Source organism: Flavobacterium sp., from assembly GCF_050696275.1.
Classification (GTDB): Bacteria; Bacteroidota; Bacteroidia; order Flavobacteriales; family Flavobacteriaceae; genus Flavobacterium.
On the sequence record NZ_JBOGUT010000019.1, the window covers coordinates 1 to 57,671 of the forward strand.

Genomic DNA, 57,671 nt, shown 5'->3' on the forward strand with positions numbered 1-57,671 from the left:
ATACCATCACTAGAAACTGGTCTGTAACCGATTGTGCCGGAAACAATACTTCACATACACAAATCATCACAGTAGAAGATACTACAGCACCAATATTCGCTGCCGAAGTTCTTCCTGGAAATGTAACTGTAGAATGTGATAGTGTTCCAGCTGCAGTGGTGTTAACTGCCACTGACAATTGCGACAATCAGGTAGCCGTAGTATATACAGAGAATATCAATTATAATGAAGAAGGTGGTTGTGCTTCAAACTATACTATAAGAAGAACCTGGACAGCTACAGATTGTGCCGGTAATAGTGTTTCTCATACTCAGATTATCTCAGTTCAAGATACTACTGCTCCATTATTAACAACTCCTGCTGATGAAATTATAAATGTTAGCTGCAACGAAATCCCTCCTAAACCGGAACTCGTTTTCACTGACAATTGTGCTACATCTGTAAATGTTGTTTATACTGAAAACACTGTGGATCAGACCCAATATTCTTATACAATAATCAGACATTGGGTAGCGACTGACGACTGTGAAAACTCATTCGAATTTACACAAACCATATACATAACAATTGGAGAACCTTTCTCTCATGTAGACAAAGAGTTATGTGTAAATGATTCAAGTGTTGATTTATTTAGTTATTTGGACTTGTCTCCTGAAGAATCTCAAGGAACTTGGGTTGATGTAAATAATTCCGGAGGACTATCAGGAAGTATTTTAGACCCTCATGCCCTTCAGGTTGGATTCTACGTATACCAATATACTGTACAAGGCGGAAGTTGTCCTAGAGTTATTGAAGTTTACATGACTATTAATGATGATTGCGTGGTTTTACCATGTACTATCAGTGATCTTAAAATTTCAAAAGTTGTTACTCCAAATAATGATTCTCACAATGACTATTTTGAAATTGGAGGTCTTGAACCTTGCGGATTTACTTACGATGTAAAAATATTCAACAGATGGGGAGCTCTGATTTATGAAAATCCGGATTATGAAAACAATTGGGACGGAAAAGCCAGAAACGGAGTTACAGACAGCAATCTGCCATCAGGTACCTATTACTACATTGTAAATATTGTAAACAGTGGATTTGATGTGTTTAAAGGGTATATTTATTTAGGAACTAAAAACTAACAGTTATGAAAAATATTTATGTAACAATCATTATAGTTCTAAATGTGTTTGGAGCCATAGCACAACAAACACCACAGTTCACTCAGTATATGTATAATACTATTTCGATAAATCCTGCTTATGCAGGAAGTCGTGAAGCATTATCAATTGTTGGACTCCATAGAAGCCAATGGGTTGGCTTAGATGGAGGACCAACAACTCAAACGCTCTCTGTTCATACACCATTAAGAAATGAACATATTGGTGTGGGGCTTTCTTTTATAAACGATAGGTTGGGTTATGAAAACTTCAGTTATGTATATGCCGATTTTTCATATACTATAAATTTATCAGAAAATACAAAATTGGCATTCGGGGTAAAAGGAGGCTTTAGTCATTATAAAATCGATGAAGTACTATTTAACGACCCAGATGTGTATAATGATCCTTATTTTCAGGATAAATTAAACCGATGGACACCAAATATCGGTGCAGGTTTGTATCTTCATCAACAGAAATGGTATCTAGGCGTTTCGTCTCCTAAACTGGTAGAAAATGATTATAATAAAACCGGAGAGTACGTTGCTCTTGAACAATCCCATTTTTATGGAATTGCAGGTTATGTTTTCGATCTTAATCAAAGTGGTAACATCAAAATGCGTCCTACAGGGCTGGTAAAATACACTAAAGGTTCACCATTATCATACGATGCAACACTTTCGTTTTTATTTAATGAAAAATTATGGATTGGAGGTTCTTATCGATTTGATGATTCGGTTGGTGCATTAGTTGATTTTAGAATAACCGATCAGCTGCGTATAGGATATGCATATGATTATCCAATATCAGAAATCAAACCATATACAAATGGTTCACATGAGATTTTCCTTATTTATGATTTCAAATTCGATAAATCGAAATACAAATCACCTCGTTATTTCTAATCTAAAATGACTGAATTATGAAAAAAGTTTTAAAATATATCCTGATATCTGTTTTACTTTTTGGAAATATTCCTTCTGCTTCAGCTCAGTTTGGGAAACAAAAAAGAGCAGATGCTTTGTATAACAGTTTTTCATTTGTAAAAGCAATCGATGTTTACAAAGAAATGCTGGCCAACAATTACAATGCAGATTATGCCAAAAGACGTTTGGCCGATTGCTATTCGATGTTACGTGATCCGGAAAATGCCGCTGTATATTACCAAGATGTAGTCAAACAGGAAAAAGTAGATCCTGAATACTATCTCAACTATGCGATGGCTCTCCGTGCACTTAAAAAGTACGATGAATCTAAAGTATGGATTAATAAGTACAAAGAGACTGGTGTTGTTGACTCCCGTATTCAGAAAATTGCTGAAGATGAAAATTTCATCACAAATATTTACCAGATCAAGCAGCAGTATTTTTCTAAACCGGTACCATTTAATTCTGAATTAAGTGATTTTGGAGCCACAGAGAAGAACAATCTTATCACTTTTGCTTCCAGCAGAGACAAAGGAGTTGGTATTAAAAGAACCTATTCTTGGAATCGTCAACCGTTCCTGGAGTTATTCCAACTAACCCGAAACGGAGACAGTTTTTCAGAAGCTCAAAAGCTAAAAGGTGATGTAAATACCCGATTTCACGAAGGTCAGGTTTCTTTTTCAAAAGATGGTAAAACACTGTACTTTACACGAAATAATTACACTGACAATAAGAAAGGTAAAGATGCTCAGGGTACCAGTAATCTGAAAATATACCGAGCAACAGTAGACAATGACAACAAATGGACTAATATAAAAGAATTGCCTTTCAATAATGCAAATTATTCTGTAGGACATCCTAGTCTTTCGTCTGACGGTAAAACGCTTTACTTTGCTTCAGATATGCCAGGTGGTTTTGGAAAATCAGATCTTTATAAAGTAAGTGTTGATGGAGATTCCTATGGCACTCCTGTAAATCTTGGAAACAAGATCAATACCGAAGGAAACGAACTTTTCCCGTTTGTTCATAATGATGGAAATTTATTCTTTTCATCTGACGGATTGCTTGGTCTTGGTCAACTGGATATTTTTACCACTGTTTTAAATGACGAAGGGAATATTCAGGATATCATTAACCTTGGAGTTCCTGTAAATTCAAATATGGATGACTTTTCCTTTTTCTTAAATGATTCAGGAGAAACCGGTTTTATTGCTTCAAACCGTGAAGGCGGTATGGGTGATGATGATATTTATGGCTTTGACAGAATTCCTCTTTTTGCCATCAAAGGAACTGTGACCGATGCTATTAATAAAATGCCGATACAGGATGCAAAAATTGTTATTAAAGACAAAGACGGCAATCAGATTGCTGATTTAGTAACAGATGCCAAAGGAAAATACAGCATTAATGTAGATCGGGAAACTACGTATACTATTGAAGCTTCTCATCCGAAATACATGCCTGAACCTTCAAAAATAGGTGATACTCGTAATTCGAAAGGAAAAACTTTTATTATCGTTGATTTTGAATTGGATCCAGTACAAGATGTTGATTTACTGGCTGGGGTGAATATCGAAAATATTTACTTCGATTTTGATAAGTCCAATATACGGCCTGATGCTGCGGTTGAATTAAACAAAGTTGCTGATTTGATGCTGATTACCTATCCGACAATGGCAATTGAGATTGAATCTCATACAGATAGCCGAGGTAGTTTCAAATACAATGAAGCCTTATCTATAAGAAGAGCTAATTCAACCCACGATTATTTAATTTCGAGAGGAGTTGATCCTAAAAGAATTAAAAAGTTCGAAGGTTTTGGAGAATATAATCTTGTAAACGATTGTAAAGATGGTGCCGATTGTTCTGAAGCAGCACACCAGCTTAATCGTCGTTCTATATTTAAAGTACTGAAAATGCAATAAAATTTCTCATCTTGCTTTTATTTGGAAAAGGCCTTTTGACTGTAAAGTTAGGAGGCCTTTTTGCATTGAAAGAAGGGTTATATTTAACCTACTAATTCTACTATTAAATCGTTCAACGCTTTAGATTCAAATGGTTTGACAATTATTCCATTCATGCTTGAACTCTTTATTTGCCCTACAATTTCCTGCTTATCAAATGCTGTAAGAGCAACAATAGGTGTGTTAATTCCCAGGCTTCTGATAAGTATGGAAGTTTCAAAACCATTTATCTTTGGCATATTGATATCCATCAAAATTATGTCAAAGTTCTTAATTTTCAATAGTTCAACTGCATCGTACCCATTATTAACTATTGTTGTAATATAACCAAAGCTGTCTAAAATCTTTTGAGTCACAATTTGGTTTATCTTATTGTCTTCCACTAAAAGAACCTGCAGTTTTCTATTTGATTTTGAAACATTTTTTTCTTCATCTATAATAGTAATTGTCGCCTCATTGACAGTTTCAAAACTAATATCAAAGCTGATTTTCGTCCCTTTTTTCTCTTCACTTTCCAATTGGATTTCACTTCCAAAAAGGTGTACCAGCTTTTTTACAATTGGCAACCCCAACCCTGTTCCCTGATAGTCGTCATCTCTTCGTTCAATCTGCACAAATTGTTCAAATATCTTCTCGTGATCCTCTTTGGAAATTCCGATTCCATTATCATTTACTTCAAAATGGATTAAACAGAAGTCTGATTTTTTCTCCACCAAACTTGCCTTAATTATTACACTGCCCTCTTCAGTAAACTTGAGCGAATTACTGATCAGATTCATAAAAATCTGTGATAACCTTACTTTATCGGAATTGATGAATTTCGGGATATTCTCATCAAATTCCAGTCGAATTTCATTGTTATTTTTAAAAGCCAAAAACTGAAGACTTCCCAAAATAGCATTAAGCTCTTCTTCTAGATTAAAACCCGAATTGATTAAAACGATTTTTTTCTCAGAAATTTTATATACCTGCAAAATATCATTCACAAGTGACAATAAATATTGGGCAGAAAATTTTAATGATTTCAAATAAGGGCTGTTTTTTATTTCCGGATGCTCCTCGGCGATGATGTCTGTAATCCCGACAACACCGTATAACGGAGTTCTCAGCTCATGGCTGATAGTAGATACAAATTGTGATTTCAGCCTTGTAGATTCTTCTGCTTTATCTTTGGCAATCTGAAGCTCATAATTGGCAAATTGCAATGCCTTGTTACTCACTTTTTTTGTGTTATTATTTTTGAATAAACTGTAAATCAATAATAGTAAAATGAGAAAAATGATAACAAAAAGAAAAACAATGATTTGGGTTTTTTGAAGGCTTTTTGTTTTCTGTTCTTTTTCTTGTTCAATATCACTGATTTGACGCTTAAATTCGTCTATCTGAATTTTACTTTCATAACTGCTTGCTTTTTTGCTACGCTCAATGTTATAAATCTTATCTTCAAGGACATGATATAATTCTAAGTAATGATAGGCTAATTCGTAGTTTTTGTTTCGAAAATAATGCTTCGAAAAATCATTATATACTTCTGCTAAATAAGAGTCCAGTAAATCTGTTTTTTCATGTTCGCCGTAAGAAATCGCTTTTTTAAAATTTTCTTCAGCTTTTTCATTCTGTTTCAAATGACTGTAATAACTGCCGTATTGCGAAAACAAAGTAATTCTTGCTTCTATTTCATTATGCTGTCCAATATATTTGTTGGCTTTTTGTAAAAAAGGGAAACCTTTATCAAATTCTTTCCTGTCAAAATAGGCCCCGGATATATTTAAAGCATTGTATGTAATCTGAATAGGATTTTTCGTTTTTTCAGTATAAACCAACCCTTGCTTATAGTAATTGATTCCTTTATTAAAATCAATATCCTTATAAGTATATGCGTTTCCCAGATTATTATAAATCCAGTCTTTTATAGTATCGTTATCAGTTTGTTTTGCGTGAAATAATGCCTTTTCATAATAAGTAATAGACTCTTTACTATCCGAAAATTCCAGAAAATTAGAGGCTATAACGTTATATGCTTTTGCAATAAGTTCGTCATCATTTATAGAATTTGCTTCCGATAAGGCTTCCTGTGACAAACGCAAAGACTTATCTGCATCTAATTCAGATAAGGCTAAACTTGCTTCATTCAGTTTAGTCTGAATGCTTTTCTTTGAAACCGTTGGTTCTTGTGAAAAACACCACTGAAATGATAACAATAGAAAAATAAAATAAAATCTATCTGGTACTATTCTCATAAATAAATTTTGGATGAGTTAGTTCATTCAAAAATACACATAAAAATTACAAGTCAATTTAAATCAGCTTATTATATATAAAAAATAAAGCGGCTTTTGGCCGCTTTTATTCTAACTTCTTATCAGTTTTTTATATTTAATTCTCGTTGGAGCAACATCACCCAAACGTTTTTTACGATTTTCTTCATAATCTGAGAAACCACCTTCAAAGAAATACACTTGAGAATCACCTTCAAAAGCCAGAATATGTGTACAAATTCTGTCCAGAAACCATCTGTCGTGAGAAATAACTACAGCACAACCTGCGAAATTTTCCAAACCTTCTTCCAAAGCACGAAGTGTGTTAATGTCCAAATCATTCGTTGGCTCATCCAGTAAAAGTACGTTTCCTTCTTCTTTTAAAGTCATGGCCAAATGCAAACGGTTACGTTCTCCACCTGACAATGTATTTACTTTTTTATTCTGGTCACTTCCTCCAAAATTAAAACGGGACAAATAAGCTCTTGAATTTACCTGACGACCGCCCATCATAATTAACTCCTGTCCGTCACAGAAATTTTCCCAAATTGATTTTTCAGGATTAATGTTGGAATGCGATTGGTCAACGTAAGCGATTTTTACTGTTTCACCCGTTTCAAACTCTCCGCCATCAGGTTGTAGTTCTTTCATAATCATTTTGAAAATAGTCGTTTTACCGGCACCGTTTGGTCCGATAATTCCAACAATTCCAGCCTGAGGTAAAGTAAAATTCAAATCATCATATAACAATTTATCTCCATAGGCTTTAGCCACATGATTCGCATTGATTACATTAGTTCCCAAACGCGGACCGTTAGGAATATAAATTTCTAATTTTTCGTCAAGCTCTTTCTGATCTTCGTTCAAAAGTTTATCATAGTTCTGTAAACGCGCTTTTTGCTTTGTCTGACGGCCTTTGGCACCTTGACGAACCCAATCCAGCTCACGTTCTAAAGTTTTTCTGCGTTTTGAAGCAACTTTTTCTTCCTGCTCCATACGTTTTGATTTTTGGTCTAACCAAGAAGAATAATTTCCTTTCCATGGAATACCTTCTCCTCTATCCAACTCAAGAATCCAACCCGCAACATTATCAAGGAAATACCTGTCGTGTGTCACAGCAATTACTGTACCAGCGTATTGTGATAAATGTTGTTCCAGCCAAAGTACAGATTCAGCATCCAAGTGATTCGTAGGCTCATCCAACAGCAATACATCCGGTTGCTGCAATAACAATCGGCATAAAGCCACACGACGTTTTTCTCCACCTGAAAGCACATTGATTGGCGTTTCAGGATCAGGACAACGTAAGGCATCCATTGCGATTTCTAATTTGGTATCGATTTCCCAGGCACCGCTAGCATCGATTTTATCTTGTAATGCCGCCTGACGATCCATTAACTTGTCCATTTTATCTGCATCTTCATACACTTCAGGCAAACCAAACATATCATTGATTTGGTTGAATTCTTCAAGAATTGCCATTGTTTCGGCAACTCCTTCACGAACCACATCAATTACTGTTTTGGTCTCATCCAATTGTGGTTCCTGCTCAAGGTAACCTACTGTATAATTCGGTGCAAACACTACATCACCCTGGTAATTTTTATCTACTCCGGCAATAATTTTCAAAAGTGAGGATTTACCTGAACCGTTCAAACCAAGGATACCAATTTTGGCTCCGTAGAAGAAACTAAGGTAAATATCTTTTAAAACCTGTTTATTCGTTGAAGAATAGGTTTTACTAACTTTCGACATCGAAAATATTACTTTTTTATCGTCTGACATTTTATGTTTATTTGATTAATCTTTATTTTTTATTTCTTTTAAATCCGAAATTAAACCCTTCCTTTTAAGGCGTTAAAAACCCAAGCATTTGCTAAGAAACCAATACCTACAGCACCAAAGCCCCATCCGGCCACATCATCATATTTGAAAATTCCCAGCCCTATTAATATCAATCCCATAACAACCATAATCAAGGTTGCCCAAGCCAATACTGTATTTTTATTCATCATTTTTCTTTTCGTATTAAATTCAAATTACCGAAGATTCGGGGGCGCAAATATCGCGATTTTTATTGTTTTAGAAAATAATTACTAAAGATAAAAAGATTAGATGCTCTATTTTTAACCCGTTTCTTTTTTTAGGAACAGACCAACCGTTATTTATTCATTAAATAAGAAGTTAAATGCCTTATTTTTCCGCTTTCCATGTGAAAAACGTCACAGAAAAAAGCGTCCAAAAAACCTCCGTTTTTCATTTTACATTGGACTATTCCTTCAGCAATGACAATATCATTTTCTTCCACCATTCTGGTGACTTTAATTCCCGGGAGCCCTTCAAAATTCTCGTTATTAATTTCTTTTTTAAAAGCTTCTTTTCCTGTAATACTAAATGCGCCAGGTATAAACCAGGAAACATTGTCAGCGAGACATGATAAAATTTCATCATGATCTCCGGCCACAAAACCATCCATATAGTTTTGTACTGTTTTCTTGTTTTCAGTCATTTGCATTTTATTTTTTATTTAACGAAGTAAACTGTTAACAGACTAAAAATTATTTTTTGGCTCCAGCCAGTCTCCAACCCAAATAGCCCATAGGAATATAAGCACCTGCTAAGTCTGCAATAGTAAACCATATTGGAGACGGAAGCATTACAATACTGGCAATTCCGCCTATCAGGAAGAAAATACCCACACCCATAGCAATACGCATTTGATTATTAGCTGCAATGAGAGCCGCGATAAAAGCGCCGACTAACGTTCCCAAAGCATGCGCCAAAAAAGGAAAAATAAAATGTTTCGGTTCGAACAAATGCATTGCCGCTTTCAATCCTTCCTCTGTAGTAAGATCAGCCCCTTCAGGAGGCGGAATAATTGACCCGCTTATCATAATTATTCCCATATTGACAATACTGCCTATCACAATACCCGCTAGGACAGCTAAAATATTTTTAAAAATCGGAGTCATCTTTTTGGTTTTTAATGGTTCGTTACTATAGTATTGAATTTCATATGATTATTGTTTTCAACTTACCTATTCTAATGCTTTTCCGGCAAAATAAGCCCATTCATCATGAAACAGAAATGGAATTTACACCCATTCTTTCATTGGTCTTTTTTTTCTGAAGAATAGATGCTTTCTTCTTCATTCATTCCTATTATTCTATTTTTCTTTTGATTTAGTCCAGTAATCGTCTGTGGTAATTAATTTGTCCCAAATGGTAGGATAAATGCGCCGTAAGATGTACCAGAAAAAATGTTGTTGTTGTTTTATATTCAAAAACCACAATAGGATAATCTGTTTTTAAATCTTCTTCCGTCAAGGCATCCAACCCTTGTCGAACCACGAGAATGGTCTCTTCAATCCTTTGTATTAATTCAGACTGCGGAACATCTTTCTGAGAAAATTCCAATTCTCTGTTTCGCACATAGCCTGTTTTTCCAAATGTGGCGCCAATAAACCAATTAAGGTTTCCTATCAAATGAAGACAAAGGTTTCCTGCTGAATTTGCAATGTTTTTATCAATCACCCAAAGTGATTTTTCATTTTGGTATGACTCAATTTCAGACTTCAATTTGTTTAAATCTCTGTCAAAAAGCTGTTGTAAAGTTTCAATTAACATAGGTTGATTTGTTTTCTCTTAGACTTCCCGGTGCTATTATTTTTTTGAAAATAAATGCTGAACAACCCAAGCCGGGCCGATCAGTAAAAATTGTAAATCTTTAAGGAATGACGGTTTTTTCCCTTCAATGTTATGTCCATAAAACTGACCAATCCAGGCAATAGCAAAAACAATTAAAGAAAAAGCCCAAAGCGGCACCATCTTACCTATATAAAAATTAAGGAGAACACAGAGAAACGAGAAAATGGCAATTTTAAATGCCATAGAGACAGACAGACGGACATAAAAAAACAGTACGAAAAGCAACGCTACAACTGCCCAATTTTCAATAATGGGTTGGTTTAAATGTATTGTATTACTTAAAAAAGTACTTGGAATACTCATTAGTAAACCTACAATCGAAAAGAAAATAGCAGGAACACAAATGTAATGTATGGCCTTGTTTTTAGGGTTTTGATGGCTTACTGCGTACTCTTCAAACCATTGATCTAATGTTCTCATTGCGGGTTGTTTAATAATTTTCCCCCTAAATTAGGAAATATTTTAGTTTGGATTGGGAAAAATAGAGTTTTTTTAAACAGAAATCATTATTAAAAAAGGCATCTGAAATTAAACTTTTCAGATGCCTTTATAGAATATTAATGAATCATTTTTTTTCTGCTTAAAGGGGACAGGAAACAAAAAGGCACTTAAAATAACTGTAAGAATTAAAACTTGTTTTTTCATTTTTTAATAATTATAATTAATAATAAAACTTTGATTCATAAATATATAAAAAATATTGTAAGTAAAAAGCTACTTTAAAAATTTAACATATTATATTTCTTACAAGTATTTTGGTATTAAGTCCACAAAAAAAGACCATCCAAACCGGACAGCCTTTTCTATTTTCTTTTATCTCACATTTAACTTCTAATTAAAAATCTTCACCAGCATCTCCTTCAATAAATCAGCCTGTGGCAATCCATTAGCACCCACACCTTTACTCTTTACATCAATATCTCGCAATGTTCCTACAATAGCGCTCACTTTCTTCATTGGGTAATTCCGTAACGCCACATCATAATCTTTCAGGAAAAACGGATTTACTTTCAGTACAGATGCTACGTTCTTAGGATTTTTATCTTTCAACCCATGGTATTGCAGCAGTTGCGAAAAGAAACTGTACACAAGCCCAATGGTGAGGACAATAGGATTGTCTTTTGGATTTTTAGCAAAATGATCTGCAATCTGGTAGGCTTTCAACTGATTTCTTTCCCCTATAGCCTTACGCAGCTCAAAAGGGTTAAAATCCTTACTGAATCCTATATTCTGTTCTATTATCGCCGGGGTAATAGTTTCTCCGGGTTTAAGAATGATAGCTAATTTATCAATCTCGTTGGCAATGCGACTTAAATCTGTACCCAGAAAATCGACAAACATGGCAGCCGCTTTAGGCTCAATATTCAGTTTTTTTCCTTGTAAAACCCTAACAAGCCAGGTACCTACTTGATTTTCATATAATTTCTTACTTTCAAAAACAACTCCGGCTTTCTCCAGTACTTTAGTAACTTTCTTACGCTTATCGAGCGTTTTGTATTTGTAACAAATCACCAGCACTGTAGTAGGCTGTGGGTTTTCGGCATATGATTCCAGTTTGTCTATCGTTCTCGACAAATCCTGAGCTTCTTTGACAATCACCACCTGACGATCGGCCATCATTGGAAAACGCTTGGCATTTCCAACAACATCTTCTATTGTTACATCGCGTCCGTACAACACGGTTTGGTTAAAATCCCGCTCATGTTCCTGCAATATATTCTGTTCGATATATTCCGCCAGCTTATCAATGTAATACGGTTCTTCTCCCATCAGAAAGTAGATTGGCCTGATGTTTCCGGCTTGTATTTCTTTTATAATTTTTAAAACTTCATCCAAAATAAGTCGATTTGTTTATTTGGTTATTTGATAATAGCTTTGTGAAATGCAAAAACTGAATTTTCCTTCCTATTCATTCCGGTTCAAAAATAGTGAAAATAAAGTCGCTGTGTTTGATGAAATCCGTAAAAAATTTGTGATTCTCACACCTGAAGAATGGGTACGCCAGCACGTAGTTCAGTTTCTGCTGCTGCAAAAAAACTATCCTAAATCCTATATTAACGTAGAAAAATCAATCAAGGTCAACGGTTTAACCAAACGTTATGACATCGTCGTTTTTCGTCCTGACGGCACCTTGTTTCTTCTTATCGAATGCAAAGCTCCTGAAGTTCCTATTTCTCAAAAGACCTTCGACCAGATTGCCCGTTATAATATGGTGCTAGAATCTCAATATTTAATGGTAACCAACGGACTAAATCATTATTTTTGCCTAATGGATTTCGAAAAAGAACAATATCAGTTTTTAAGAGACCTCCCGGATTTTACTAAAGTTTTATAAAAGAATGAAAAGAATACTTGTAAGCGCTATATCCCTGTCTGTCGGTATTGCCCTTTTTTCCTGTAAAGACGATGATAAAAAAACAACAGATGGTCTGGAAACCCCAACAGAAACTACTGCTGTTCTTCCTAAAGCCCCCAAAAAGGCCCCAAGGGAAATTCAGGTCTCCAAAACCGAAAAACTAACTGCCGAAATTGTCAGTGAAATCAGTACGGTCAAAGCCAAAGTCAATAAAGAAAATTCCGTTGCCGTTTACAAGACCTTTAGACAAACCATTGAAGATATTGTAGGACAGCTAAACGATGCCAATGCCAATATATTGGATGAATATTACCAATTTTACGACCAGAAGACCGCCAGAATCGTGTTATCTGATGCAGTAAAAACAAAAGTGAAATCCTTTACCAAAGCCAATGTGGAAATATGGGAAATTGGAGAAGGCATGGCTGAAATCCGTACGGTTCCCAATTTCTATCTGGATATTTTCAAGAATGACCTGCCGGAAGATTATGTGGACTATCTGAAACTGGAAGCCTTCGATAATACGACTTTATATGCCGCAGATGCTGCTTTTGTCATTTCGCTCAAGGAAGTGTCTGACAGGGTCATCAATTGGGAAAACTTCCTGACCAAATACCCTGACAGTAAATTTTATCCGGAAGCCAAAGAAGCATACAAGGATTATCTGACCAATTACTTATATGGTCTGGATAATACGGGTAATTTCGATTACGAAACCATGGTCCTCTATCCGGAAAGCAAAAAAGAATTTGAAGAATTTATGGCCAAATATCCTAATTCGACAGCAGTCAAAATGACAAAAACCTTTACGGATGCTTTTGACAAAAAAATAACCCTCGATGAACTGAATCTTCTTATCAGAACAGAAGAATCCAAATACCCTTTAACAAAATAAAAATGTCAAATACCGCCGTTGTCATACTAAACTGGAATGGAGTAAAATTATTGGAGCAATTTCTGCCTTCAGTAGTCCAACACTCTCCCGAAGCGGTTGTTTATGTTGCTGATAATGCTTCTACAGATACTTCGATTGCGTTTGTAAAAGAGCATTTTCCATCGGTTAAAATCATTAAAAATACAGATAATTTCGGCTTTGCCAAAGGGTATAACGAAGCATTACAATTTGTAGAAGAAGAAATCTATGCTTTAGTTAATTCGGATATTGAAGTAACCGAAAATTGGCTCCAGCCTATTCTTTCTCTATTTGAAAAAGAACCTCAAACAGCCATTATCCAACCTAAGATATTGGATTTTAAAAACAAAGAATATTTTGAATACGCTGGTGCCGGTGGCGGATTTATCGACAAATACGGATTTCCTTTCTGTCGTGGCCGCATTTTTGAAACATTGGAAAAAGACCACGGACAGTACAACGATACTACCGAAATATTCTGGGCTTCTGGTGCCTGCTTTTTCATCCGCAAGGAAGTATATCGCGAACTTCAGGGTTTTGACTCCGATTTCTTTGCCCATCAGGAAGAAATCGATTTGTGCTGGCGTGCCTTCAATAAAAAGTATATTATCAAATATTGCGGTGCATCAACGGTATATCACGTGGGCGGTGCCACTTTAAATACCGGAAGTCCAAAGAAAACCTTTCTGAATTTCAGGAACTCCCTTTGGATGCTGACGAAAAACCTTCCAAGAAAAACAATAGTTCCCACCCTTTTTATTCGTATGATTCTAGATGGTATTGCCGGCATTCATTTTCTGTCACAAGGGAAGCCAAAGCACTTATACTCCGTATTACATGCTCATTTTTCCTTTTATAGTTGTATCTTTAAGTTCTCAAACAAGCGCAGCTCCGGACAATCTGAAAATTATTACAAAATAAATTCAATCGTTTATCGTTATTATGTCAGCAATGACAACCTCTTTGAAAAATTAAAATAAATCAAATTCACACATTTATGAGAAAATTAGTCCTTTTATTATCGATAATTTCACTGATAACGACTTCTTGCGGAACAAAGAAAAAAATAGCCGCTCTTGAAGCCCACAACAAAGAAATCCAGGATTTATTAAATACCTGTACTGTAAAACTAAATTCTTGTCTAACTGAAAAAGAGGCGATGTCCAGCCAGAATGAATTTCTGAAAAAAAACAATGCCGACTTGATCAACAATATGGGCAACATGACTACACTGACAACTCAAGGAGCCCAAAACATTGAGAAAGCATTGGAAACCATCAAAGAAAAAGATTTAAAAATCAGCAGAATGCAGGATGCTTTAACCAAAAAAGATTCTGTTACTCTGGCTTTGGTTACGAGCTTAAAACGTGAAGTGGGTATTGATGACCCAGATATTAATATTAATGTGGAAAAAGGTGTCGTAATGATTTCCATTGCAGACAATTTATTATTCAAATCCGGAAGCTACGATGTAAGCGACAGAGCAAAAAGCGTTTTGGCTAAAGTGGCTAAAGTAGTTAACAGCAAACCTGATTTCGAATGTATGGTAGAAGGACACACAGACAATGTGCCAATTAAAAATACCGTTTTACTGGACAATTGGGACTTATCTGTAAAAAGAGCTACTTCAATTGTGAGAGTTTTGCAAAATGATTTAGGTGTTAATCCAAAACAACTAATTCCTGCAGGAAGAAGCTATTATATTCCTTTGGTTGAAAACGATACTCCTGAAAATAAAGCAAAAAACAGAAGAACAAGAATTATCATTATGCCAAAAATAGACCAGTTCTACGAAATGATTGAAAAAGAAATGAAAAGACAGAATTAATTCAATTCTTGCCATATTAAAATTCAAAAGCAGGTCTTTCGACCTGCTTTCTCATGTATTCCTAATTCGTTTTTCTAATAACCAATTAAATATTTAAACTAGAACTACATACTTTTATAAGTGAGATATAAAACTATATCTTTCTGAAAATCTATTTTTTGATTATTATAAACATATCAGCAAATACTACGCCAAGTTACAACTTTTTAATGTAAGATTATTAGTAATATTATAAAATTTCAAGGCTTCCTTTTCCTTCACGGATTACTTCCGGTTCATGGCCAGACAAATCAATGACGGTTGAACCTATATTATCTCCATAGCCACCGTCAATAACCAAATCTACAAGGTTTTGCCACTTTTCAAAAATCAATTCAGGATCTGTAGAATATTCCAAAACCTCATCTTCGTCATGTATCGATGTAGAAACAATCGGGTTCCCTAACATCTTGACAATTTCTAGCGTAATATTATTATCCGGTACACGAATTCCGACCGTTGTTTTCTTTTTGAATTCTTTTGGCAGGTTATTATTTCCCGGTAGTATAAAAGTATAGGGTCCCGGTAATGCCCGCTTCAGAATCTTAAAAGTTGAAGTGTCTATCTGCTTCACATAATCAGAAAGATTACTCAAATCGTGGCACACAAAAGAAAAATTAGCTTTCTCCAGCTTAATCCCTTTAATTTTAGCAATTCGTTCCAATGCTTTGGTATTGGTAATATCGCATCCCAAACCGTACACTGTATCTGTAGGATAAATAATTAATCCGCCGTCTTTTAAAACCTTTACTACTTTAGCTATTGCTGCTTCGCTGGTTTTATCTTCGTATATTTTGATGAATTGTGCCATATTTTATTTTAGAATTAAGAGAATAGAATCAAGAAAAAAGACTATCCTACTTTTTTAAAAATCAACTTCTATTTTCTTTGCTCTATTTTTTTGTCTCTACCCTATCACATCCAATTTCGCAAATCGTAACAACAGTTTCTTAATACCGCCTACTTCAAATTTGATTTCCGCTTTTTTATCAGCTCCAACGCCTTCCAGATTTAAGATTTCCCCTCTTCCGAAACGCTCATGCATTACTATATTTCCAGCCGTTAATTTGGTATCAAACAAATTGGTATTGCCTGTCGAATTACTCGAAACTGGTTTCAATTTACGGATATTTGCTGAAGAAACCGGATCATTATTAGTAATATATTTAGGAGGTGTTCCTGCAACAGGCTTTGACAGTCGTAATCTTGATTTATCGGCATCACCAAAAATATCATGATCAATCATCGGTTTGTATCTATAATTAGTTTCCGTTGGTGTCAGGTATTCTAAAAACTGACCGTCAATTTCTTCTATAAATCGTGAAGGTTCGCTGTCTGTTAATTTCCCCCAACGGTAACGCGATTGCGCATACGTCAGATATGCCTGGTGTTCGGCTCTGGTTAAAGCTACATAAAACAAACGACGCTCTTCTTCCAATTCGCTTCTGGTACTCATACTCATAGCACTCGGAAACAGGTCTTCTTCCATTCCAACAATAAAAACCGTTGGAAATTCTAATCCTTTCGCCAAGTGAATAGTCATTAATGCTACCCTGTCATCATCACCTGTATCGTTATCTAAATCGGTTGCCAATGCCACATCTTCCAAGAATTCAGACAAAGCGCCACGGGCTCCGTCGATTTCTTTCTGTCCTTCGGTAAAGTCTTTGATACCGTTTAGCAACTCTTCAATATTTTCAATTCGGGCAATCCCTTCCGGGGTTCCGTCTTTCTTTAATTCCTGAATGTACCCGGTCTTTTTGGCTACGTGATCTGCCAAATAAAAAGCATCCTGACTTTCATTAATGACCTGAAAACTTTTAATCATGGTAACGAAATCCTGCAATTTATTTTTCGTTCCGGTATTCAGCTTCAAATCAATTTTATCAATGTGTTCCATTACTTCAAAAATAGAACGCTTGTAATGATTGGCTGCCACAGTCAGTTTTTCAACAGTCGTATCCCCTATTCCTCTTGCCGGATAATTGATCACACGGATTAGCGCTTCTTCGTCTTTTGGGTTGATAACCAATCTCAGGTAACACAAAACGTCTTTAATTTCCTTGCGCTGGTAAAATGACAATCCGCCATAAATTCTGTACGGAATATCTCGTTTTCTCAAGGCGTCTTCCATAGCACGTGACTGCGCGTTGGTTCGGTACAAGATGGCAAATTCGCTGTTCATCATCTGCTTTTGCATCTTCTCCTCAAAAATAGTGGAAGCAACAAAACGCCCTTCCTCTCCATCGGTAAGGCTTCGGTGAATTTTTATTTTTGGCCCGTAATCGTTAGCTGTCCAGACTATTTTATCAAGCTTGACTTTATTCTTATCAATAATGGAATTAGCTGCTTCCACAATGTTTTTTGTTGAACGGTAATTTTGTTCCAGACGGTACATGGTAACATTATCGTAATCTTTCTGGAAGTTCAGGATATTATTGATATTCGCTCCGCGGAAAGCATAAATACTCTGAGCATCATCCCCAACCACACATATATTCTGAAAACGATCTGACAAAGCCCTTACGATCAGGTACTGCGAATGGTTTGTATCCTGGTACTCATCCACCAGAATGTATCGGAACCTGTTTTGGTATTTCATTAAAACATCTGGAAAACGCGTCAAAAGTTCATTGGTTTTCAACAATAAATCATCAAAATCCATAGCTCCGGCCTTAAAGCAACGGTCCACATAATGCTGATAAATCTCTCCCAAACGCGGCTTTTTGCTCATCGCATCTGCTTCCTGAAGTTCTGGGTTGTTGAAATAGGCCTTAACGGTAACTAAACTATTCTTATACGACGATATTCGGCTAAAAACCTGCTTTGGTTTATAGATGTCTTTATCCAATTGCATTTCCTTGATAATCGACCCTAATAAACGGACACTGTCCTGCGAATCGTAAATCGTAAAATTACTTGGATAGCCTAATTTATCGGCTTCAGAACGTAAGATTTTAGCAAAAACCGAGTGAAAGGTACCCATCCAAAGATTTTTTGCTTCCGAATTTCCAACAATATCTGCAATACGCTTTTTCATTTCACGCGCTGCTTTGTTGGTAAAAGTAAGGGACAGAATATTAAATGCATCCACACCCTGACTCATCAGATTGGCAATCCTAACGGTTAATACACGTGTTTTACCAGAACCTGCTCCTGCAATAACAATCATAGGCCCGTCTTTCTGTAAGACTGGCGCCTGTTGGGCTTCATTAAGTTGGCTAATGTATTTTTGCATTTTAAAAACTTCCTTTATTTGCAAAAATAGCTATAAAATGTAGTATAAAAAAAAGACATCCTGAAAAGAATGTCTTAATCAATTTAATTTATCGAACTGCTCTCCAATTCTAGTTTTTTAATGATTTCAGCTTCCTCATCTGTTAAAACCATAGAGTTGTTTTTTTGCCAGAATTTCTCAGAATATTTGTTTCCTCTTTCGTATAAAGATCGGTCACGGTAGGTTTCTTTTTTGTTGTAACTAAAATCTTCTTTTTTAAAATCTGTAACTACTAAATCACTTTTGTATTCTACCATTTCGTTGTATTTCTTTTTGTTCCAGATTTTAATTTTCCCTTTCCTTGAACTAAAAGCCAAAAGATAGTTTCCATCACTCATTTTAAATGTTGTTTTTACTCTCAAATCCAATAAAGAAGCTTTAATAATGAGAATATTAATAACTTTGGTATAGGCAATATTTTCCTGATCCGAATTGATTTCCAGGTCTGAAATCAAATAACTGTTTGGGTCGAAAGCAACACTTCCTTTGTACAGGTATTTTTTCAAATCAGCTTTGGGTTTAAAACTAATGATATAAACTTCATTCCCTGATTTTTCAATTTTGGATTTTAATTCGAAATCATAATCTTCATAATTTTTACTGTCAAACAGGATTCTTTCAATGGTATAAAAACTATACTGCTTAGTGGTAGCATTACGAACGTCTAATCCTGACGCAAGATCTAACGTTTCGTCATCTTCACCAATTAATTTTGCTGCTCTGCTCTGATTCACAATTAAATTAGCCTTTGATCCATTCAAATGATAATCAATTAACCCGTCAGTAAATCGTGTGTATTTGTTATTAACTTTAACAAACTCCCTGTAATAGGTTTTAAGAACAATGGGTTTATTGAACCTGTTTTTTGAAGCTTCAACAGCTTTCTGCAATAATTCATGAATTGGCTCTTTGGTCACAATAATATCTTCAAGTTCTATAGTATTAGGCTCTAAAAAAATTGTATTTGATTTTGCGTCAATCTGATTTAGATTAATAACTGCAGTTTTAAATTCCATATGAGAAATAACGATTTCAGAAGTATTGGATCCCGAGATCTGAAAAGCTCCTTCATCGTTTGAAACTGTTCCGAAGCCAGAATTTTTAACTGTTATAGTAGCGCTTTGAACAGGCAATTTTGTTACCGCATCTTTTAAAAATAAAACAAAGTTTTGCTGAGAAAATAAATTAGTGGTGAATAAAATAAAAAGGAATACATAAATGGTTTTCTTCATTGTGTTTGTATGATAATTAATAGTATTCTTACAAAGAAAGAAAATTATTTTAATCTACATTTATTTATTAAAAATTATATTTTTGCAACAAACAAATTATCAAAATGGATACTAATAAAATTATCGAAATAATCGCTTATACTATACCTTCGTTAGTTACAGGAGGCGTAGCTTATTATTTGTTTAACGCTTATTTTAATGATCAGCAGAACACTAGACGCTGGCTATTGCAAAAAGAAAACCGAAAAGATGCATTGCCATTGAGATTACAGGCGTATGAGCGAATGGCTTTGTTTTTGGAAAGAATCAACCCAACAAAATTGCTAATCAGGGTTGCCCCGCTTTCTTCTAATGCAAATGAGTATGAAAATTTATTGATTTATAGCATCGAACAGGAATTTGAACACAATCTGGCGCAGCAAATTTATGTTACTGATGAATGCTGGACCATTATCTTAACGGCAAAAAACACCATTATCCAGAACATTCGCAAAACCAATATGAGCGAAAAAATAGATACTGCTGACAAAATGCGTGAAGCTATTTTAAATAATTTACTGGATGGAGAATCTCCATGCATCGTGGCGCTGGCTTTCCTAAAGAATGAAGTAAGTTCATTTTTATAACCTAAAACGCCTCTGTTTTCCGGTTTTGTAACCCATTGAAACAAGAAGCTGTAAAATGAATGAATAAAAAAAGCCCTGAAACTTCAGGGCTTTTTTATTTAGAGATCGCTTATAACATGTACTATACCAGATACTGTACGAATCGAATCTCTTTCTGTATTGTTCCTTCGGAAGTCATTGCTGCAATTCTCCTGCAACATCGAAACTAGTTACATTATAAACTATGGATAACTAATTACTGATTAGGTTGCGTAGCTAATACTATATTATTTTTATTTTAAAAGAGCATTTAAGCTAATCTTTTCTTTTTCAGTAAGTTTAGGCAAAAGTGCTTCAAACGCTTTTTTAAATTCTTCTTTTTTAATCATATCCCGAATGGTATTTTTTCCAAATCGGACAAACTGCCATTTGTGATGAATTGTTGCGTTAACCAGCGATTGCAAGACTCTCTCATCTGTCGGATTGATTCTCAAAAGCATTTCCAAAGCATTTTGTCGGATGGTACTGTCATAGTTTGCCGAAGCATAATCGAGTATTTCTTTATACAGTTTCGATTTTCCTTCAGGCTTGTACCCTGGAGTTCCTAAAGCCAATGCAAGCCAGGAAATTCTAAGATCTCTGTCGTTTAAACCCATCCAGTTTTCTGCTCTTTCTACTAATCCCATTCTGTCATCTGGAAATTTTACCCATAAATTCTGTAAAGCAATCTGACGGGTTCTGTAAGAGGCATCATTTAACAGGGTTTCATACTGGGATTTTAGTTCTAATGGAATTTCCTCCAGCGTTTCTGCAATACTCTGACGTACTTTTACATCATTACTCTGAAACGCCAGCAGCAATAATCCTTTTTTCTGCTCCAGCGGAACTTCTGCCAGTTGACGAATAACTTCTTGCTTCACCGGATAAAATACTTCTGATTTTAATAGGGTTTCAAAATTATTTTTCTTTTCGTCAAAAGGAATATCCTGCAATTTTCGGAGATCAGAATACGTTTTGACCAAATGATTTTTATTCAAAAGGACTGTTGCCTCATCGTAATTAAAGCCAGGTCTTTCCAGCCAGTTTTTTTTGAAAGAGTCAACATCATAAGAAGACACTTTTTTAATTTCATCCAAAAAATTATCGGTTACCACATTTTTAAATTGGTATTTCTTGACATAATTCTTAACTGCCTTCTGAAAGTTTTTATGTCCTACATTCTCATCCAGAACATGCAATGCCCAAGCACCTTTTTGGTAAAATGTAAGAGAGCTGGCTTTACCGTTTAAAATAGGAATAGTGTCTGTTTTGCTTGCTGCTTTTAATTCATCAGCAATCTTTAGCAATTCGTAATTAAAATGATCTTCGCCAAAAAGTTCTTTTTCAGCCAAAAGCGCATAATACGTAGCAAACCCTTCCTGTAGCCAATGGTCTTTGCCCGATACCTCAGTAACCATATCGCCAAACCATTGGTGAGCGAGTTCATGAGCGTTAACCGTGATGTAATTTCTATCATTGTAACCTATCGCATCAACTACTAAATCCTGTGAAAAAACCGTGGCCGAAGTATTTTCCATACCGGCATATAAAAAATCATTCACAGGCACCTGACGGTATACTTCCCACGGGTACTTCACTCCTATTTCTTTCTCCAGAAAATCAAATATCTCTTTGGAGTATTTATACGTAGCACCAAATTTATCTTTATCCTCCGGCTTTAAGTAAATTTCCAATGGAATACCGGATGCTGATTTTAAAACCTGTCTGTCAAATTTCCCGATTGCCATCATAACAAGGTAAGAACTCATTGGTTTACGCATCGAATAATGGGTTATTTCTTCGGTTGCATTTCCATTAAAAGTAAATTGATTTCCGTTGGAATAATTGGAATAACCGGATATTCCGTTCGACAGTACTTTGTATTTTTTATCAAAAATAACGGATAGACTAAAAATCACTTTCTCATTATCATCATCAAAACTAGGCAGCCAATGACTTGTGTACTTTCCCTGTCCTTGTGTCCATAGCTGCAGATAATCCCCTTCCCCAATAAAATAAAGCGTTTGTTTTGGTGTGGCTTTATAAGCAAAAGTCAAAATGTTTTTTCCTTTTTTAAACCCTTCAAACAATTGCAGTTGCTTCCCACTATTTTTAAACTTCACTTCTTTGTGATTGATCATAACGGAATTAAAATCCATTTTCTGAGCATCAATTTTTATTGTATCAATGGTACTCTTAACCGTAAAATTATAAATGACACTTCCTGATATGGATTTCTCAATGGGATTTGGAGTAACAAACGCTTGCACCGAAATAAAATCAACTTTTTGGGTTTGCTGCCCGAAAGCTATTGCAGAAAATAAAAAAAAATAAAAAAAAGACTGTTTCATTCTAAAAAGATAAGAAATCCAAAGTTACAAAGCTTACCCAAACTTTCCGCTACATTTTGTAAGTTTACCTTCAAATTATACCATTTTGAAAAAGAAAGCTATATTTAATTGGAGCAGCGGAAAAGATTCGGCTTTGGCACTATACAAAATACTGAAAAACCCCGATATCGAAATCGTTTCGCTGTTAACCAGCGTTAACCAGCAATTTAACCGTATTTCGATGCATGGAGTCCGCACTGCGCTTTTGGAACTTCAGTCGGAAAGTATCGGTTTACCCCTTCACAAAATGGAAATCCCGGAAATGCCAACCATGGAAGTGTATGAAAATGTTATGAAAGACACTTTAGAAAAATTCAAAGAAAAAGGCGTTACTCATTCTGTCTTTGGTGATATTTTCTTGGAAGATTTACGAAAATACCGTGAAGATAAGTTAGCCGGAATGCAATTGGAAGGCGTTTTTCCTCTTTGGAAGATACCCACAAAAGAACTGATTACAGAATTTCTGGATCTGGGTTTTAAAACGATTGTTACCTGCGTTAACGAACGGAATCTCGATAAAAGCTTTGCCGGAAGAATTATTGATGCTCAATTTATTGCTGATTTACCCGAAAATGTTGATGTTTGTGGTGAAAACGGTGAGTTTCATACTTTTACTTTTGATGGTCCTATCTTTTCAAAACCCATTGATTTTGAACTGGGTGAAATTGTATACCGAACCTACGAAAAACCAAAGCAGGAATCATCCAATGCTGCTTGCGATACAGTTACCTCCGATGCCTTTGATTACGGATTCTGGTATTGTGACCTGATACCTAAATAAACTGATAATATGACCTTAGAATTAAAAAAAATACTGCAGTTTCTGGAAGAGATTAAAATCACGGCTGTAGAAAAGGAATTGGACGATACTACATTTTTACCCGGTCTTGCCTTGGGCTCCGACTGTTTGTATATTGATTATTCAAAATTAAAATACCCGGGTGATATTCTGCATGAAGCCGGACATTTAGCTGTAACTTCTTCAGAAGAAAGAAAACACATCGGTACCGAAACAATGCCTAAAGACTGGCCAACACAAGGTGATGAGATTGGAGCTATGCTGTGGTCCTATGCTGCTGCCTGCCATCTCGAATTACCCGCCGAAACCGTTTTCCATCCCAATGGTTATAAAGGAAATTCCGATTGGCTGATTGAAAATTATAAAACCGAGAATTTTATTGGCTTGCCTTTTCTCGAATGGGCCGGACTTACTTTAGGAAAAGACAGGGCAAAAAATGAAGGAAAAGATCCTTTCCCGGCAATGCAGCAATGGTTAAGAAATTAATATATGGAAGAATTAGTACGCTCAATCAAATTTCCTTTTGCTTTCAATCTGGAGCGATTAAAAAACGATCTCTCGAAAGTAATAAACAAAAACTGGACAGACCATTACAACACTAATGATTATAACGGGAAATGGACTTCTATTGCCCTCATGTCTGTTGATGGAAAATCCGATACTATTTATGCTTTAAATACGGGAGGAGAAGAAATTATTTATACCGAAATTTTAAGCTCCTGCGATTATTTCAAAGAGATACTCGAAGGCTTCCTGTTTGAAAAAACAGCCGTCCGCCTGCTTCAATTAGCCGCCGGTGCTGAAATAAAACCTCATAAAGATTATTGCCTTGGTTATGAAGATGGTTCTTTTCGTTTGCATATTCCCTTAGTGACCAATAGCGAAGTCGAATTTATTTTAGATGGGAATAGGTTGGTTATGAATGAAGGGGAATGTTGGTATATTGATGCTAATTTTACACATTCGGTAGCTAACAGAGGCACTGCAGACAGAATTCATCTGGTTATTGACGGAATCCGCAACGAATGGACCGATGCTTTGTTTTTTAAAGAAGTCAATCAGGAGCACTTCATAAAACCAGTTCCTAAATTAAAAGAAAGTGAAAAACTTCGGATGATAGAAGAACTGGAGAGAATGGACAATCCTGCCGTTCGCGAAATTATCGCAAATCTTAAAAACACATAAAAAAAGAGATAATAAAGTAACCCTTACTATCTCTTCCAGACAAATTATAAATACTGTGATTATAGTATTTCTACTCTAAAACTTGGAGTGGCCGTTGTTGTTGTTTTCAGCATGGTTGTTGATTCATTGCTCATTAACAAATCATCATGACCATTTACTTCAACAATTACCTCTGGGCTTTCCTGGCTTTGAATTCCCTTCAATAATTTCCTTTCCAGTTGTGGCAGCTCAAAAAAGGCTTTCACTTCAATATGTGTTTGACAGTTGGAGCAAGATTGGACACTCCAACGGCTTAAAACCGCTTCAGTTCCTATCAGTTCTTTTTTACCGTCAATCATGGCAAAAGCATTAATCATAAAAGAACCGTTAATACTGCTTCTGTTGATTTTAGATATTTTCAATACTTTGGAATCCGCATTATCCTCTTGTTTTTTAGCGGCAAAGGATGGTGCTGCATATTCATCCAACGACCCTTTTCCATAAGTATAACCCAACTGGCTCTCTATATTAATACAATCCAATGAAGTGTACGCGCGATCTACACCATTATCATTAAACTTAAACGGGCTCAAAGGACTTTCCATTGTCAGCCAGGAATTCGGAGCTACACCAGGCGTTGGTCCCTGACTGTCAACCGTATTGGTTCCAGGGTATTCGGCTATAATTTCAAGCTTGTCCGTATTTCCGTGCTTCTTTTGCCACAACCAGAATACACGGTCTACATTACAATGATGAAAGAAAAAAATAGGATCTAATCCAGCCGTGTCATTTTCTCCCATATCACCATTGGCTCCCCGAATTGGAGAACGGTCGTAAGTTGGAATATCACAGCCTCCAACGGCAAGGTGAATACTGTTATGTGGCGATTCCAAAGGAACAACCGGACTTTTACCTTCTTCCAGATTATCATTCCATTCTGCTGATGAAGTCGTATTGGAAAAAACAGTAAAGTTGGGCGCCTCTAAACTGTCAATAAATTTCTGATGCACATTGGTCGGTATTTTTTTTAATTTAACTATGATATAAGAGTTCAGCCAATTGATGACATTGTTATTCAATATGGCAACGTTCTTATTATAATCAGGAAACCTCGCATTATGTCTTTCTGTTTTCTTGATGTCATTAGGCCCTACCAACCCGGACAGCGGATAACGCACCGTCTCATATCCTTTTGGTTTGGAATAATTCACCGGATCCTGATTGACATTGTCTACAATATTTTTAGGGAATGTGAAAGAACGCAAAGGATTGTCTATTTCAACACCGTCAAGATTGAATTTTTCATTGGTTAAAGACCACGGAATTCCCTTTGTAAGAGATTCTTCATTGGTTTCATCCCAAAACGGTACCATTACATCTTCGCAACCTTTAATACTTTGCAGCGCTTCTTCCAATCGCACAAGATACGCTCTGTGCCATGTTGGAAACAATACGTTCCCGTGATTGCAATAGCCTCCCCAATAGGAACCATTCCCCCAGCCTGCTCCTCTGAACGGCTCTCCGTGAAATCCTCCAATCATGAAAAAAGAATGCTGGTCGTCTGCCGGAAGCTCCTTGATTCCTTTCCAGGCTCTCATCAGATCTTCTAATTGTTTTGTATCCCCATTTTCATAGTCTTTTTGCAAATCATGCAATGACCTTCTTACTCTTACTTGTTTTTGTGTTGCCATGGTATATGTATATTGGTTTTATTTTTAAAGTGTCTGCAATTTATTGGCGGTAAAACTGTTCCAAAAGGATCCGGTGGCAATAAAGAGCATGCCTGTAACTGATAGCCATTCCGAATCCAAATGCGCTAATTTCCCGAAAAGCAATACGGTAAACCCTATCACGCTGAATACAAAAGGCCCATATCCCTTCTCAGGAATACGTCTGAAAAGCATCCATAAATGCACTGCAAGAAAGAGTGTAAAAACTGGCAGTAACCACCACATAAAAGGAATTTTAGCCAAACCGAAACTGCCCAGCATACTCATGTAAACAGCCCAGCATAAAGGGCATTTTGGAAAAAAAGCCACCAGAATACTCATGAGTATAGAAGGTATTGATCTGAATGTTTTCTTCACTGCTGAAGAAGCATTCCTATCAACATTGGGACAGGCATTCGATTGGCAATTGCAGGTTGTCTTCTCGCTTGAATTTTTCATACCGTATCACTTTTTTTGGCTATTCGTAATAAATAGCTGTACTTTTTAATAAAAATATAACTAATTAAGAAAATACTTACAGGTATTTTTACGTGTTTTTTAATTATTATCTTCGTACATTAGGAAAAATCACACGGAAATTCATACCGAAGTAATTCACAAATTCAATATATATTTCGCTCTTGGCTTTTAATTTTTTTTATAAAAGTTTATCTTCGCTTAATTTCAAATCAATGAATATCTGATTTCACAACAATGAACAACCTTCTCGAAACTCCTATAGAATACTTAAAAGGTGTTGGTCCTCAACGCGGGGATTTACTGCGTAAGGAGATGGGCATTTTCAGATATGCTGATTTGATTAATTTATACCCAAACCGTTATATCGACAGGACCCGGTATTATAAAATCAATGAATTGCAAAATACAGCCGCCGAAGTTCAGGTGATTGGAAAAGTAATTACGATCAAAACCGTAGAATTCGCTAAAGGCAAAAGCCGTTTGGTAGCAACTTTCGTCGATAGTACAGGCCAAATGGAATTGGTTTGGTTCCAGGGACAGAAATGGGTTCGGGAGAGCTTAAAACTAAACGTTCCTTATGTAATTTTCGGAAAAACATCTTCCTTCAACAATGTGTTCAATATGGCGCATCCGGAAATGGAATTGCTCACAGAACACGAACAGGGTTTACGTTCGGCCATGCAGCCTGTGTATCCATCCACAGAAAAACTAACACAAAGAGGTATCACAAACAAAGTCATCAATAAGATGATGCAGCAGTTATTTACTGAAACACATGCCCTTTTTACCGAAACATTACCCGGCTATTTACTGGAAGAATTAAAACTGATCCCAAAAAATACCGCGTTATTTAATATCCATTTTCCGAAAAGTCAGGATCTTTTGGCCAAAGCCCAATTTCGGCTGAAATTTGAAGAATTGTTTTTTATCCAGTTGCAGCTCATTACCAAAAACCTAATCAGAAAACACAAAATAAAAGGGCATCCTTTTGACAAAGTAGGTCCCAATTTTACTGAATTTTACAACAATCACTTGCCCTTTGATCTTACCAATGCACAAAAAAAAGTGCTGCGGGAAATCCGCAATGATTTGGGAAGCAATGCCCAAATGAATCGTCTTTTGCAGGGTGATGTGGGTTCTGGTAAAACCATTGTCGCTTTAATGAGTATGCTTTTGGCTCTTGATAACGGGTTTCAATCTTGTCTGATGGCACCAACAGAGATTCTGGCCAATCAGCATTTTTACGGCATTACAGAATTGGCAAAGCATCTCAATTTAAATATAAAACTGCTCACAGGTTCTACCAAAACCAAAGAAAGGAACAGCATCCATGAAGCGTTGGAAAATGGGAGTCTCGATATTTTAATTGGCACGCATGCTTTACTCGAAGACAAAGTAAAATTTAAGAATTTAGGATTGGCTATCATTGATGAACAGCATCGTTTTGGAGTAGAGCAGCGAAGCAAATTGTGGAAAAAGAATGAAGTTCCTCCACACGTTTTGGTGATGACAGCAACCCCAATTCCAAGAACACTGGCGATGAGCCTCTATGGTGATTTGGATATTTCCGTAATTGACGAATTGCCTCCGGGAAGAAAACCCATCCAAACGGTTCATCGTTATGACAGCAACCGACTCAAAGTCTGGAAATTCCTAAAAGATGAAATTGCCAAAGGCAGACAAATCTATATCGTGTATCCGTTAATACAGGAATCTGAAAAAATGGATTATAAAGACCTTATGGATGGATACGAAGGGATTTCACGTGATTTTCCTTTACCACAGTATGCTGTTTCCATAGTTCACGGGAAAATGAAACCAGCGGAAAAAGACGCCGAAATGAAACGCTTTTCAGAAGGGAAAACAAACATAATGGTGGCTACAACCGTCATAGAAGTAGGCGTCAATGTACCTAATGCCAGTGTAATGATTATCGAAAGTGCAGAACGTTTTGGTCTATCGCAATTGCACCAGCTGCGAGGCCGTGTAGGCCGTGGTGCCGAACAGAGTTATTGTATTTTAATGACCGGGCAAAAACTAGGCAATGATTCCAAGACAAGAATGGAAACCATGGTTGGCACCAATGATGGTTTCGAAATTGCTGAGGTTGATTTAAAACTCCGCGGACCGGGAGATATTATGGGGAAACAACAAAGTGGTGTTCTGAACCTCCAGATTGCCGATTTGATTAAGGATAAGGATATCCTGCTCTTGGCAAGACACCATGCCATGAAATTACTAAAAGAAGATGCCGCTATGGAACGGCCGGAACATCAAACGTTGCGTAAAGTCTTTATAGAAGTATCCAAGAAGAAGAATATCTGGAATTATATTAGCTGAAAAATCCCGCTCACATCGTATCAGTAAGCGGGATTTTTTAATTATATCTACCGATATTCTTATTTTTTAGACCATTCGGCAATGCTGTCCTGGTTCATTTTTACGTAATCGTCATTTTTAGCCGTTTGTGCTCCGACTAAAGAAATTTTAGCCGTTTCTATAGCGCCTTTTTTATCTCCTAATTTTGCCTGGATTTGTGATTTCAGACGAGTATACCAATACGGTTTTTTCTCATTCAGCTCATACGCTTTATTTACATACGTTAACGCCTTACTCAAATCTCCATTAGACTGGAAATAATATTGCGCAGCCGAAAAATAGTCTCCTGCTGATGGGCCCGCTAATGTTTTGTCAATGCTTGCCAAAGCCACTTTTTGTGTTGGAACTTCAAATTTTACAGCCACTAAGGTCTTTTCCCATGACAATTCCAAAGTAGCAAAGTTATTATCCGTATTGTTAATTCCAATAGTAAAAGTCTCTACATTTCTGTTTAAAATCTCTGTTTTGGTATTTACTTTCAAAACTACTTTTGCATCATCCCATATTTCAGGATTCCCCCAATTGTCAGTAGTGGCATAAAATATCACATCCCAGCTGTCTGCTTTTGGCAGGGTATAAATGGCGTATTTTCCTTTTTTTAATACAACATCTTTTATAACAACATCATCGCTGAAAGAAATAGTCGTATTCTCATTCGCTCCCGTTCTCCATATCTTTCCAAAAGGAACCAAATCTCCAAAAACAACTCTCCCTTTGGCACTTGGGCGATGGTAATCAATTTCAATATCTGTTAATCCAACTGTTTGAATTACAGTTGATTTAGGACTAGCCTGTGGAATTTTAACTTGTGCTTCAATTGTAAAAGAAGCCGCTATAAGAGCTAATGCAACGATTATTTTTCCCATCTTTCTATATAAATTTGTTTTCCCAAAGATAAAATTTCAAACTGATATCAATTGTTAAGAAAACTATAAAACAAAGTTTATACCTTTACATTTCTGCATACTTTTAAAATATGAATATCTTTTGGTTTCGCCGCGATTTACGATTGGATGACAATGCAGGGCTGTTTCATGCCTTACAGGATAATGCCGAAGTGTTGCCTATTTTTATTTTTGATGACACAATACTTTCCCAACTGCCCAAAGACGACGCCAGAGTCACTTTTATCCACCAATTGCTCACCGGGATGCAGGAGCAATTGCAGCAAAAAGGCAAATCATTAGCGGTTTTCTACGGAAAGCCACTGGAAATATTCCAAAAGATCATCGTCGAAAATAAAATCGATACCGTTTATACCAACCATGATTATGAGCCTTATGCCCGAAAAAGGGATTTGGAATTGTATCGGTTTTTTGCAGACAGCAACATTGCATTCAAGACCAGCAAGGATCAGGTTATTTTCGAAAAAAGCGATGTGACTAAGGAAGACGGCAAACCGTATGTAGTTTTTACGCCTTACGCGAATAAGTGGCGGGAAAATTTCTATAAAATTAAAATCCATAACTATCCTTCTGAAAATAAACTGGGAAAGATAACCCTTCATTCCTACCCTTTTTTAAGCCTGGAAGCTATTGGTTTTGAGATTTCCCCAATTACAGTAACACCCTACACAGTCACTTCGGCATTAATCGACCATTACGAAAGTACTAGGGATTATCCTGCCCAATCCGGGACTTCTATGTTAGGAGTCCATTTAAGGTTTGGCGCGGTTTCCATCCGAAAAATAATTACCAAAGCAGCCGAAAGCATCAACCCTGTTTTCCTTAAAGAACTCATCTGGCGCGAATTTTTTATGCAAATCCTATGGCATTTCCCGCATACGGCCACCAAGAGCTTCAAAGAGCCCTACGATGCCATTGCCTGGGATAATAACGAAGTGCTGTTCAAAAAATGGTGCGAAGGCAAAACCGGCTACCCTTTTGTCGATGCCGGAATGCGCGAACTAAACGCCACGGGCCATATGCATAACCGGGTCCGAATGATTATAGCCAGTTTTCTTTGCAAGCACCTGCTCATTGACTGGCGCTGGGGCGAAACGTATTTTGCCACCAAACTGCTCGATTACGAACAGGCCAGCAACGTTGGGAACTGGCAATGGGCTGCAGGTTCGGGAGTAGATGCCGCTCCTTACTTCCGTATTTTTAACCCTACGGAACAAATCAAGAAATTTGACAAGAACCTACACTACATCAAAAAATGGATTCCTGAATTAGAAACTCCTGATTATCCTGCTCCAATTGTTGACCATAAAGAGGCTAGAGAAAAGTGTTTGAAGGTGTATAAGGAAGTCTTGGGATAAAGAAATATAAGGCATTTTAAAAAAATCCGTTATACTGTTTTGTGTCAATTTTTTTAAAATATTTTTTTTGCCACAAAAGTTGTGGCAATTCTTTCTGAAATTATTTTTTTGCCACAAAAGTTGTGGCAAAACTTGCACAATTATTTTTTTTGCCACAGATTGAAAAAACAATTAACATTTTCCATTTAGTAGGAATTGTGAGAAGGTATAAAAAAATCTAATTGTTGAAGATTAGGTTTCTTTTGCTTGTTGTAGCGGGTACAGATTACACCCGAGGCTTTAGTCGAACTGATGAAGTAAATCTGTGCTATCGGTTTATTGTAATTAATAAACCAAATATTCTTTTAATGCATAAACTGATGCCGCCAGAATAAACAATAGCCCGATGCACATAAAAATAAAATAGTTTAACGCATATTTGAAATGTACCCCATTTTGTGATTGATTGATTATTCATTTTGATTGGATATAATCAAAAACAGTCAGTATAACCGATATCAAGCCTCCGTAAATAAAATAACGGATATCTATTTTTCAGGGCTGCTTATCAGATAAGCACAAATCAGAAGTATTGGAATAAAGGAAAGGAATAAAAATTTTATAAGTTTTGGCTTGATGCTTCTCTCAAATTCAACAAGATTTTCATTAGATAATTTCTTTTTATGCTTTGTCATATAAAATATCCCAAAAAAAGCTGTTGCTATCCCTAATAAGTATAATAAAATTGTCATTCCAATTGGTTTTAGTTATAAATAAAAATGAGCCTATTCCTTCATTTTTGCCCCTCATAAATTTTGTCAAATTGTTCGGCTAATTTCAGATATCTTCACACCCCAAAACCCATCAACTCCTCAAACCCAAACCCACTAAAATCATCAATCAAAAAATCTGCCTGCGATAAATCCTGATCTTTCGAGTTTTCGCTGTGGTACCCAATGCAAAAAATACCTGCCGCTTTGGCCGCTGCAATCCCATTGGTGCTGTCCTCAATCACAACACAGGAAGATTTTGGAGCTACAGACAAAGAAGCCGCGTGCAAGAAAATAGCAGGATGCGGTTTTGATTTCGGGAAATCCTCCCCACTCACCGTATCCGTAAAGTACTGGTGCAAGTTAAAACGGTTAAAAACCCTGCTTATGGTACTTTTCGATGCTGACGAAGCTAAAATTAACTGCATTCCATTCGAATGCAAATCCTGAATTAACGGAAGAACACCTGCTATTAATTCTAAATCAGGCTTGGTATCGAAAGCTTCATTAAACAAATGCCGTTTCCGCAAAATCAATGCTTCAACATCATGCGAAAGATTGAAATTTTCTTTTAATTTCTGAAAAACATTTCGGGTAGAATTTCCGGTAAGCGTAGCATACATTTCATCAGAAACATCAATATTCAATTCTTTAAAATGCTGGCGGTAAGCATAATGATGAACAGGTTCTGTATCCACAATAACCCCATCCATATCAAAAATTACAGTTTTAATCATTTTTTCTAAGTTCTGTGTTGTAAAGTGGCTAAGTTACTATCTTTTTTACTATTCCTAAAAACTTAAATGAGTTCTCTTTTAGTATATAACCAATGCTATTTACTTCATAGATATAGCACTGTTATAGCACTGTTATAGTACTGTTATAGTACTGTTATAATATGAATACCTTACACAAGACTCTTGTAATATACTCTTCTGCCTCTGAAATACTTGCTGCAAAAAACAATTTCCGTTATTAAACCTTTTTCAATATCTTTAGTCTTATCCTAAAATACTATTCACCTTTGCAGGACGAGAAAGCTTTTATATCCGAATTATTACACCCTGAAACACAAAATGTAGCCTTCAGGAAACTGCTGCAATTGTACCAAAAACCATTGTACAATCACATCCGGAATATGGTTTTAAACCACGACGATACCGATGATGTACTGCAGAATACATTTATCAAGGTGTATTCTAACCTGAACAATTTTAAAGGTGACAGTAAACTTTTTTCTTGGATGTACCGAATCGCAACCAATGAAGCCATCACTTTTATGCAGCAACGTGCCAAGAAGCAGGGAATCTCAAACGAAGAAGTACAGCAAAAGGCCATCAATAAACTGGAAAGTGATGTCTATTTTGATGGGAATGAAATTCAATTGAAATTACAGAAAGCCATTTCGCTCCTGCCTGAAAAACAACAGCTTGTCTTCAAAATGAAATATTTCGAAGAACTGAAATACGAAGAAATAAGCGAGGCTTTAGGTACTTCCGTAGGGGCTTTAAAAGCCTCTTACTTTCACGCTGTCAAAAAGATTCAGGATTTTTTACATACCAATTAAACCTTTTACTATTAATTTTGTCTTACCCAATATGAAACAATTTGATTTAGATAACGAACCCAAAATAACGCCAGGATTTAAGATCCCTGAGCATTATTTTGAGCAGTTTGAGCATACGATGATGGACCGTCTTCCTAAAGAAACAAAGGTGGTTCCGTTATGGCAACGCAAATCAGTTTGGATTTCAAGTGCTGCGGCCGTATTTCTGATTACCATTGGAACCTGGATGTATTTCGCACAAAACAACGTCGAAAATACCAACTCAGTACAGGAATACCTCGCTTACGAGAATGATGTAACTACCGAAGATATTGCCATGTTGTTATCTGATGAAGACATAACAACTGTAGAAAGCGCTCTGGATTTATACCATACGGAATCCGAAACCTATATCAACGAATATTTAAACTAAAATGAAACTCAAGATTCACGATGTACACTTTTGCCAACAAGCAAAACAATACAAAAACAATAGTACTCTACTGTCAGGAAAAAAAATAATCCCGCTATTACTGCTGGTATTGTCCTGTGGGGTTTTTGCACAAAATACAGACAAGCGTGTGGAGCGTATTAAAGCATTACGCATCGCATTTATCTCTGATAAATTAGACTTATCAACAGAAGAAGCTCAAAAATTCTGGCCCGTCTTCAATCAGTTCGATGACAAACAGATGGAATTACAGCGCCAGAAAAAACAACTGTTATTTAAGCTTCGTCATGAAAACATTTCCGCTTTAACAGATAAGGAAACCGCAAAATTAATGGAACAGGATGAGCAACTGGAAACAGAAATCCAGAACAACAGACGCCAGCTCGCCAAAGACCTGCAGGGTATCATCCCCAATCAGAAGATCTTGATGCTGAAACAACTGGAGATCGAGTTCAAGAACAAACTGCTTCAGCAGATGAAAAATCGCAACAAACGCTTCCGAAATTAATATTGAGCCGCTTTATAAGCGGCTTATTCTTTGAATGTGATTTTTACAATTCTGTTCTTTCCTGCCGCAACAGCTGTATTTTTATTGATAAATCTAAGGGTCAGAAAATCTTTATCATCCGATAATTTATACCATACTGATCCGCTGTCATTGGAATAAAAAATGCCTGTAGCTCCCACCGAAATGATAGCCTTACCCTGACTATCCGGAAAAAACTGCACGCAGGAAGCATAACCAAAATCTTGATTTTCGGCAACTAACGCCCAGGTTTTACCCCCATTGAAGGTTATCGCTTTATTTTGGAAGTTCTGTTCTGGTTTTTCATAATTTCCCCCGGCAATCATCCCTATTGATTCATCATAAAAATCAGCTGTAAATATACCAGTCATTGTACCGCCTTGTACAATAGGTGTTTCGTAAGCTTCCCAAGTATTTCCTTTATCACCAGAATAAAAAACCCTTGCCTTTTTTCCTCCTGAAACCAACCAGACTTTGTTCCCTTTACTAATTAAGTTCGTATTACTTGCCGCAAAAAAAGCTTCTCCATCAGCCAATTCCGGCAATGCATTACAAGGAATCTTTTGCCAGGTTGCTCCACCATCAGCTGTTTTTATAATTGACGGACAGTTTTCAGTCGGATCCCCTATCGCAATTCCTTCTGAATCATTAAAGAACTGCATACTGTCATAAAATACTTTTTCATGATGCTCTTCGTAAACCAATTTTACCTGTGAGTCTTCTTTACTAATCCGATATAACAGTGCCGGATTCTCAACTGATAAAATAAAAACATATTTTGTGGTCTGTGCAATACTTCTAAACTCAAGCTTTTTGCTTTCTCTGGCTAGCGTTCCGTTAAAATTAGCTTCAGAAGACAAAGAAAGGTATCCGTAACTACCATTATTTCCCGCGTACCAGACTTTATCTGTGTCAATTGACAAAGCCCTGCAGCTTATTTTTCCGTTCCATAAAGTGTCTACTTCAATTTTAGAATATACCGGATTCTGAATTACCGCTTTATTCGCTTTACAAGAACCTAAAACACTAATAATCAACATGATAAAAATCATTTTTCTCATACATAAAATTTAAGATTCCAAAGTACATATTTTTGTATAAATTTTAGTAAAAAACAGAATCAAATCGAATTAAATATTTTAATTTTGACTCCTTTTTAAATAATAGAAACATGAGTGCTTCATCACATCAAGATCTTCACAGTAAATACACGCTTGGAGGGATATTAATCACACTGGGAATCATTTACGGAGATATTGGTACTTCGCCTTTATATGTAATGAGAGCTATTATTGGCACACACGGAATTAATGCAGATGTTGTTTTAGGAGGTATTTCAGCTATCTTTTGGACGCTTACATTACAAACTACTTTAAAATATGTTATTATTACCCTTTCAGCGGATAACAACGGTGAAGGCGGTATTTTTGCTCTTTATGCCCTGGTAAAAAGGACAAAAGTCAAATGGCTCATTATTCCGGCTATTATAGGCGGAAGTGCTTTATTAGCAGACGGTATTATTACTCCTCCCATTTCTGTTTCTTCAGCAGTTGAAGGAGTTAGGATTTATTTTCCAGATATTAATACAGTTCCTATTGTCATTGGAATTTTAGTTGCTTTATTTACAATCCAGCAATTTGGAACCAAGTTGGTTGGAAAGTTTTTTGCTCCTATGATGACCATCTGGTTCGGTATGCTGGCTGTTCTCGGAGTAATCCAAATCACACATAACACAGATGTTTTGTGCGCTGTTAATCCTTATTATGCTTACCACTTACTGAAAGTGCATCCGGAAGGTTTTTATGTTTTAGGTTTTGTATTTTTATGTACAACCGGAGCAGAAGCATTGTATTCTGATATGGGGCACTGCGGAAGAAAAAACATCCGACTTAGCTGGGTTTTTGTAAAAGTAGCGCTGCTTTTGAACTATTTTGGTCAAGGTGCATTTCTAATCAAGCATGAAGGACAGACTTTGGACAGCATCAACGCCAACAATGGCAATCCTTTTTACCTGATTATGGCCGATTGGTTTCAGCCTTTCGGAATTGTAATTGCAACAATGGCTGCGGTAATTGCTTCACAAGCATTGATTTCAGGTTCATTTACCTTAATAAATGAAGCCATGCGTTTGAACTTCTGGCCAAAAGTTAAAATCAAATATCCTACCGATCTTAAAGGACAATTGTATATTCCATCTATCAACTGGTTGCTTTTAGCCGGTTGTATCGGTATTGTTTTATACTTTAAAGAATCAGGAAAAATGGAAGCCGCTTACGGTTTGGCAATCGTTTTGTGCATGATTATGACTACACTACTTCTGATGTATTATATGGTTTTAAAAAGAACTCCGGCCTACGTCATTATTCCAATTATATTATTGTATTTATCCATTGAAATTAGCTTTCTGATTGCCTGTTTGGATAAATTTCCTCATGGCGGTTATGTGACAATCATTATTGCTGCCTTCTTGATATTTATAATGACTATCTGGCATACTGCAAAGAAAATCAGTAAGAACTATACTAAGATTGTAAAAATTGACAATTACAAAAAAGTATTGGCAGAATTAAGTGTTGACTTATCTATCCCGAAGTATGCGACGCATTTGGTGTATATGACCAATGCCAACAGAGTAGATGAAATTGAAGAAAAAGTAATGTATTCTATCTTACAGAAACGTCCTAAAAGAGCGGATTTGTACTGGTTTATCCATGTGAATGTAACCAATGAACCATATAAAAAAGAATACAAAGTAACCGAAATCATCCAGGATGACTTATACAGAATAGATTTTAATTTAGGGTTTAGAGAACCCACTAAAATTAATTTAATGTTCAAAGAAGTAATTAAGGATATGGTTAAAAACGGTGAAGTTGATATTACGAGCCGTTATGAATCGCTCAGTAAAAACAATATTATCGGGGACTTTAAATTTGTTTTATCAGAAAAATTCCTTTCGAATGACAGTTTTATGCACTGGCATGAAAAGCTGATTATGAATACCTACTTCTTCTTTAGAAAATTCTCATTATCTGAAGAAAAAGCATTCGGTTTAGACAGCAGTTCTGTTAAGGTTGAAATGTTCCCAATGGTACTTCATGCACCAGAGAAAATTGAACTAACAAGAGTATACAGAGAATCATGATTTCCTATAATCCAAAAGAATGGTTTACGTTTATCTTCCGGTTTCATAAAGCGGATACTTTTAGAACGCTATTCCCATTGATTATTGGCATTTCAGTCTATTGCTGGATTGTAGATTATCTTGTTTTGGATTTTTTCAAAATGACCGGAGATGCCAATTTAAAAAACATAACCGTGATGCACAGCATGCTTGGTTTTGTGATTTCGCTGTTATTGGTATTTAGAACAAATACAGCTTATGACCGTTGGTGGGAAGGCAGAAAACAATGGGGTTCTTTAGTAAATAACAGTAGGAATTTAGCATTGAAACTTGACTCTATTCTAACGGAGAAAGACGACAAGCTGTTTTTTAAGAAAATCATCCCTTATTATGCCAGTACTTTAAATCTTCACCTTAAGAATGAGCAGATTAGTCAGGAACTATTCGAAGAATTCAATATCAATGTAGATCATAAAAAGCACAAGCCCAATCAGGTAGCAAAATTGTTGATGAAGAAAGTCAATGAATTGTACAAGACCAACAAACTTTCAGGAGAACAACTGCTTTATATCAATCCTGAGTTACTGTCATTTACAGATATCTGCGGTGCTTGTGAAAGAATAAAGAACACTCCTATCCCTTTTTCTTACAGTGTTTTCTTGAAAAAGTTTATTTTCTTTTATGTGATGACACTGCCTTTCGGATATGTGTTCCTTATAGGTAATTATACGATTCCTGTAGTAATCTTTATTTTCTATGTATTAGCCAGTTTAGAGCTTATTGCCGAAGAAATTGAAGATCCTTTCGGGCATGATGAAAATGATTTACCAACAGCGAGAATTGCAGAAACCATCAAAAAGAATATTGAAGAAATACTATAAAAAAGCCTCACGTTAATGAGGCTTTTTTATAGTTAGTTTGACTAAAACAAAATAATTATTACTTTATAATCAGTTTTTTAGTAACCAATTTATTGTCTTCAGAAAACTTGACCAAATAGATTCCTGCGGCTAAATTCAGGTTCAGATGGCTGTTGTTTTTATATATTCCCTGATACACTTTAATCCCGGTCATTGAATAAATTTCGATTGGAATATCCGTAGTCAATCCCGAAATCATAATGTACTCATTTGCCGGATTAGGATACAAGACAATTTTAGATTCGGTAAAATCCGGGTTAGATAATGTTGCCGACCAAGGAATCGTTGTTTTTGTTCCCCAAATATGATCGGCTAAATCCGGGTGATCAATAAACGGATTTCGGTTGTATTGCCAGGTATAGATATAATTATTTCTATTCATTTCAAAATCATCCGAAGGATCAGAAACATTCCACGTTAGTAATGTAGCTAAATCTCCAATGAAACCATCGGGGTTTTGAGGAGGGTTTCCGTTGACAACCTCTAAACCATTATATCTCACACACATATAAAAAACCGCTCTTGCCACATCACCGTGCCAACTCCCTTGATTTCCTACTGGTCCGTTATAATCAGAACCATAATTTCTTTCGTTTCTGGAACTGTTTTCGGGACCATCTTCAGCCCTTATATGATGTGCATCTGCATGACCTGATAAAATATCATTTGCATTGGTTGGCATCCAAACATTTATTCCATCAGCAGTGCCAGATGTACCATCTGTAAAACCGCCGCGTGACTGACAATAAATATGTTCCCTGTTCCAAGTACCTGTACTGCTGCTTCCTGTCTGATAATCCAGTTTGGCTCTTGGTGATTCCACATACATCATCCAAACCTGATTACTATTGGCCGGATTCTGGTCGGCTATCTTTAAAATATCAACAACATCACCATAATTATGCGCCCTAACGGTAGACGGATTCGCAATGATATCCTGAATAGCCTGTCTTAAAGCAGCACCGGATAAACCTTCCAAAGTATCATAATAGCCGGCAGGTTTTGCGTTTGCAACTATTCCGTGTGTAGGATTTAAAGGTGTTCCCCATGCTGCAACAGTAAAATCGTTATCAATCACCCGGATTTGGATATTGTCATTCATTTTGACAAAACCTGAGGGAATTGTACCAAATTTAATACTTAGCACTTCATCTCCTTCATCCAAAACATCATCAACCAATTGAATAGTTCTTGTAGCAGTGTTTAGTCCGGCAATAATTGTAACAGCAGTACTTCCCGTAAAATCAGCTGCGGTAAATGTCCCGTTGTTTAAGGTAAAATTAAAATTCAGGTCGCTGGTGACATTTGTCTGTGTAGTAAAAGTGATATCAAAACTTTGATTTTCGTTCTTATGAGCCGTATTTACGCTTATTAAAATTCCGTTATAAATATCACCGCTTCCGTCATTGTTTGCACCGGGAGTTGGTGTTTTGGCTTCATAGGTTCCATCTGTTTTTCGCTGAATAGATTGTGAAGTTGCCAAGGCAGAAGTTGCTCCTTCGTCGTAAGACACGGTTTCACCCAGTGCCGTCATTAAAGCGGTAGCATCGGCATCATTGGTTTCGTGAATTAACGCGTCAATCAGATTTGTCATTGTTGCCGGTGTATTCGTTGGAAAATCCGAACCGTTTCCAAGATACAGCCCTACTCCATCCGGACCGTTTTGAACCACACTGTCAAAGGGAAAATAACGGTTGGGAACAGGTGACAGCAGACTTGCACCGATTGTGGCAATTCCGTTGGAATTCGTAATAATTCCGTCTAAATCCATTGTCAGATAGCTCAGATTATTTGCTCCGTTAAAAAAGACTAAGACATATCCGTTAAGAGATGTATTGGGAACAGTCGTTTTTAATTCAATAAATTCTTTATCATCTGTTGATGGTGTGTCAGAATCGAGCTCGTTAATAACAACCTGAGAATATCCGATATTGCTGAACAATAAAAACCAAAGTATTTTTTTTATCATGTCCTTAATTTTAGGGAGAGCAATATATCATTTTTATATGACGAAAGGACGTTTTTTAAAAAAAATGACGTTTCCTTAATACAGCAAAAACCAATTTACAATTAGTTAATAATCAATAATTTAATAATTATTAAATATACAAAAAAGAGTTTTATCAGATTTAAGATCTACTTAAAATTAGTAATTGGCATTTCATAAAGTTTATAATTGTGTTACATTGCAGTTAAATTAATTTTTAAAGGCTTGAATTCTTCAATAAAACCCTTTTTTTTATTTGTTTTCTTCCTCATAATCACAAAAAATTATGGGCAGCAGGAAATTCAGATGACTGTTGCTTTAGACACTATTACCCGCTCGTTGCAGGTAAATCAAACCATATTTTTTACAAACACTTCGAAGCAACCCATCAACAAGATAATCCTCAACGACTGGAACAATGCTTATTCAGATAAACATTCCCGTTTAGGCAAACGGTTTTCAGACGAATTCGTGAGAAGTTTCCATTTGGCCAGTGAATCAGAAAGAGGAAGAACAGACGTTGACAAATTGCTAATAAATGCTTCAGATGCTACTTGGACGCGGTTAGAAAACCAGTCAGATGTTATTGAGGTAACTTTAAACACTGCTTTAGAACCAGGACAGACAACAACAATTACGTCGTCATATACATTAAAAATCCCTGATGCAAAATTTACCCGTTTTGGGTTTGATAAAGGTAATTATTATTTGAAAAACTGTTTTTTATCGGTTGCCCGAATGTCTGAAAACGGTGAATTCACTACATACAGCAATGAAAATCTGGAAGATATTGCCAATGCAACAATACAGAAACTAAACATTGATTTTACGGTTCCGAAAAGATATGACATCACTTCCGGACTTCGGTTGTTAAAACAATCAGAAGCAGAAAATCAGAAGATATTTTCTTTTGAAACAGAAAATACCACAGAAATTCAGCTTGCCATTGAAGCAAAAGCCAGTTTCCAGAGTTTTACAAATGATCTGGTTCAAGTAGAGACAAATCTTTCCGATTCGAGGTTAAGCGGAATACAAAAGGCGATAGTTATTGACAGAATTGTTAATTATGTATCTGCCAATCTGGGAAAATTACCAACAAGTAAAATCATGGTTTCCCAGGTTGATTACGAGCGTAATCCCTTTTATGGATTGAATCAGCTTCCTGCCTTTTTAAGTCCTTTTCCAGATGAATTCATATATGAAATCAAGTTTTTAAAAGCCTATTTATACAATTACTTAAAGTCGTCAATGAAAATCGACTTGCGCAAAGACGGTTACATTTTTGACGCCATTCAAGTATATGTCATGATGAAATATATTGAAGACAATTATCCTGAAATGAGACTTTTAGGCAATTTATCTTCTTTTAAAATATCCAAAAGCTACCATATAGCCAATGCCGATTTTAACCAGCAATATAATTTTTTATATTTATTGATGGCCCGAAAAAACTTAGACCAGCCAATTGGTGATTCAAAAGAAACTTTTATCAAGTTTAACGAGCAGATTGCCGGGAAATATAAGGCAGGATTGAGTTTTATGTATTTGAGTAAATACTTTGAAAACGATGGTGTTGAGAAATCTTTTCGGGAATTTTTGAGCCTTAACCAAGATAAAAAGACAGATGCAGCAGATTTTGAGGTCATTGTAAAAAAGAATGCTACAAAAAACATTGACTGGTTCTTTCCAAATTTGATTTATTCGAATACAATTATCGATTATAAATTTGGCAAAAAAGAGAAAACAAAAGATGCTGTATCTGTAGTAATTCTGAAGAATTCAAGAGAAACTATCCCCGTTACACTAACAGGAATAAAAGATGACAAAGTTATTTTTACAAAATGGCTTGATACTATCGAAACAGATACTACTTTGGTTTTTCCTAGAAATTACGCGGATAAATTGATTTTAAATCAAGGGAATGAATTTCCTGAGTTTAACTTAAGGAATAACAATAAGTCATTACGAAGTTTTTTCTCTTTAAACCGGCCAATCAAATTCAATTTCCTAAAAGATTTGGAAGATCCTAAATACAATCAGATATTTTATGTTCCGGATGTTGGCTACAACTTATATGATGGTGCTATTATTTCAATTAATTTCAAGAATAAATCTTTTCTGGAAAAACCTTTTTATTATAACATCAGTCCGAGTTATTCGACAAACACGAGTTCTTTGACAGGATTGGTAGCTTTTTCTTTTAATCAGCAAATCCGAAATAAAAAGTTGTACGGGATCCGTTATGGATTGGGAGCTTCTTATTTTCATTATATTCAAGATGCTGCTTATTCAAAAATAATCCCTTCAATCCAGTTCAAATTCAGGGATTTGGATTTACGAAGCAATAAAAAGCAATTTATAACATTGCGGGAAATAATCGTAAACAAAGAAGATTCACCTTTACTGAATCCTAATAATAAGACACCGCTGAATTACTCCGTTTTTGATGCCAGTTATGTGTACCAGAATTTCGAAATGGCAAAAGGTTTTGGTTTTGGAACCGATTTTACTTTTTCAGGAGATTTTGGTAAAGCATCATCTGAAATAGTTTACAGAAAATTATTCCGAAACAATTACCAGTTAGGATTACGATTATTTGCAGGAGCCTTTTTGTACAATAATAACCCGGCCATTTATGCTTTTGGACTCGACAGACCTAAAGATATACTTTTTGATTATAATTTTTACGGGCGCTCAGAAAACACCGGATTTTTCAGACAGCAGATTATTATTGCCGAAGGTGGTTTTAAATCAAAATTAGACAATCCTTTTGCTAACGAGTGGATGACCACTTTGAACGCGACTTCTTCTATCTGGCATTGGATTGAATTATATGGTGATGCCGGATTTTACCAAAACAAATCCCGTAAAGTTCAATTTGCTTACGATAGTGGTATCCATCTTAATTTAGTTCCTGATTATTTTGAGCTTTTTTTACCGGTTTATTCAACCAATGGCTTTGAATTAGGTCAAAAAAATTACCAGGAAAAAGTACGTTTCATTGTTACGTTTACACCAAAAACCTTAATCAGTCTTTTTACCAGAAAATGGTTTTAAATCATGATGGATTTTATCTTTTATTGAATTTTATTTGTTAAATTTTTATTTTTTAGAATAAATCAACAATTAAAACATAGTATTCAAACTCAAAATTACATATAATTCAAAAATATTTTTCGCAATAGATGTACATCATATATAGTTTTTATATAAATTTGTACTTATTACATTGATAATTTTATGACACAAGTTGAAGAAAAACAGCCGTTGACTTTTGAAGATTTCAAAACCGAAGTGATAAACGATTATAAAATTGCGCGCATCAGCCGTGAATGTAGTCTTTTAGGCCGAAAAGAAGTACTTACAGGCAAGGCAAAATTTGGAATTTTCGGTGATGGAAAAGAAGTTCCGCAACTGGCATTGGCAAAAGCTTTTAAAAACGGGGATTTCCGTTCCGGATATTACCGTGACCAGACTTTTATGATGGCTATTGGACAAATGACTATTCAACAGTTTTTTGCAGGTCTTTACGGTCATACCGATTTAGCTCATGATCCTATGAGTGCCGGACGTCAGATGGGTGGCCATTTTGCTACACATTCCCTTGACGAAAACGGAGATTGGAAAAACTTAACGCAACAAAAAAATTCAAGTGCAGACATCTCTCCTACTGCCGGGCAAATGCCCCGTTTATTAGGATTAGCTCAGGCATCAAAAATATATAGAAATGTAGGTGGCATCAATCAAACTAATTTTTCTGAAGAAGGAAATGAAGTAGCTTGGGGAACTATCGGTAACGCTTCTACTTCTGAAGGTTTGTTTTTTGAAACCATCAATGCTGCCGGTGTTTTACAAGTTCCGATGGTAATGAGTGTTTGGGACGATGAATACGGAATTTCGGTTCATGCCAAATACCAGACTACTAAAGAGAATATTTCAGAGATTCTGAAAGGTTTTCAACGTGATGAAGAAAACAATGGTTATGAAATCATGACTGTTAAAGGTTGGGATTATCCTACTTTGGTGGAAACTTATCAAAAAGCTTCCGATATTGCCAGAGAACAGCATGTTCCTGTTTTAATTCATGTTCAGGAATTAACACAACCACAAGGTCACTCTACATCAGGTTCTCACGAACGCTATAAAAATGCAGAACGTCTGGCTTGGGAAGCTGAATTTGACTGTTTATTGCAAATGCGCAATTGGTTAATCGAAAACAATTTAGCAACTGCCGAAGAGTTAGATGAAATCGACTCTCAAACTAAAAAAGATGTTTTAGAAGGGAAAAAAGCAGCCTGGAGCGCTTTTGTAGAGCCTACAAAAACAGAACAACAGGAATTAGTTGCTTTATTAACTGCTATCGCTGATTCCAGTGAAAACAAAATTTTCATCGAAAAATACTTGAGTGATTTGGCATCAATAAAAGAGCCAATCCGAAAAGATATAATTACAACGGCTCGTAAAGTATTACGTTTAGTTATAAAAGAAGAAAACAGCAGAACACAATTAGCAAGTTGGATTACGGCTTATACTGAAAAAATTCAGCCAAAATTCAGTTCTCACTTATTCTCACAATCAGATGCAACAGTATTTTCTGCCAAAGAGATATTGCCAACCTATGATGATACTGCAGAAGAAGTAGATGCTCGTTTAGTTTTGCGTGACAATTTCGATGCTATTTTTACCAAATATCCTGAAAGCTTAATTTTTGGAGAAGATGCCGGAAATATTGGTGACGTAAACCAAGGTTTGGAAGGCATGCAGGAAAAATACGGCGAACTTCGTGTTGCTGATGCCGGAATTCGCGAGGCTACTATTTTAGGCCAGGGAATCGGAATGGCAATGAGAGGTTTGCGTCCAATTGCAGAAATCCAGTATTTGGATTATCTGTTGTATGCCATCCAGATTATGAGCGACGATTTGGCTACATTACAATACAGAACAGCGGGTCGTCAGAAAGCACCGCTTATTATCAGAACACGTGGGCACCGTTTGGAGGGAATCTGGCATTCGGGTTCACCAATGGGAATGATAATTAATGCTATTCGCGGAATCCATGTTTTGGTTCCAAGAAATATGACAAAAGCTGCCGGATTTTATAATACTTTATTAGAAACGGATGAACCTGCGTTAGTAGTAGAGTGTTTGAATGGTTACCGTTTGAAAGAAAAAATGCCAACCAATTTAGGTGAATTTAAAACTCCGATTGGCGTTGTAGAAACAATCAAAGAAGGAAATGATATTACCTTAGTTTCATATGGTTCTACATTGCGTTTGGTGGAACAAGCAGCCAAAGAGTTATTAGAAATCGGAATTGATGCTGAAATTATAGATATCCAATCTTTGTTACCTTTTGATGTGAATCATGATATTGTAAAATCAGTTGCAAAAACCAACAGATTATTAGTTATTGATGAAGATGTTCCCGGAGGTGCTTCTGCTTATATTTTACAACAGATTATTGACGAGCAAAAAGGATACAAACATTTAGACAGCAATCCTGAAACATTAGCTTCAAAAGCACATCGTCCTGCTTATGGAACGGATGGTGATTATTTCTCAAAACCATCTGTTGAAGATATTTTTGAAAAAGTTTACGCCATGATGAATGAGGTAAACCCTGTAAAATATCCGAATTTATATTAAAAATAATAGATCCTATAAACAGCCGAACAGATAATTTTGTTCGGTTTTTTTATACATAAAATAGTTTTTTTTGCGTTAGTAATAGCAAACTCTTTGAAAATGAAACGAATACTTATATTATTTTGCCTAATTTTTCTCTTTTCCTGTAAAAGTAAGAAAGCTGTAATTGAAAAGTCGATTGTGATTGTAAATGTAAGCGATGTAGAAGCTGTGAAGAAAAACAGAGCGTATGATTTGGGACATAGACTTCTGGAAACCTGTAATACCTCCCGCTTCAAACCATTTACCAATGAAGAAGCGACTGAGAAAGTAATCCAGAATGCTACCATTGAAAGAATATCGGCAACATGCAAAAAAATAAACATCCGAAACGGAAGATTCCTCTCTTTAAACCTGATTGATGTAATGCATGATGAAATAAATAACCAATACATTTTCCGGTATAACATTAATTACGAGAAAAAATATTTCAAGCGTGAATTAACCGTTGTAGTAGATCCTGATAATAAAGTATCGGCCATTTCTACAAAAGAAGTGAAACCAAAACCTTTATGAAAATCAATAAACCTCCAATTATAATACCATTCGGGCAAAGTTATTTGCCCGATTTTTTTTATTCCCAATTGAAGTAAATCAAAAATCACAATTCTTAAATAAATGTTAAATTAATTAATTTCAAAACCATAACTGAAATCATTGCGTAAATCCCTTTATAACAAAAAAATTATAAAAGATGAAAACACAAAAAATTTTATCAGTTGCAATTCTAGGAATCGCACTAGTATTTGGTTCAACAGCAAACGCTCAAAAAACAGTAACTGTTGGAGGAGCTCCAATGTATCCGGCCAAAAACATTATTGAGAATGCGGTCAATTCAAAAGACCATACAACATTAGTAGCAGCGGTAAAAACTGGAGGTTTAGTTGAAACTTTATCAGGAAAAGGACCATTTACCGTTTTTGCCCCAACAAATTCAGGATTTGAAAAATTACCAAATGGAACCGTTGAAACCTTATTAAAACCTGAAAATAAAGGAATGTTACAAGGTGTTTTAACTTACCATGTTGTTGCAGGAAAATTGGACAGTAAAGCAATCGCTGCAGCAATCAAAGCCGGAAATGGAACTGCAGAATTCAGAACAGTACAAGGCGGAAAAATCTGGTGCAAAATGGTTGGAAAAAAATTAGTTATAACAGACGAGAAAGGTAATCAATCAACGGTAACAATTGCTGATGTTTACCAATCAAACGGCGTTATTCATGTTGTTGATACAGTTATAATGCATAGCTAATATCCAGCCGTATGTATCTCACAAAAAAAATCCCGATAAAAAGGGATTTTTTTTATTCTTAAATAATGGAACTATCAGATATGATTATATTTGTTAAACCAATAATGAATCGATTTAAAATCAAGTAATGAAAATAGTAATATCCCCAGCCAAATCATTAGACTTTGAAAAAGTTTTGCCAACCAATCAATTTTCAAAACCGGCTTATTTAAAGCATACTAAAGAAATTGTTGCTGTTTTAAAAAAGCTAAAACCTAAAGATTTATCGGAATTGATGGATATTTCAGAAAATTTAGCAGAACTGAATTGGCAACGCAATAAAAAATTTAAAACACCTTTTACTGCTGAAAATGCCAGACCAGCTGTTTATGCGTTTAATGGAGATGTTTATTTAGGCTTGGATGCTTATACTATGCCTGAAGAAAAACTACCCGCTTTACAAAGCCAACTCCGAATTCTATCCGGGCAATACGGAATTTTGAAACCTTTAGACTTAATGCAGGCTTATCGGTTAGAAATGGGAACACAATTGCCAATTGGCGATCATAAAAACCTATATGGTTTTTGGAAAGAAATCGTTACCAATGCTTTAAACAAAGAATTGAAAAAAAATGAACTATTTATCAATTTGGCCAGTAACGAATATTTTTCTGTAGTTGATGTAAAAAAGCTTAAAGTTCCTGTGATTACACCTGAATTTAAAGATTATAAAGACGGAAAGCTGAAAATGATTTCGTTTTTTGCCAAAAAAGCACGAGGAATGATGGTTCGTTATATTATTGATAACGATTGCCAAACTTTAGACGATTTAAAGGGTTTCGATTCTGAAGGATATCGTTTTGATGCGACTCTTTCGAAAGGAAATACATTGGTTTTTACAAGATAGGCCCGCGTGAGATTTGCTACGCCAGTTCGCAATGCTCGTGTGATATTAAGAAGGGATTGCCAGTTGCAATCAGGTATAAATACCAATAATGATTGAGTCTCTTTTTAATACACTTATATTTTATAAGATAGGCTCGCGTGAGGGATAGCAGTGAAAAGCCCACAGCAAGTGAAGTGCAACGGAACTTGCGAGGACTTGTAACGGATAGACCGACCGAAAGAGGAACGAAAGAGGGCACGCCATAATAAAAAAAATCCCATCTAAAAAAAATAGACTGAACCCAAAAGTTTAGACAAATTTATAATTAATTTTGATAAAATGTCGTATAACTCACAAAGATACACAACCCATTTTATTTTCTATAAAAAATAAAAAATCACATAATAAACTGTTTTTATCATTAACAATGTATAGCGTTTATACCTGTTTTTTTAACCCAAATTAAAGACAAACAAAAAAGCCCTGCGATAATCACACAGAGCCTTCGCTAAATCAAAATAAAGCGTCTACTACTTAAACAACAACTGTTTTTAACTTGTCTTTCATATCCCAATATAGCATTCAAAAATCACACTATTTTACCTTAATAACCACTTTCCCTTTAGCACGTCCGGATTCTACATAAGCCATCGCATCATTGGTCTGTTCAAAAGGAAATACCTTATCAATAACAGGTTTAATAATTCCAGCTTCTATCAAAGAGGTAATTTCGCTTAATTGTTTGCCTTCAGCTCTCATAAATAGAAATTGAAAGCTGACATTTAGTTTTTTTTCTTTTTTCTTTACACCTGCACTCAAAAACTTTGTAATCAATTTAAAAAACCACCCTGTGCCAATTTCTTCAGCAAACTCTGGTGTAGGTGGCCCCACTAAAGAGATTAGCTTTCCTCCGGGTTTTAATATTCTCATTGAACTTTCTAGTATTTTCGGGTCCCGATTACTATGCAACACCAAATCAAAATTTTTCAGTTTAGTTTCAAAATCTTCCTTTTTGTAATCAATCACCAAATCAGCACCAAGATTTTTAACTAAATCAATATTAGTAGTACTTGTTGTTGTTGCCACAAAAGCGCCTAAATGTTTTGCTAATTGAATGGCAAATGTACCTACACCACCTGAACCGGCTTGAATAAAAACTTTTTGCCCTTTTTGAAGGTTCGCAATTTCAACAAGAGACTGCCAAGCCGTTAAACCTACTAATGGAATTGAAGCGGCTTCTTCCATCGTAAGATTCTTGGGTTGCAACGCTAAATCATTTTCATTAACAGAAATGTATTCGGCAAAAGTCCCTATTCGGTAATCTGCTACTCGGGAATAGACTGCATTACCAACTTTGAAATTTTGTACTTGTGAGCCGATTTTAGTCACAATTCCAGCCAAATCATGCCCATTAACAAAAGGAGTTTTGTAAGGTAAGAAAAGTTTGAATTCACCCATTCTTATCATAGAATCTAACAGATTAACACCTGCTGCATGAATTTGAACCAATACTTCGTCACTTTTTAAAGTCGGGTTGCTTACTTCGGTTAAATACAATGGCTCTTTTTTACCATATTTTTTTACAATAAATGCCTTCATTTTATATTCTTTTAAATTTATTTATCTTTTTTATAATAGTTTTTTCGAAAGTCTTATATGCAAAATGTTGAATGGCTAGGATTACAGAAGCTCCTTTACCTACTGGGTGATTAAATTTAGGAGCCTTATCCCCTACCAATCTTACTATCGTATTGATAACAGGAGTGGGTTCAGGTGAATTATTGAATAAATCTTTGGCGAAATCTTCAATTTTTTTGCGATAAGAATCATACTCGCTTATTTTTCCCTCTGCTATAACTGAACTATTAATAATATTCGTTTTAAACCCCATTGGCTCAACCATACATACCTTGATGTTGAATTCATTTAGCTCAAATCGCAAAGACTTAAAGTATCCTTCTAAAGCATGCTTGGAAGCCGCATAGTAAGCCGCATTTGGAAAACTTAGCAAACCCATAATAGAACCTACAGTAATTATTTTACCCAAACGTTGCTTTCTAAAATAGGGCAGTAACTCATTAGTCAACTTTACAGTACCCCAAAAGTTAGTTTCCAATTGCTTCCTGCCCTGTTCAATAGTAGTTTCTTCTGCAAGTCCGGACAAATAAAACCCAGCATTGTTTATCAATACATCCAATTGACTAATATGTTTAAACAATTCTTCGCTAAAAGACCGGATAGATTTATCATCAGCAATATCTAATGCCAACAATTTGAACGGTACTTTGTTCTGATATTTTTCCGGATTTCTGCTTGTCCCAATTACTATATTACCATTTTCATGAAATTTATTAGCTATTTGAAGACCAAAACCGGATGAAGCTCCTGTTATTAAAATTGTTTTTTGCTTTAATTCCATACGTTTAAAAAATATTTTTTAAATTTGCTTGCAAAATGCAAGTGTAAATATATTAATTACTTTCGAAATGCAAGTAGTTTTAAAATAATTTTTTATGAAAAAAACAAAAAAAAGATCGGATTGCCCTATTAGCTGCACTTTGGACGTGTTTGGAGACAAATGGTCTTTTCTAATTATTAGAGACTTACTCTTTGCAAAAGAGTGTACTTATGGTGATTTTTTAAAATCTGAGGAAGGTATAGCCACTAACATATTAGCAGCAAGATTACTAATGCTGGAAGAAAATGGAATTATTGAAAAATTAGAGCATCCCGGCAGCAAAGCAAAAGTATTATACAAGCTAACAAGAAAAGGAATTGACCTGTTGCCTGTATTACTTGAAATGCATTTATGGTTTGATAAATACTTTACAATTCCGGAGGATAAAAGAGAAATATTAGAAATCGTAAAGAAAGACAAAGCTGGTTTTATAGAAAACTTTATAACGCAGCTTGAGAAATGATTTTAAATTAAATAATTAAAATCCACTTTCTATAAAAGAAAAAACCCTTTAAACTTTACGTTTAAAGGGTTTCAATCCAATTTGCCTTTCAGCTCGCGGAGAAAGAGGGAACAAAACAGCTTAATTGTTAATTAATTCAAAATAACTAAATCAACGGGGAAAACCTTACAAAGTTAAGTATTTAAAGGGTTTAAAGATGAAATAGATAATTAATTTGGATTAGGTGAAATTAGGATTAATTCACTTTTCGTCGGACAAAAGTCGGACAAATATTTTTTTATAATAATTCTACTATTTATATTTGCTACAATTAAAATATCAAATATGGCTACAATAAAATTTTCTATTAGAGGAAATAATAATCCAACAAAAATATATATTCGATTTGTTGCAAATAGAGAAACTGATATCAAACTGGCAACTCCGTTAGTCATCAATCCAGCCTATTTTAATAACGCAAGTGGCAAAATCAGAAAGGTTGCCCAATTTACAGAAAGAGATAGTTTGCAAAATGATTTAGACACTTTGGAATCACATATAATTAGCAGGTATAACAAAAGCGGTACAGGAGCTGATATAGTCAATAAAGATTGGTTGAATGATTGTTTAAATTCCTACTTTAATAAAGCCGACAAAACAGATAACAATTTCATTCTTAATTATTGTGACCTCTATGTAGAAAAATTGGAGTTAAAAACAAATGATCGAACTGGAGAACTTGGAACATCAAAAGCCACAGTTACAAAATATAAAACAATAAAATTAAAAATACAGGGATTTCAAGAGTATAAACGTCATAAGTATAAACTATCTGAAATTGATTTGAAGTATCGAAATGACTTTCTTAAATATTTACTTGAAGAAGAAAAATTAAGCCGAAATACAGCAGGGCGTTACATTAAATTTTTAAAGACTATTTGTTTAGATGCTCAAAAGTCAGGCTATGCTGTTAGTCCACAACTTCAACAAATTAAAGGCTTTAGTGTTCAAATTGATAAAATTTATCTTAATTGGAGTGAGTTAACGGAAATCGAGAATGTTGATTTGAAAGAGCCACATTTGCAAGATGCAAGAGATTGGCTTTTGATAGGTTGTTACATTGGGCAACGTGTTGGGGACTTATTGCAATTAACAAAACAAGATATTAAGCAAATAGGTAATTTGGATTTTATTGAACTTATCCAACAAAAAACTAAAAAAAGAGTTTCCATACTTGTACACGATAAAGTAAGAGCAATTTTAGACAAAAGAAATGGAAATTTTCCGCCTCTTTACAGCAAAAACATAGAAAGTTCAAAAGCTAAATTTAATTTGTATATTAAAGATGTTTGCAAAGAAGCTAAATTGAATGAAATAATTTCGGGAGCAAGAATAAACCCCGATACTTCTCGAAAAGAGAATGGAGATTTTCCAAAATGGGAATTAGTTACATCGCATATTTGCAGACGTTCATTTGCTACAAACTATTATGGAGATATCCCGACAGGTTTACTATTGAATGTAACAGGACATAGTACCGAAAAGGAATTTTTAAATTACATCGGAAAAACTCCTATAGATTACGCTCAACAAATGGCAATTTATTGGAACATACAAAGCCAAAAACAAGAAAGGGAAGCAGTTTTGAGAATTGCTGAATAAATCAATTCTTGATTTAGCATAAAAACCATTGCAATGATATTGCAATTATCATTGTTAATCATTGCAGTGGCATTACAATTATCCTTAAAAATTTCAATCGAAGTTTTTCACCAAATGTAGTTTGAAATATTCGCCTTCGGAGTGGACACTAAAAATTGCATTTTCTCTTTTTACTTTTGTATAAATTGAATCTCCCAAATCAAAAATTACTTCTCCTTTTTTTATTCTTTCAGGGTTTGGAAATTCATCTTCGTGATAAATAACGTTATTACCCTTTACAAAAATCATTCTGTTTCCTATATCTTCAAAATATGGGTATTGGAATCCTAATTTACTGTTTATGAATTCAAGCGAAGCTCCAGTCTTAAAAATATACATATAGTCCCATTGTTCAGGGACTATGTCAGTCATATTAATTTCACAATTTTGAGTTGTACAAACTTCTTTGATTTTTTTTCCTATTTGACTATCCGAACTCTCATCACAAGAGATAATTAGTAGAAATGATAAAAAGAAAACTATTTTTCTCATAATATTAATCATTATGGGCTAAACAGGCTTCTTTATAATCCAATTTTTTTTCTTTTGATTTACTTTCTAAAAATTCTTTGATAGGCGAATATTTAACTTTTTTAGGGACATTAATTGAGATATACCCTTTTAAATGACTTCCTTCCCAACCACACTCAAAATCTTCAATTTTTTTTGTGATGTCATTAATGTCATTTTCATTAAAAATTATTATCTGCAAAGTACTATTTCCCGATTCTTCAACTATATCATCAAAAAACAATTCATCTTCATCTTCTTCAACTGTAATTAAATCGTCATAAGCTATATTAGGAGCAAAAAAAGGAATATTTTTTATTCTATAACAATCTCCTTCTCTTAAAGCCCATACACTTTCAATAGCTAAATTATCTTCTATATCGTAATAAACAAATTTTACTTTATCTCTAATTTCTTCTTTCATTATCCTTTTTTAATATTACAACCTCTACACAAAACTTGACCATTATTAGGGGTTCCACTTCCACCTTCTCTTTTTCGTTTTACGTGGTCGACTTGTGTTTCCTTTTTAGATGGTGTCACACCTCTTTTAGACTGTGTAGCTTTAGTTGTAGAAGTACCACAACTTTCACACACCGCTTTTCCATTATTTTTTGCTTTATTCACATCAATAACAGATTCCTTCCCTGCCTTTGTAAAATCTTTTCCTTCCCTTGATGTCTTACTTAATTTAGCCGCTCTTGATTCCGCTTTAGCCAAATCGCTTGCTTTATCAGCATCTTTTACCGCATCAATGGCATTACCAATTATTTTTACATCTTTTTCAACTTTGCCAAGTTTTGCTAAATCACCCGCATAAGGGATAATTCCAATACCACTAATAATTGCATCTCCCCAATTTCCATCAGTTGCAGAAATCCCCGCATTTATTGCATCAGCTACTCCAGACGGGTCAAATATACCAACAATATCTAATGCTGCTCCAAGCACCTCACTTCCTCCAATGGAATAATTTCCTCCAAAATCAATTCCTAAAGAACTTGCATTAACCGAAACATCTATAAGAGAAGTTTGTACAGTTACACTTGAATTATTAGCTCCGAAAATAACAATATCAGTAGGAGCCATTCCGTCTGTATCAACATATTTAACTGGATTGTCAAAACACATTGAGTAAGGCGACCAATCTGAAAATTCCTCGCTTAAAGGATCCATCGACATCCAACGTCCTGGTGCGTCGCCAATGGGCTGTGCATCGGGATTTAGAGTGTCTTGTTCAATTCTTCCAACAATTTCTTCTTTATCAACATGCCAACGCATTGTACCAATAGTGACAATACTATCAAGGTCGTGAACTTCTAAATATTTTCCTTTGCTCAATGTGGCAACAGGGGCTTTAGAACCATATTTAATAAAAGGGTTGCCAGCCTGTACATTTTTCTCTCTGCGAGCTTCTTCTTCTTTTGATAATTTTTCTTGGGCTTGCGTTACGCCAAAGAAAAGCAGGAAAATAAATAAAAAATATTGCGCTTTCATTGTTTATTTTTGTTTAGTAAATGTATTCAAATTTTTGTTTTCGTATTTGTCCCTTTCTGTTTTTAATGTAACTAACCAATTTAAGTACATATCTTCGGGCATATTTCTGTATCCAATTTGGTGAATATGTGCATATTCTTTTTCCAAATTTTTAAATTCCAAATCGTGTTTTGCTTTGTCTTGTATTTTTTCTATTTGATTATAACGCGTTTCTGCTCTTAAAATTAATGCAGTAGCAAAATTTGGATAAGTTTTTATGGCTGTTTCACAACATTTCAAGACAAAAGTACCGTCATTATTAGGGTATTTGGCATTGTAGTTATCAGCTAAATCAATTAGAACCAATGCAATACTTTCTTTGTTGTTCAATGCTTTCATATACACTCCGTTTGTAATAGCATCAATATGCACAAATCCTGATGCCATAATCCAAGAATCTATTGGAAACATTCCGCTTGTAAGTTCGGTATTATACCAACCGTTTTTTATATTTCTATGTTTTATGTAAACGTGATTTGGTGCAAGTGCTAAATTGGCTTCAACACCTAATTCTTCTGCTAAAATCTTGTATAAATAAGGTAGAGAATGGCAATTCCCTTTTCGGGTCTCTAAAAGCTTGGAAACAAATAGATTTTCTCTTTTGTTATGTCCAAAAGTATCATTAAAATCGTAGCCAAAGGGTTCATATTTGTAAATCTTGTCATTTATATTTACTGGAATTGTATCGTGCATAACTTCAAAAACTGAAGCCCATTTGTTTACTTTTTCTTTATCTCTTTCAACGTAAGCCAAAAATCTTTCTTTGATTAATGATTGGCTTAAATTGTTTAAGAATTTGATTTTTTTATTAATTGAAAGTGTATCTAAACTATCCTCTAAATATGCGTTTTCCGCAGAGAAAACTGCTTTTTTAAAACTATAATTATTCTCGTTTTCAATCATACTATTGAGTAAAGTATAACTTTGTTCAAATAGTTTTTCCTTATTTTGAGCAAAGACACAAAACTTTGAAAATAGCAATAGTAGAATTATTGAAATGTTTTTTGTCATTATGATTTATTTTGTTTGTCCATTTTCTTTTTACTATCGTTTAAGGTTTTTGACAACCTTTTTAATTGTTCTCTTTCTCTTTCGTTATCTTGTTTGTTTTTTTCGTTTTTGAGAGAACCTAACCATTTTTCATACGCATCTGACGGCATATATTGAAAACCTAATTCATCAATTACTTTGTATTGCATTTGCATTGCTTGTAATACTTCAACAGCCTTTGGATAATTCAATATTTTTTCTCTTCCCTCTTGGGTTTCAGTATCAATGTTTAATCTTTTGACAACATATTTTAAAAGTTCCGTATTGTAATTCGCTTTAACCATATTGGCCGTTATACTGGTCGGATATAATTCGAGAGCTTTATTAATTACTTTTTCTACAAATTCATCATATCCGAACTTATGCAAATAACCACCCGCTAAATCAGTATAGAACTGAGAAAGCATTTGTTGTTTGGTTAAATTCTGCATATAGATTTTATTTTGAATTGCTTCGGCTGTTATATATCCGTTGTTTAAAATAAAAGACGGAACAGTAAGCATACCATTAGTAAGTTCCAGATTATAGCATTTCCCTTTTTCATCTTGAAATTTTATATAAGAATGATTTGGAGAGTTTGACAAATAGGCTTCTGCTCCGATTTGTTCCGCAAGTGTTAAGTATAGTAATGGCATTGAATGACATTGTCCTGTATTGGTTTTCAAAAGTTTTGTAACAAACATTTTCGACCAATTTTGTCTGCCCCAGTAATCCTCAAAATCGTATTTAATTGGGAAATGTTTTTGTTTAAACCCTTTAACCTGCATAGATTGTGAAAAGAATTCAAATAGCATAAAGTTTTTAGCAGTATTACTATTCAAATCAAAGTTTTTTTCTTTCATTTTAGCCAAGATAAATTCAGCAGTTTCTTTAATAGTTCTGTCAAATTCATCTTTGCTAAGTTTGTTTTCAAAGTAGGCATTTTCAATATCGAAATTCACATCCTTAACGGAATAATTTTCAACATTAAGTAAAATCATTTTATCAAAAACTTGTCTGTAAAACTCTGTTCCTTTTTCATTTGAATGAGAGGGTAGATGATAACCTAACGAGTTGCTAACCTCGTTAATGTCACTTTTGATTTGGTTTAGCGTTTCTGTTCTCTGTTTTTCATTTTGTTCAACCTCACGCATTATTAATTGATGCTGTTGAGCCTGCCTAACATCAACAAATTGAGTTGTTGGGTTTGCTATTATATTCCTGTTGTTTGGATTTGAAAAACTTTGATTAGAATAGTTAGGAATTTGAGCCGGTTGCGGAGTTACTGGCACAACAGGAACTTGACTAAACACAGCCAAAGGAGACAACAATAATAAGACATTTTTAATCATACGGTATAAAATACAGCGCAGGCTAATTCCGATGCTCGTCCTTCAGGGAGTCGAAGCC

The 57,671-nt window shown here is 35.2% G+C and carries 51 protein-coding genes; 25 read left to right on the forward strand and 26 right to left on the reverse strand.

The genetic code is table 11. From position 1 onward, the window contains the following. The 3 genes from ACRDEC_RS10650 to ACRDEC_RS10660 form a co-directional block, all read left to right on the forward strand. Window positions 1-1,133, forward strand: a 1,133-nt coding sequence (locus tag ACRDEC_RS10650) for a gliding motility-associated C-terminal domain-containing protein (RefSeq protein ID WP_431498323.1), incomplete at its 5' end; no start/stop codon positions are given. 5 nt (window positions 1,134-1,138) lie between these two features. Then, the gene (locus ACRDEC_RS10655) at window positions 1,139-2,056 is read left to right on the forward strand and encodes a PorP/SprF family type IX secretion system membrane protein (RefSeq protein WP_431498324.1); all 918 of its coding nucleotides are present in this window, start codon (window positions 1,139-1,141) and stop codon (window positions 2,054-2,056) included. A 17-nt stretch (window positions 2,057-2,073) separates the two neighbouring features. Beyond that, complete coding sequence (locus ACRDEC_RS10660) at window positions 2,074-4,002, forward strand: OmpA family protein (RefSeq protein WP_431498325.1); 1,929 nt, start codon at window positions 2,074-2,076, stop codon at window positions 4,000-4,002. 83 nt (window positions 4,003-4,085) lie between these two features. Here the strand turns inward: ACRDEC_RS10660 and ACRDEC_RS10665 are convergent, their stop codons facing one another. From ACRDEC_RS10665 to holA, 8 genes are all read right to left on the reverse strand, one after another. Further along, window positions 4,086-6,281: an ATP-binding protein gene (locus ACRDEC_RS10665; protein ID WP_431498326.1), complete on the reverse strand. Its 2,196-nt coding sequence runs from the start codon at window positions 6,279-6,281 to the stop codon at window positions 4,086-4,088. Between the two features lie 111 nt (window positions 6,282-6,392). Next, entirely contained in the window at window positions 6,393-8,084 is a 1,692-nt protein-coding gene (ettA, locus tag ACRDEC_RS10670) for an energy-dependent translational throttle protein EttA (RefSeq protein WP_431498327.1), read from the reverse strand. 50 nt (window positions 8,085-8,134) lie between these two features. Next, complete coding sequence (locus ACRDEC_RS10675) at window positions 8,135-8,311, reverse strand: CAL67264 family membrane protein (protein ID WP_431498389.1); 177 nt, start codon at window positions 8,309-8,311, stop codon at window positions 8,135-8,137. Window positions 8,312-8,460: 149 nt separating this feature from the next. Further along, the gene (locus tag ACRDEC_RS10680; protein WP_431498328.1) at window positions 8,461-8,808 is read right to left on the reverse strand and encodes a nuclear transport factor 2 family protein; all 348 of its coding nucleotides are present in this window, start codon (window positions 8,806-8,808) and stop codon (window positions 8,461-8,463) included. A 49-nt stretch (window positions 8,809-8,857) separates the two neighbouring features. Continuing rightward, a complete protein-coding gene (locus ACRDEC_RS10685) occupies window positions 8,858-9,271 on the reverse strand; it encodes a hypothetical protein (RefSeq protein WP_431498329.1) in 414 nt (137 codons plus the stop codon). A gap of 211 nt (window positions 9,272-9,482) precedes the next feature. Further along, on the reverse strand, window positions 9,483-9,926 hold the full coding sequence (locus tag ACRDEC_RS10690; protein ID WP_431498330.1) for a DinB family protein: 444 nt from the start codon (window positions 9,924-9,926) through the stop codon (window positions 9,483-9,485). A gap of 36 nt (window positions 9,927-9,962) precedes the next feature. Beyond that, on the reverse strand, window positions 9,963-10,427 hold the full coding sequence (locus tag ACRDEC_RS10695) for a DUF962 domain-containing protein (protein ID WP_431498331.1): 465 nt from the start codon (window positions 10,425-10,427) through the stop codon (window positions 9,963-9,965). A gap of 411 nt (window positions 10,428-10,838) precedes the next feature. Beyond that, entirely contained in the window at window positions 10,839-11,843 is a 1,005-nt protein-coding gene (holA, locus tag ACRDEC_RS10700) for a DNA polymerase III subunit delta (protein ID WP_431498332.1), read from the reverse strand. Between the two features lie 46 nt (window positions 11,844-11,889). Here holA and ACRDEC_RS10705 point away from each other — a divergent pair, with 46 nt between their 5' ends. Genes ACRDEC_RS10705 through ACRDEC_RS10720 form a run of 4 tightly spaced genes read left to right on the forward strand, consistent with a single transcriptional unit; the run spans window position 11,890 to window position 15,104 of the window. Continuing rightward, the gene (locus ACRDEC_RS10705; RefSeq protein WP_431498333.1) at window positions 11,890-12,342 is read left to right on the forward strand and encodes a type I restriction enzyme HsdR N-terminal domain-containing protein; all 453 of its coding nucleotides are present in this window, start codon (window positions 11,890-11,892) and stop codon (window positions 12,340-12,342) included. A 4-nt stretch (window positions 12,343-12,346) separates the two neighbouring features. Further along, window positions 12,347-13,258: a hypothetical protein gene (locus tag ACRDEC_RS10710; RefSeq protein ID WP_431498334.1), complete on the forward strand. Its 912-nt coding sequence runs from the start codon at window positions 12,347-12,349 to the stop codon at window positions 13,256-13,258. A gap of 2 nt (window positions 13,259-13,260) precedes the next feature. Next, a complete protein-coding gene (locus ACRDEC_RS10715; protein WP_431498335.1) occupies window positions 13,261-14,256 on the forward strand; it encodes a glycosyltransferase family 2 protein in 996 nt (331 codons plus the stop codon). A gap of 17 nt (window positions 14,257-14,273) precedes the next feature. After that, complete coding sequence (locus tag ACRDEC_RS10720; protein ID WP_431498336.1) at window positions 14,274-15,104, forward strand: OmpA/MotB family protein; 831 nt, start codon at window positions 14,274-14,276, stop codon at window positions 15,102-15,104. A 229-nt stretch (window positions 15,105-15,333) separates the two neighbouring features. Here the strand turns inward: ACRDEC_RS10720 and ACRDEC_RS10725 are convergent, their stop codons facing one another. The 3 genes from ACRDEC_RS10725 to ACRDEC_RS10735 form a co-directional block, all read right to left on the reverse strand. Then, window positions 15,334-15,954 carry an L-threonylcarbamoyladenylate synthase gene (locus tag ACRDEC_RS10725; protein WP_431498337.1) on the reverse strand — a complete coding sequence of 207 codons (621 nt, stop codon included), beginning with the start codon at window positions 15,952-15,954 and terminating at the stop codon, window positions 15,334-15,336. Window positions 15,955-16,050: 96 nt separating this feature from the next. Further along, window positions 16,051-18,381, reverse strand: a complete 2,331-nt coding sequence (locus tag ACRDEC_RS10730; protein WP_431498338.1) for an ATP-dependent helicase — start codon at window positions 18,379-18,381, stop codon at window positions 16,051-16,053. Window positions 18,382-18,464: 83 nt separating this feature from the next. Beyond that, window positions 18,465-19,652: a carboxypeptidase-like regulatory domain-containing protein gene (locus ACRDEC_RS10735; protein ID WP_431498339.1), complete on the reverse strand. Its 1,188-nt coding sequence runs from the start codon at window positions 19,650-19,652 to the stop codon at window positions 18,465-18,467. 104 nt (window positions 19,653-19,756) lie between these two features. On the opposite strand from ACRDEC_RS10735, the gene ACRDEC_RS10740 reads away from it, so the two are divergent. Further along, window positions 19,757-20,278, forward strand: coding sequence for a hypothetical protein (locus ACRDEC_RS10740; RefSeq protein WP_431498340.1), 522 nt, complete (start codon window positions 19,757-19,759; stop codon window positions 20,276-20,278). A 272-nt stretch (window positions 20,279-20,550) separates the two neighbouring features. On the opposite strand, the gene ACRDEC_RS10745 is transcribed toward ACRDEC_RS10740, so the two are convergent. Continuing rightward, window positions 20,551-22,647, reverse strand: a complete 2,097-nt coding sequence (locus ACRDEC_RS10745) for a M1 family metallopeptidase (RefSeq protein ID WP_431498341.1) — start codon at window positions 22,645-22,647, stop codon at window positions 20,551-20,553. Window positions 22,648-22,732: 85 nt separating this feature from the next. Here ACRDEC_RS10745 and ACRDEC_RS10750 point away from each other — a divergent pair, with 85 nt between their 5' ends. The 3 genes from ACRDEC_RS10750 to ACRDEC_RS10760 are packed head-to-tail and all read left to right on the forward strand — an operon-like array spanning window position 22,733 to window position 24,670. Further along, window positions 22,733-23,467 (forward strand): diphthine--ammonia ligase, encoded by a 735-nt coding sequence (locus ACRDEC_RS10750; RefSeq protein WP_431498342.1) that lies wholly within the window; start codon window positions 22,733-22,735, stop codon window positions 23,465-23,467. Window positions 23,468-23,476: 9 nt separating this feature from the next. Then, a complete protein-coding gene (locus ACRDEC_RS10755; RefSeq protein WP_431498343.1) occupies window positions 23,477-23,971 on the forward strand; it encodes a hypothetical protein in 495 nt (164 codons plus the stop codon). A gap of 3 nt (window positions 23,972-23,974) precedes the next feature. Continuing rightward, window positions 23,975-24,670, forward strand: coding sequence for an aspartyl/asparaginyl beta-hydroxylase domain-containing protein (locus ACRDEC_RS10760; protein WP_431498344.1), 696 nt, complete (start codon window positions 23,975-23,977; stop codon window positions 24,668-24,670). 59 nt (window positions 24,671-24,729) lie between these two features. Here ACRDEC_RS10760 and ACRDEC_RS10765 read toward each other — a convergent pair whose 3' ends face one another. Then, entirely contained in the window at window positions 24,730-26,340 is a 1,611-nt protein-coding gene (locus ACRDEC_RS10765) for a tyrosinase family protein (RefSeq protein ID WP_431498345.1), read from the reverse strand. A gap of 24 nt (window positions 26,341-26,364) precedes the next feature. Continuing rightward, window positions 26,365-26,817 carry a MerC domain-containing protein gene (locus tag ACRDEC_RS10770; protein ID WP_431498346.1) on the reverse strand — a complete coding sequence of 151 codons (453 nt, stop codon included), beginning with the start codon at window positions 26,815-26,817 and terminating at the stop codon, window positions 26,365-26,367. A gap of 255 nt (window positions 26,818-27,072) precedes the next feature. On the opposite strand from ACRDEC_RS10770, the gene recG reads away from it, so the two are divergent. Continuing rightward, complete coding sequence (gene recG / locus ACRDEC_RS10775; protein WP_431498347.1) at window positions 27,073-29,178, forward strand: ATP-dependent DNA helicase RecG; 2,106 nt, start codon at window positions 27,073-27,075, stop codon at window positions 29,176-29,178. Between the two features lie 59 nt (window positions 29,179-29,237). Here recG and ACRDEC_RS10780 read toward each other — a convergent pair whose 3' ends face one another. Then, window positions 29,238-30,083 (reverse strand): DUF2911 domain-containing protein, encoded by an 846-nt coding sequence (locus ACRDEC_RS10780; protein ID WP_431498348.1) that lies wholly within the window; start codon window positions 30,081-30,083, stop codon window positions 29,238-29,240. Between the two features lie 110 nt (window positions 30,084-30,193). Between ACRDEC_RS10780 and ACRDEC_RS10785 the strand changes: the two genes are divergently transcribed. Further along, window positions 30,194-31,480: a cryptochrome/photolyase family protein gene (locus tag ACRDEC_RS10785; protein ID WP_431498349.1), complete on the forward strand. Its 1,287-nt coding sequence runs from the start codon at window positions 30,194-30,196 to the stop codon at window positions 31,478-31,480. A gap of 527 nt (window positions 31,481-32,007) precedes the next feature. On the opposite strand, the gene ACRDEC_RS10790 is transcribed toward ACRDEC_RS10785, so the two are convergent. Beyond that, on the reverse strand, window positions 32,008-32,211 hold the full coding sequence (locus ACRDEC_RS10790; protein ID WP_431498350.1) for a hypothetical protein: 204 nt from the start codon (window positions 32,209-32,211) through the stop codon (window positions 32,008-32,010). A gap of 95 nt (window positions 32,212-32,306) precedes the next feature. Further along, window positions 32,307-32,966, reverse strand: coding sequence for an HAD family hydrolase (locus ACRDEC_RS10795; protein ID WP_431498351.1), 660 nt, complete (start codon window positions 32,964-32,966; stop codon window positions 32,307-32,309). A 287-nt stretch (window positions 32,967-33,253) separates the two neighbouring features. Between ACRDEC_RS10795 and ACRDEC_RS10800 the strand changes: the two genes are divergently transcribed. The 3 genes from ACRDEC_RS10800 to ACRDEC_RS10810 are packed head-to-tail and all read left to right on the forward strand — an operon-like array spanning window position 33,254 to window position 34,734. Continuing rightward, window positions 33,254-33,796, forward strand: coding sequence for an RNA polymerase sigma factor (locus tag ACRDEC_RS10800; RefSeq protein WP_431498352.1), 543 nt, complete (start codon window positions 33,254-33,256; stop codon window positions 33,794-33,796). A 31-nt stretch (window positions 33,797-33,827) separates the two neighbouring features. Beyond that, window positions 33,828-34,208, forward strand: coding sequence for a hypothetical protein (locus tag ACRDEC_RS10805; protein ID WP_431498353.1), 381 nt, complete (start codon window positions 33,828-33,830; stop codon window positions 34,206-34,208). 1 nt (window position 34,209) lies between these two features. Beyond that, a complete protein-coding gene (locus ACRDEC_RS10810) occupies window positions 34,210-34,734 on the forward strand; it encodes a sensor of ECF-type sigma factor (RefSeq protein WP_431498354.1) in 525 nt (174 codons plus the stop codon). A 23-nt stretch (window positions 34,735-34,757) separates the two neighbouring features. Here the strand turns inward: ACRDEC_RS10810 and ACRDEC_RS10815 are convergent, their stop codons facing one another. Then, window positions 34,758-35,813, reverse strand: coding sequence for a WD40/YVTN/BNR-like repeat-containing protein (locus tag ACRDEC_RS10815; RefSeq protein WP_431498355.1), 1,056 nt, complete (start codon window positions 35,811-35,813; stop codon window positions 34,758-34,760). Window positions 35,814-35,923: 110 nt separating this feature from the next. On the opposite strand from ACRDEC_RS10815, the gene ACRDEC_RS10820 reads away from it, so the two are divergent. Both ACRDEC_RS10820 and ACRDEC_RS10825 read left to right on the forward strand, forming a co-directional pair. Next, entirely contained in the window at window positions 35,924-37,897 is a 1,974-nt protein-coding gene (locus ACRDEC_RS10820; RefSeq protein WP_431498356.1) for a KUP/HAK/KT family potassium transporter, read from the forward strand. Continuing rightward, the gene (locus ACRDEC_RS10825) at window positions 37,894-38,757 is read left to right on the forward strand and encodes a bestrophin family protein (RefSeq protein ID WP_431498357.1); all 864 of its coding nucleotides are present in this window, start codon (window positions 37,894-37,896) and stop codon (window positions 38,755-38,757) included. Before ACRDEC_RS10820 ends, ACRDEC_RS10825 begins: the two co-directional genes overlap by 4 nt. 58 nt (window positions 38,758-38,815) lie before the next feature. Here ACRDEC_RS10825 and ACRDEC_RS10830 read toward each other — a convergent pair whose 3' ends face one another. After that, window positions 38,816-40,765 carry an endonuclease gene (locus ACRDEC_RS10830; protein WP_431498358.1) on the reverse strand — a complete coding sequence of 650 codons (1,950 nt, stop codon included), beginning with the start codon at window positions 40,763-40,765 and terminating at the stop codon, window positions 38,816-38,818. 324 nt (window positions 40,766-41,089) lie between these two features. Here ACRDEC_RS10830 and ACRDEC_RS10835 point away from each other — a divergent pair, with 324 nt between their 5' ends. The 5 genes from ACRDEC_RS10835 to yaaA all read left to right on the forward strand — a co-directional run bounded on the left by ACRDEC_RS10835 (window position 41,090) and on the right by yaaA (window position 48,606). After that, complete coding sequence (locus ACRDEC_RS10835) at window positions 41,090-43,840, forward strand: aminopeptidase (RefSeq protein WP_431498359.1); 2,751 nt, start codon at window positions 41,090-41,092, stop codon at window positions 43,838-43,840. A 183-nt stretch (window positions 43,841-44,023) separates the two neighbouring features. Beyond that, window positions 44,024-46,429 (forward strand): alpha-ketoacid dehydrogenase subunit alpha/beta, encoded by a 2,406-nt coding sequence (locus tag ACRDEC_RS10840; protein ID WP_431498360.1) that lies wholly within the window; start codon window positions 44,024-44,026, stop codon window positions 46,427-46,429. Between the two features lie 99 nt (window positions 46,430-46,528). Next, a complete protein-coding gene (locus ACRDEC_RS10845) occupies window positions 46,529-46,984 on the forward strand; it encodes a hypothetical protein (RefSeq protein WP_431498361.1) in 456 nt (151 codons plus the stop codon). A 178-nt stretch (window positions 46,985-47,162) separates the two neighbouring features. Further along, window positions 47,163-47,720 carry a fasciclin domain-containing protein gene (locus ACRDEC_RS10850; protein ID WP_431498362.1) on the forward strand — a complete coding sequence of 186 codons (558 nt, stop codon included), beginning with the start codon at window positions 47,163-47,165 and terminating at the stop codon, window positions 47,718-47,720. 127 nt (window positions 47,721-47,847) lie between these two features. Beyond that, window positions 47,848-48,606, forward strand: a complete 759-nt coding sequence (gene yaaA, locus ACRDEC_RS10855; protein ID WP_431498363.1) for a peroxide stress protein YaaA — start codon at window positions 47,848-47,850, stop codon at window positions 48,604-48,606. Between the two features lie 573 nt (window positions 48,607-49,179). Here the strand turns inward: yaaA and ACRDEC_RS10860 are convergent. After that, a complete protein-coding gene (locus ACRDEC_RS10860; protein ID WP_431498364.1) occupies window positions 49,180-50,184 on the reverse strand; it encodes an NADP-dependent oxidoreductase in 1,005 nt (334 codons plus the stop codon). Window position 50,185: 1 nt separating this feature from the next. Further along, window positions 50,186-51,004, reverse strand: coding sequence for an SDR family NAD(P)-dependent oxidoreductase (locus ACRDEC_RS10865; RefSeq protein WP_431498365.1), 819 nt, complete (start codon window positions 51,002-51,004; stop codon window positions 50,186-50,188). A 94-nt stretch (window positions 51,005-51,098) separates the two neighbouring features. Here ACRDEC_RS10865 and ACRDEC_RS10870 point away from each other — a divergent pair, with 94 nt between their 5' ends. Together ACRDEC_RS10870 and ACRDEC_RS10875 are read left to right on the forward strand one after the other, a co-directional pair. Next, complete coding sequence (locus ACRDEC_RS10870; RefSeq protein ID WP_431498366.1) at window positions 51,099-51,506, forward strand: winged helix-turn-helix transcriptional regulator; 408 nt, start codon at window positions 51,099-51,101, stop codon at window positions 51,504-51,506. A 324-nt stretch (window positions 51,507-51,830) separates the two neighbouring features. Further along, window positions 51,831-53,147 (forward strand): phage integrase SAM-like domain-containing protein, encoded by a 1,317-nt coding sequence (locus tag ACRDEC_RS10875; protein ID WP_431498367.1) that lies wholly within the window; start codon window positions 51,831-51,833, stop codon window positions 53,145-53,147. Between the two features lie 93 nt (window positions 53,148-53,240). Here ACRDEC_RS10875 and ACRDEC_RS10880 read toward each other — a convergent pair whose 3' ends face one another. From ACRDEC_RS10880 to ACRDEC_RS10900, 5 genes are read right to left on the reverse strand one after another with little or no spacing between them, the layout of a single operon-like run. Beyond that, a complete protein-coding gene (locus ACRDEC_RS10880; protein ID WP_431498368.1) occupies window positions 53,241-53,678 on the reverse strand; it encodes a hypothetical protein in 438 nt (145 codons plus the stop codon). Between the two features lie 4 nt (window positions 53,679-53,682). Next, a complete protein-coding gene (locus tag ACRDEC_RS10885) occupies window positions 53,683-54,120 on the reverse strand; it encodes a DUF4265 domain-containing protein (protein WP_431498369.1) in 438 nt (145 codons plus the stop codon). Further along, window positions 54,120-55,193 (reverse strand): HNH endonuclease, encoded by a 1,074-nt coding sequence (locus ACRDEC_RS10890; protein WP_431498370.1) that lies wholly within the window; start codon window positions 55,191-55,193, stop codon window positions 54,120-54,122. Before ACRDEC_RS10890 ends, ACRDEC_RS10885 begins: the two co-directional genes overlap by 1 nt. Window positions 55,194-55,196: 3 nt before the next feature. Further along, window positions 55,197-56,243, reverse strand: coding sequence for a transglutaminase family protein (locus ACRDEC_RS10895; protein ID WP_431498371.1), 1,047 nt, complete (start codon window positions 56,241-56,243; stop codon window positions 55,197-55,199). After that, entirely contained in the window at window positions 56,243-57,613 is a 1,371-nt protein-coding gene (locus ACRDEC_RS10900) for a hypothetical protein (protein ID WP_431498372.1), read from the reverse strand. The genes ACRDEC_RS10895 and ACRDEC_RS10900 overlap by 1 nt, the downstream gene beginning before the upstream one ends. Between the last annotated feature and the right edge of the window lie 58 nt (window positions 57,614-57,671).

Bases quoted from the DNA above. Each gene is read 5' to 3' on its own strand.
- ACRDEC_RS10765 (WP_431498345.1), bottom strand. From the start codon at position 26,340: ATGGCAACACAAAAACAAGTAAGAGTAAGAAGGTCATTGCATGATTTG.
- ACRDEC_RS10810 (WP_431498354.1), top strand. From the start codon at position 34,210: ATGAAACTCAAGATTCACGATGTACACTTTTGCCAACAAGCAAAACAA.
- ACRDEC_RS10885 (WP_431498369.1), bottom strand. From the start codon at position 54,120: ATGAAAGAAGAAATTAGAGATAAAGTAAAATTTGTTTATTACGATATA.
- ACRDEC_RS10865 (WP_431498365.1), bottom strand. From the start codon at position 51,004: ATGGAATTAAAGCAAAAAACAATTTTAATAACAGGAGCTTCATCCGGT.
- ACRDEC_RS10820 (WP_431498356.1), top strand. From the start codon at position 35,924: ATGAGTGCTTCATCACATCAAGATCTTCACAGTAAATACACGCTTGGA.
- ACRDEC_RS10730 (WP_431498338.1), bottom strand. From the start codon at position 18,381: ATGCAAAAATACATTAGCCAACTTAATGAAGCCCAACAGGCGCCAGTC.
- ACRDEC_RS10890 (WP_431498370.1), bottom strand. From the start codon at position 55,193: ATGAAAGCGCAATATTTTTTATTTATTTTCCTGCTTTTCTTTGGCGTA.
- ACRDEC_RS10705 (WP_431498333.1), top strand. From the start codon at position 11,890: ATGCAAAAACTGAATTTTCCTTCCTATTCATTCCGGTTCAAAAATAGT.
- ACRDEC_RS10850 (WP_431498362.1), top strand. From the start codon at position 47,163: ATGAAAACACAAAAAATTTTATCAGTTGCAATTCTAGGAATCGCACTA.
- ACRDEC_RS10710 (WP_431498334.1), top strand. From the start codon at position 12,347: ATGAAAAGAATACTTGTAAGCGCTATATCCCTGTCTGTCGGTATTGCC.
- ACRDEC_RS10805 (WP_431498353.1), top strand. From the start codon at position 33,828: ATGAAACAATTTGATTTAGATAACGAACCCAAAATAACGCCAGGATTT.
- ACRDEC_RS10845 (WP_431498361.1), top strand. From the start codon at position 46,529: ATGAAACGAATACTTATATTATTTTGCCTAATTTTTCTCTTTTCCTGT.
- ACRDEC_RS10735 (WP_431498339.1), bottom strand. From the start codon at position 19,652: ATGAAGAAAACCATTTATGTATTCCTTTTTATTTTATTCACCACTAAT.
- ACRDEC_RS10675 (WP_431498389.1), bottom strand. From the start codon at position 8,311: ATGAATAAAAATACAGTATTGGCTTGGGCAACCTTGATTATGGTTGTT.
- ACRDEC_RS10715 (WP_431498335.1), top strand. From the start codon at position 13,261: ATGTCAAATACCGCCGTTGTCATACTAAACTGGAATGGAGTAAAATTA.
- ACRDEC_RS10880 (WP_431498368.1), bottom strand. From the start codon at position 53,678: ATGAGAAAAATAGTTTTCTTTTTATCATTTCTACTAATTATCTCTTGT.
- ACRDEC_RS10895 (WP_431498371.1), bottom strand. From the start codon at position 56,243: ATGACAAAAAACATTTCAATAATTCTACTATTGCTATTTTCAAAGTTT.
- ACRDEC_RS10755 (WP_431498343.1), top strand. From the start codon at position 23,477: ATGACCTTAGAATTAAAAAAAATACTGCAGTTTCTGGAAGAGATTAAA.
- ACRDEC_RS10660 (WP_431498325.1), top strand. From the start codon at position 2,074: ATGAAAAAAGTTTTAAAATATATCCTGATATCTGTTTTACTTTTTGGA.
- ACRDEC_RS10780 (WP_431498348.1), bottom strand. From the start codon at position 30,083: ATGGGAAAAATAATCGTTGCATTAGCTCTTATAGCGGCTTCTTTTACA.
- ACRDEC_RS10740 (WP_431498340.1), top strand. From the start codon at position 19,757: ATGGATACTAATAAAATTATCGAAATAATCGCTTATACTATACCTTCG.
- ACRDEC_RS10785 (WP_431498349.1), top strand. From the start codon at position 30,194: ATGAATATCTTTTGGTTTCGCCGCGATTTACGATTGGATGACAATGCA.
- ACRDEC_RS10720 (WP_431498336.1), top strand. From the start codon at position 14,274: ATGAGAAAATTAGTCCTTTTATTATCGATAATTTCACTGATAACGACT.
- ACRDEC_RS10840 (WP_431498360.1), top strand. From the start codon at position 44,024: ATGACACAAGTTGAAGAAAAACAGCCGTTGACTTTTGAAGATTTCAAA.
- ACRDEC_RS10815 (WP_431498355.1), bottom strand. From the start codon at position 35,813: ATGAGAAAAATGATTTTTATCATGTTGATTATTAGTGTTTTAGGTTCT.
- yaaA (WP_431498363.1), top strand. From the start codon at position 47,848: ATGAAAATAGTAATATCCCCAGCCAAATCATTAGACTTTGAAAAAGTT.
- ACRDEC_RS10680 (WP_431498328.1), bottom strand. From the start codon at position 8,808: ATGACTGAAAACAAGAAAACAGTACAAAACTATATGGATGGTTTTGTG.
- ACRDEC_RS10665 (WP_431498326.1), bottom strand. From the start codon at position 6,281: ATGAGAATAGTACCAGATAGATTTTATTTTATTTTTCTATTGTTATCA.
- ACRDEC_RS10790 (WP_431498350.1), bottom strand. From the start codon at position 32,211: ATGACAATTTTATTATACTTATTAGGGATAGCAACAGCTTTTTTTGGG.
- ACRDEC_RS10745 (WP_431498341.1), bottom strand. From the start codon at position 22,647: ATGAAACAGTCTTTTTTTTATTTTTTTTTATTTTCTGCAATAGCTTTC.
- ACRDEC_RS10695 (WP_431498331.1), bottom strand. From the start codon at position 10,427: ATGAGAACATTAGATCAATGGTTTGAAGAGTACGCAGTAAGCCATCAA.
- ACRDEC_RS10825 (WP_431498357.1), top strand. From the start codon at position 37,894: ATGATTTCCTATAATCCAAAAGAATGGTTTACGTTTATCTTCCGGTTT.
- ACRDEC_RS10760 (WP_431498344.1), top strand. From the start codon at position 23,975: ATGGAAGAATTAGTACGCTCAATCAAATTTCCTTTTGCTTTCAATCTG.
- ACRDEC_RS10725 (WP_431498337.1), bottom strand. From the start codon at position 15,954: ATGGCACAATTCATCAAAATATACGAAGATAAAACCAGCGAAGCAGCA.
- ettA (WP_431498327.1), bottom strand. From the start codon at position 8,084: ATGTCAGACGATAAAAAAGTAATATTTTCGATGTCGAAAGTTAGTAAA.
- ACRDEC_RS10900 (WP_431498372.1), bottom strand. From the start codon at position 57,613: ATGATTAAAAATGTCTTATTATTGTTGTCTCCTTTGGCTGTGTTTAGT.
- ACRDEC_RS10685 (WP_431498329.1), bottom strand. From the start codon at position 9,271: ATGACTCCGATTTTTAAAAATATTTTAGCTGTCCTAGCGGGTATTGTG.
- ACRDEC_RS10830 (WP_431498358.1), bottom strand. From the start codon at position 40,765: ATGATAAAAAAAATACTTTGGTTTTTATTGTTCAGCAATATCGGATAT.
- ACRDEC_RS10835 (WP_431498359.1), top strand. From the start codon at position 41,090: ATGACTGTTGCTTTAGACACTATTACCCGCTCGTTGCAGGTAAATCAA.
- ACRDEC_RS10870 (WP_431498366.1), top strand. From the start codon at position 51,099: ATGAAAAAAACAAAAAAAAGATCGGATTGCCCTATTAGCTGCACTTTG.
- ACRDEC_RS10795 (WP_431498351.1), bottom strand. From the start codon at position 32,966: ATGATTAAAACTGTAATTTTTGATATGGATGGGGTTATTGTGGATACA.
- ACRDEC_RS10875 (WP_431498367.1), top strand. From the start codon at position 51,831: ATGGCTACAATAAAATTTTCTATTAGAGGAAATAATAATCCAACAAAA.
- ACRDEC_RS10690 (WP_431498330.1), bottom strand. From the start codon at position 9,926: ATGTTAATTGAAACTTTACAACAGCTTTTTGACAGAGATTTAAACAAA.
- ACRDEC_RS10860 (WP_431498364.1), bottom strand. From the start codon at position 50,184: ATGAAGGCATTTATTGTAAAAAAATATGGTAAAAAAGAGCCATTGTAT.
- ACRDEC_RS10655 (WP_431498324.1), top strand. From the start codon at position 1,139: ATGAAAAATATTTATGTAACAATCATTATAGTTCTAAATGTGTTTGGA.
- recG (WP_431498347.1), top strand. From the start codon at position 27,073: ATGAACAACCTTCTCGAAACTCCTATAGAATACTTAAAAGGTGTTGGT.
- ACRDEC_RS10770 (WP_431498346.1), bottom strand. From the start codon at position 26,817: ATGAAAAATTCAAGCGAGAAGACAACCTGCAATTGCCAATCGAATGCC.